This window comes from Stutzerimonas stutzeri (genome assembly GCF_002909485.1).
GTDB classification, from domain to species: Bacteria; Pseudomonadota; Gammaproteobacteria; order Pseudomonadales; family Pseudomonadaceae; genus Stutzerimonas; species Stutzerimonas stutzeri_AH.
Window position 1 is genome coordinate 392,834 of record NZ_PPXG01000005.1, and the last position, 56,872, is coordinate 449,705.

Consider the following 56,872-nt stretch of genomic DNA (forward strand, 5'->3'; position numbering starts at 1 on the left):
CTACGCAGCGTGGTTTGCCGCAGTCGACCCCTTAGCCAACTCCTGGTACGCAGCCAAATGGCCGGTTCGATTTTCAGCGACCGATTGGGCCGCCGACCGGCGCTACCATCGGCCTCGCAGCCACTCGTCGCAGATAACGTTAGCTACCTGACATCCGCCGAATGCGGGCGTAGAATCCGCGCCGCTTCGACTGTCCCTGCTCAATACTTCCATCGCTCCCGCTGGCATCCCGCTCGCTTCGTGCTAGCGGGCCGCATGCGTTATGGCGCCCAAGCAGGAATCGTCGCCCTTACACCCTGCATTCGTTGCGCAGTGCTGTGCTTCATCCAGGCACACGGCGTAAATCGAGTGAATCGAATACCAGACTCATCTACATGAACGAATCGCAAGGCTCCCCGGCCGGGAGTTGGCTCAGCGTGATCGCCCTCGCGCTGGCCGCCTTTATCTTCAACACCACCGAGTTCGTGCCGGTAGCATTGCTCAGCGATATCGGTGGATCGTTCGACATGCCGCCCTCCCAGGTTGGCCTGATGCTGACCATATACGCCTGGGTCGTTGCGCTGATGTCGCTGCCGATGATGCTGCTGACGCGCAATTTCGAACGTCGCACGCTGTTGATCGTCGTCTTCGTAGTGTTTATCGGCAGTCATCTGGTATCGAGCGTGGCGTCGAGCTACGGCATGCTGATGCTCAGCCGGATCGGCATCGCGCTCGCGCATGCGGTGTTCTGGTCGATTACCGCATCGCTGGCGGTGCGAGTCGCGCCCGCAGGCAAGCAGGCTCAGGCGCTGGGCCTGCTGGCGACCGGCAGCGCGCTGGCAATGGTGCTGGGCATTCCGCTAGGGCGCGTGGTGGGCGAGGCGCTGGGCTGGCGCACGACGTTTCTGGCCATCGGTGTGATCGCCGCACTGGTGGTGCTTGTTCTGGCGCGGACCCTGCCCTCGCTACCAAGCCAGAACTCCGGCTCATTACGCAGCCTGCCGGTGCTGTTCAAGCGCCCGGCGCTGGTGGCCGCCTATGTGCTGACCGCACTGGTTATCACCGCACAGTTCACCGCTTACACCTACATCGAGCCTTTTGCGCAAACCGTCGCTCACCTGAGTGGCGACATGACGACGGTCCTGTTGTTGCTGTTCGGTGGTGCCGGCATTCTCGGCTCGTTGCTGTTCAGCCGTTACAGCGCACGTCATCCAAGGGGTTTTCTGATCACGGCGATCTCGGCTATGGCGATGTGTTTGCTGCTGTTGCTGCCCGCATCGCGCGATAGCTCGCTGCTCGGGGTCGTGGTGGTGATATGGGGCATCGCGGGGATGTGCTTCGGCCTGACATTGCAGTCGAAGGTGCTGAATCTGGCCTCGGACGCGACCGACGTCGCCATGGCCATGTTTTCCGGTATCTACAACATCGGGATTGGCAGTGGCGCTTTGCTCGGCAGCCTTGTCATCAGCCATCTGGGACTCAGTGCAATCGGCATGGCCGCCGGCTTGCTCGCATTGGCTGGCTTGCTGTTGTGTGGCATCGCGACCTATCGATTCACGCGTCCGGCCAGCACAACGGCGGTGTAGCGGGCTGCAACTGACGCGCGCGCTATTTCCGTAATCTGATCGTGTGTTGCCCCGGTGGCGGTGCGCGCTATGTGGGTGAGCGTGCTGGGAACAACGCCAATAACTACTGGATGAGCAGCTATACGGTGGCTGATGCTTCCTGCGCTGGGAGCACGCCGTGCTCGGTCAGAAAACCCGACTGCAGCTCAACGTCGACAACCTGTTCGACAAGCAGTATTGCCCCTCGAGCACAGGCAGCGAACTGCATATCAATGTAGGCGAGCCGAGAACCGCACGGTTGAGTGCCAGCGTCACGTTCTGAGCTCAGCGCCGCGCTCGGGGGGAAATGACTGCGTCGCCTGCGTTGTCGATGCCGCCGCCGATTCTTCCTGCGCGGCGGTATCGTCGATACCAGACTCGCTGCGTTGGGTGCGCGCAATATCCAATGCTGCACGCTCAAGGCAGCGGCGTATGACGCGGTCGCGGTACTGGTTGCTGCGGATACCATCCAACACGGAACAGACCAGGTATGTGACCAGCGCTAATGCCAGCACGAAGACGATGCCCTTGCCGGCAATCCAGGTATCGGTCAACTTGATGACGTCTGTCGAAAGGCTGACGATCGCCGAAACCAGCATGACGATCACCAGGTTCTGCGAGACCCAGCGTTCTTGCGGCGGTGGGTTTGCAATCTCGGCGATGCGTGCGAGCTCGTGGATATCCACTGCGCTGAACCCGCGCTCGAGTAAGGCGTTGCGAAACAACGCGTAGCGAAGCAGCTCTTCGCGACGCAGAAAGCTGTAGCAATGCAGCGATTCAGTCGCATAAATGTCGCGGAAGTGCCAGGCGCAATAGCGTTCCCGGGCCAGTAGCATGCCAAACAGCGCTAGCGTTGCGCCGGCCATGGCAGCCAACCCCTGCAAAGGTGACTGGCTATTGAACCAGGTCCCGACCAGCAATATGCCGACGGCGCCCGTCAGTGCCCAGGAGGGCCAGACCATACGCAGTCCGCCGCGCATGAAGCTCGCCTTGAACACGCTGGGATGGCAGTCCCGATAGAGCGAGCGGATCTGCGCCCATGTCGCGAGTAGAGTCACGGCTGCGCCTTCTGATGTGTGGAATTCAGGCGTGTGGCTTGCTGCGGATGGTCTTCATCAGGTCCGCTGGCGTGATGTGTCCGACCACGCTGCCGGCGCTGCCCGGCTGTGGCAGGTTGAGGATGTTGCCCTTGATCTTGCCGATCACGTGCATCTCGCAGGGCTTGCAGTCGAATTTGAGCGTAAGCACTTCATCGCCGTGCACCAGCTGCATCGGCGCAACCTTGGTGCGTACGCCCGTGACGCCCTTGGCCTGTTTCGGGCACAGGTTGAAGGAGAAACGCAGGCAGTGCTTGGTGATCATCACCGGTACTTCGCCGGTTTCCTGGTGGGCCTCGTACGCCGCATCGATGAGCTGCACGCCGTAGCGGTGATAGAAGGCGCGGGCTTTCTCGTTGTAGACGTTGGCAAGGAAGGAGAGATGCGCTTCGGGATACACCGGTGGTGGTACGCTGACCGCCTTGCGGCTGCCCAATGGGCGGATCGCTTCGCGTGCTTCGCTCAGTGCCTCGATTGCTTCACGGCGCAAGGCTTTGAGTTGCGAGTTGGGGATAAAGAACGCCTGCGGCGCGTCCACGTCCACTTCTTCGGCGTGGTAGATCGTGGTGCCCAGCTGGCTTAGCAGATCGGCGATCTGTCCGGGCACTTGTTCGGGTTTTTTCGCTTCGCCAAAGGGGCCGGCCAGCGACACGCTGGCATAGGCGCCTTCTTCGCTGGTGACGTGCAGCTCCAGTTCGTCGGCGCGCAGTTTGGCCAGCCAGCGCACACCGATGCGGCGCTCGGCGGATGTCTTGAGTAGCGCGTTCTGCCAGTTGTGATCCAGGTTGCGGTTGAGCGGGTGGTTGGGACGCACCTGGCGCATCGCCGCGGGCATTTCGTTGGGCTCGACGCGGTACTCGTAGCGCGACTGGCCGTCTTCCTCGAACTGCTTCAACTGTTCGACCACACTGGCGCGAAAGCCCACCACCTCGCGTTTGATCAGCACATTGAGGCCATCACCATTGGACAGCGGCTCGCGGGTTTGCACGGTGAGGTCGTGCTTGCCGACCTTTAGCACTTCACCCACCGCAAGGCCGGTAAAGGTCGGCGAGTCGAAGGCGCCGATGTCGATCTTACGATCGGTGACGAAGTAGTCGGTGCTGCCGCGGTGGAAGGTCTTGTCCGGGTCCGGCACGAAGAAGTGATCGGTGCGGCCGCTGGAGGCGCGGGCTAGATCAGGGCGGTCTTCGAGGATTTCGTCGAGGCGCTGACGGTAGTAAGCGGTGATGTTCTTCACGTAGCTCACATCCTTGTAGCGGCCTTCGATCTTGAACGAGCGCACGCCGGAATCGACCAGCGCACGCAGGTTGGCGCTCTGGTTGTTGTCCTTCATCGATAGCAGGTGCTTGTCGAAAGCGACCACGCGGCCCTGGTCGTCCTTGAGTGTGTAGGGCAGACGGCACGCCTGGGAGCAGTCGCCACGGTTGGCGCTGCGGCCATTTTGCGCGTGGGAAATGTTGCATTGACCGGAGAACGCCACGCACAGCGCGCCGTGGATGAAGAACTCGATGGCGGCATCGGTCGCATCGCTGATCGCACGGATTTCCTGCAGGTTCAATTCGCGAGCCAATACCAGCTGAGAAAAGCCGGCCTTATCGAGGAATTTGGCGCGCTCCAGCGTGCGGATATCGGTCTGGGTGCTGGCGTGCAGTTCGATCGGCGGGATGTCCATTTCCATCACGCCCATGTCCTGCACGATCAGTGCATCGACGCCGATCTCATGGAGTTGCCAGATCAGCGCGCGTGCGGCTTCCAGCTCGTCATCATGAAGAATGGTGTTGATGGTGACGAAAACCCGCGCATGGAACAGGTGAGCGAATTTCACCAGCTCGGCTATGTCCGCCACGCTGTTCTCGGCGTTGTGCCGCGCACCGAAACTCGGCCCGCCGATGTACACCGCATCGGCGCCATGCAGGATGGCTTCACGGGCGATGGACGTGTCCCGAGCAGGGGAGAGCAGTTCGAGGTGGTGTTGGGGCAAGGACATGAGTGCGGACCGGTTTGAAACGAAGTCGCGCATTGTAATGGCTTGTAGGTGGTTTGGGATTGGTCGCTGGACGTGTGGGCGTGTGGCTGTTGGTTACTGGCAAAGGTGGTCGAGGTGGGGCATGTCCCACCTCGACAGCTGGATCAACGTGCCAGCTTGGTGTTACGTACGCCTTTTTGACCTTCGCTTTCCGATACTTCTGTCAGCTTGGCACCACCGACGAAAACGCCCATCTTGATCGACTGGCGGACGTAGTGGTTCTTGCCCGCCTGAGCGTTCAGCTCAAGGAGGTTGTCGCCGAATTCGGATTCGGTCGCGAGTACATGCGGACCAGGGCTGACGAGCCGATAGAAGTAGGTTTTGGCAGCGGTCTCGCCAATCACTTCATCGTCGATCTTGATGGTCTTCTTCACTGCCGCACCAAGGGAAGAATCGCGGAAGATATACAGACCAGCCTGGTCCTGCGGCGGTGCCGAGAACGACTTCAGGGCTTGATCCTTGTCCGCTGACTCCATAGGCACCGAGGCGCAACCGGACAGCAGAGCCAAGCCCAACGCTACCGCGCTCATCGTCAGTTTGTTAAACATGCTTTTTCCTTATGTGTTGACTGAAACGGCCCCACTGGCCGCAAGTCCCTATCGGCTGCATCGCGAGTTTCTTGTAGCCTTCATTCGAAAAGAATGACGAGGGTCAAAGGCCACGCACCTGCTCGTCGCGAGGCCAGGACGCGGGAGCGTCCTGGCCGTTGCTGCGCTGCAGCGTGGATCGACCCGGCTACACGATGCTCAGAGTGTCAGCAGCAGCCGATGCTGCCCCCCATCCAGCGCAAGCCGTACGCATTCGTCATCGCATTCGAGGGTGTTGTCATTCAACCGCGCATGCTTGATGCCGCGATTGGCCTGCGCGGGGTTTTCCACGCGGATGGCATAGCGGGTTTCGCCCAGGGTGATGTTGGCCTCGAACACCGGCCATTCACTGCTGATGCAGGGGTCGATGAACAGCCAGTTACCTTCCCGCCGTATCCCGAGGATGCCCTCGACGCCCGCCCGGTACATCCAGCCAGCAGCGCCGGTGTACCAGGTCCAGCCGCCGCGGCCGTTATGTGGTGCGACACCGTAGACATCCGCCGCCACAACGTAAGGCTCGACCTTGTAGCGCTTGCTCTGCTCGGGCGTCAGTGAGTGGTTGATCGGGTTCAGCAACTTGAACATCCGGCACGCTGCATCACCGTCGCCCAGCTTGGCAAAGGCGAGCATGGCCCACATCGCTGCGTGGCTGTACTGCCCGCCGTTTTCGCGCAGGCCCGGCGGATAACCCTTGATGTAGCCCGGTTCCTTTTCCGTCTTGTCGAACGGTGGGGTGAACAGCAGAGCCAAACCGTCGTGTTCGCGGATCAGGTGATGCTTGACCGAAGCCATCGCCTGGCTCGCACGAGCCGGTTCGGCCGCACCAGACAACACCGCCCACGACTGGGCGATCGAATCGATGCGGCACTCGTCGCTATCCTTGGAACCGAGCCAGGTGCCGTCGTCGAAGGTCGCGCGGCGATACCATTCGCCATCCCAGGCCTTTTCTTCAAGCGAATCGGTGAGCGCCAAGGCGTGTTCACGCCAGCGTTCGGCGCGCTGGGCGTCAGCCACCGTGCCTCGCTGGTCTGCCAGCGGCGCGAACAGTTCGATAGTGCGCAAAAGCAACCAGGCGAGCCAGACACTCTCTCCCTTGCCTTCTTCGCCTACGCGGTTCATGCCATCGTTCCAATCGCCGCCACCGATCAGCGGGAAACCCATTTCTCCGGTCAGTTCCAGGCATTGATCGAGCCCGCGTGCGCAATGCTCGAACAGCGGCGCAGTGTCGCCGGCCATCATCGGCTGGAAGAAGGCGTCGTGTTCGCCGGGCTTGAGCAGGGGCCCTTCGAGGAAGGTCACTGGCTCATCGAGGATCGCAGCGTCACCGGACACCTGGATATAGGTCGCCGTGGCGAACGACAGCCAGACACGGTCGTCGGAGATTCGCGTACGTACCCCCTGACCGGAGTGCGGCAGCCACCAGTGCTGCACGTCGCCTTCAGGGAACTGGCGGCTGGCTGCACGCAGGATATGGCTGCGGGTGGCCTCTGGCTGGGAAAAAGTCAGCGCCATGCCGTCCTGCAACTGGTCGCGGAAGCCATAGGCACCACTGGCCTGGTAGAAGGCCGAGCGCGCCCAGATGCGGCAGGCGAGGGTCTGATACAGCAGCCAGCCGTTAAGCATGATGTCCATTGCCCGGTCTGGTGTTTTCACTTGCACCGAGCCGAGGGCGCGGCGCCAGTGGTCCGTGACTTCTTGCAGCACCGCGTCGAGATCTGCCTGGCGATAGCGCTCGACCAGCGCGCGCGCTTCATCGGCCGAAGCGCATTGGCCGAGGAAAGCTACGATCTCGACACTCTCTCCTGGGGCCAGCTCGACCATGCACTGCAATGCTGCGCAAGGGTCCATGCCCGCGCCGACCCTGCCGGACAGCGGGCTGCCGGCGTGCAGCGCCGCAGGCGTGGCGGGACCACTGTTGCGGCCAAGGAACTCGCAGCGATCAGCCGTCCATGCCGTTTGCCGCCCAGCGAGGTCGGCGAAGGACACGCGTCCGGGAAATGCGCTGCTCCAGGGATTGCGAGCCATCAACAAGCCGCTGCTGTCGTCGCGTTCGGTGATGACGAAGGGCGCGGAGGCGCTTCGTGACACACCGAGCACCCATTCGCTGTAACGGCTGACCGATAGCCTGCGTGGCATGGCTGACAGATTGCGCAACGTCAGGCGGGATATCTTGATCGGATCGGCTAGCGGCACGTATTCGAGCAGATCCATGGCGATGCCATCGGCCTGATGCTCGAAGCGGCTGTAGCCGTGCCCATGGCGTGCGACATAGAGGCCACTATCGCGAATGGGTTGCGCGGTGGGGCTGAACAGCGCACCGCTGTCCACATCATTGATGTAGAAAGCTTCGCCGCAGGGATCGGTGACCGGGTCGTTGGACCAGGGCGTGATCTGATTCTCCCGACTGTTTTCAGCCCAGGTGTATCCGCTGCCCTGAGCCGATACCTGAAAACCGAACTTCGGATTGGCGATCACGTTGATCCAGGGGGCGGGAGTGCTTGCGCCCGCTTCCAGCAGGGTGACGTACTCGTGGCCGTCTTTGTCGAAGCCACCCAGGCCGTTGAAGAACTCCAGGCTCTGCGCCAGTTCTCGGCCGAAAACGGACGGTGCCGAAACGACCTGCCGTGATGGTGGGGCATCGAAATGCGCCGCCACGGCATCGCTCGGGTGCAACTGGTTGGCCAGCTGATTGGCGATTGCTCCGCGGCGGGCGATCAGTGAAACCCGGGCGACACTGCGTAGCAGCGCGCGTGCCTCGGTGCTCAACAAATCAGCGCGCAGCATGTACACGGAACCATGGGCAAGTTCGGCGCCGAAGCGCGGACGCGACTGGCTGCTGCGTACCGCGGTTTCGATGGCGATCTGCAGGTCCTGAAGATAGGAACTGGCGTGCTCGTTGAGAATCACCAAATCCACCGCCAGGCGCTTCATGCGCCAGTACTCATGGGCGCGTAGTAGCTGGCGCACCTGGGCGATGTCCTGAATGTCGTCGATGCGCAGCAGCACGATGGGCAGATCGCCGGATATCGAATGCGGCCACAGGCCGGACTGGGCACCGGCGCCCTCGATGATCGCCGCCGATGGCGCGCGGAAGTGCGGGTCGGCATAGAGGATGGGTGCGGCGAGGCGCTGGAAGTCGGCGGCTTCGGCAGGCTTTATATCAAGGTGTCGCAGCTGCACCTGAGCTTGAGTCCAGGCCAGAGTCTTGGCGCGGTCGTAGGCGCTGCGGTCGTGGTGCTTCTCGATCAGATTGAGCAGCTCGTCTCGCGAGCCAGCGACGAACGTCCAGAACGCCACACGTGCGACCTTGCCAGGCGCGACCTTGACCCGATACTTGAGCGCAAAGATCGGGTCGAGCACCGTGCCGACCGTATTCGACAACGCTCGTCCTTCGGCGATGACCGCGGCGGTGGCAACGCTCGGCCGTTGGCCGATGAAGCGGGCGCGATCGGTTTCATACTGCGGGTCGGCCACGACCTCGCCTTCGGCAACGGCAAAGTGTGCCGCCCATATTGGGCGCTCGCCCTCGCTGCGTAGGCGGCGGGTGGCGAGCAGTGCGCCGAATTCGGGCAGATATTCAGTGACCACGAACAGCTTGGCGAATGCCGGATGCGCGTTGTCGGTGGACGGGGTGGTGAGCACCACTTCGCTGTAGGTGGTCAGCTCTATTTCACGGACACCGGAGCCGCTGTTGACCAGCGACACGCGGCGCACTTCGCCGTCATCCTCACCCGACACCAGGACATCGAGGGTGGTGGTCAGGTCCAGATCGTGACGAATGAACTCGGCGCGATCCTCGGCAAAGATCACTTCATGGCTCAGGGCATCGCTGCCGATGGGCTGGCCGCCAGCCGGCCAGACTCGACCGTCGGCGGTATCACGCAGAAAGATGAACGACCCGTAGTCGTCACGGCTGGCATCTTCGCGCCAGCGGGTAACCGCTATATCGCGCCAGCGGCTATAGCCAGCTCCCGCAGCGGTGAGCATCACCGCGTAGCGCCCATTGCTGAGCAGGTGAGTGACCGGCGCAGCGCCGGCCGCGCAGGCATTGAGGCGGCGCAGGGCTTGCGGGTCACCGCCGCCCTCGACCGCGCGAATCTTCACCTCTTCGGCACGTGGATGGGCGATGGCCACGTCACGCGGCATGCGTTCTTGCAGCAGCAGTTCGCAGGCCTGGATCATCGGCTCGCGATGGAAGCGCGCGCGCATCTGTCCGTCCTGCAGGGTGTTGGCGATGGCGACGATGGTCATGCCCTGGTGGTGGGCCATGTAGTTGCGCACGATGACGAAGGTCTGGCCGTCCGGCAGCCGCGCCGGGGTGAAGTCCAGGGCCTCGTAAAAGCCGTAGCGGCCGACCGCACCCATCTGCGCCAGGCGGCGGAAATTGGCTTGCGCGCCAGGTGCATCGATCATGGTTGCAAGGCCGGTGGCATAGGGCGCAATGACCAGGTTTTCCGCCAGGCCACGCTTTAGACCGAGGCCCGGCACGCCGAAGTTGGAGTATTGGTAAGTGAATTCCATGTCGCGGGCGTGGTAGGCCGACTCGGATACGCCCCATGGGACGTTGCGGTCGTTGCCGTAGCCCTGCTGACGCTGCACCACCAGGCTGTTGGTCTGCTCCAGCAGACTGCCCGCCGGTGCACGCATGACCAGTGAGGGCATCAGGTATTCGAACATCGAGCCTGACCATGAGATCAGTGCCGAGCCGTTACCCAGCGGCGTTGCGGTGCGCCCCAGACGGAACCAGTGGCGGGTGGTCACGTCACCCTTGGCAATGGCGAACAGGCTGGCCAGTCGTGCCTCGGATGCCAGCAAGTCGTAGCAGCTCGGATCGAGGCTGTTTTCGGCCAACCCGTAGCCAATCGACAGCAACTTGCGCTCGGGATCGAGCAGGAAGGCGAAATCCATTTCCAGCGCCATTTGCCTGGTCGTTCGCGCCAGCTCACGCAGGCGCGCTTGTGTGTCGTTTAGCGCCTCACCGTGCAGCTGACGGTCACGGGCGTGTTCGGCCAGGGTGTGGCCCAGCGCATCGATCCAGAAGCGCAGGTCAGCCGACTCGTCGTAAGCGCTCGGCGGGCAGATTTCCAGGCTCAGGCGTGTGGCTTTTTCGGCCAGCTGGTGCAGCGTCGCCGACAGCGTATCGAGCGCTTGCTCTTCGCCAAGTTGCGTAGCGATTTCATCGAGCAGCTCGCATAGCGGACGGCCACGCTCGCCACTGGCTGTCGGCAGCGCCGCGATGGCCTGGCGAATCAGGGCCAGGGTGTCATGCAGACCCGCACGGGCGTTCGGTGCAGTGGGCGCGTCGAGCCATTCTTCACAGGCGTTGGCGATGGCGATCAGGTGGCCGGCAAGGTTGCCGCTATCCACCGCTGACACATAAGCCGGCTCCAGCGCTCGCATGTCCTCGGTGGCGTACCAGTTGAAGAAGTGCCCGCGATGAAGCTGCAGGTGGCTCATGCTCTCCAGCGTCGCCTCCAGGCGCTCGATGGTTTGCAGGGTGCCGGCCCAACCGAAGTCACGTGCAGTGACGGCTGAGAGCAGGTAAAGGCCCATATTGGTGGGCGAGGTGCGACGCGCAACGACCGGCTTGGGGTCTTCCTGGAAATTATCCGGCGGCAGCATGTTGTCGGCCGGCGTGACGAAGGTTTCGAAGAAGCGCCAGGTGCGTCGTGCGATCAGGCGCAGTTCCTGCGCGTCTGGTTCGGCGAGCGTCTGACTGCGGGCGACGCGCGGCGAGCGGCTGGCCCACAAGGCCAGAGCGGGTGCGCCGAGCCAGAGCAGAGCGAAGGGCAACACGATGGGCCACGAAGCCGGGGCAGTCACCAGAATGAATAGGGTTGAGCCAACACCGAGTAGCGTGCCGCCAGCCATGCCGCGATAGAAACCGCTTAGCTTCAAGCGCGGGCTGATGGCCGACTGGGCTGCGGTGGTCCACTCCAGCAGATTGCGCCGGGCTGACAGCCGTGAAAGCGTGCGGGCAATGGCGTCGAGCATGCGCCAGGCCTGGTCCGGCAGAAATGCCAGGTTCAGCGCGGTTTGCGAGGCGGCCAGGCGCAGGTCATCGCGCAGTCTTCGCAGATGGCTTTGCGCGCAGATACCACTGCGGGCGGGTAGCAGAGTGAAGCAGATCGGCAGTAAAGCGGGTATCGCCATCGTGGCGAGGATGAGTGCGGTGCCAATCAGTGCAGCGGGTAGTGGCAGCAGCCAGCACAGCGCCAGGGCCAGCAGTGTGAGAGGCGCTACCAGCGAGCGTCGCAGGTTGTCGAGCATCTTGAAACGACCGATGTCGGGCAGGGCCTGCGGGCCACTGCGAGCACCGAATATCCATGGCAGCAACTGCCAGTCGCCACGGGTCCAGCGGTGCTGGCGCTTACCCGACACGTCGTAGCGCGAGGGGAATTCCTCGACCACCTCGACATCCGTCGCCAGTCCCGCGCGGGCGAACACACCCTCGAACAGGTCGTGGCTGAGCATGGTGTTTTCCGGGACCCGACCAGCGAGTGCCGCCTCGAAGGCATCGATATCGTAGATGCCCTTGCCGGTATACGAGCCTTCGCCAAACAGATCCTGATAGACATCGGAAACAGCCGCCGCATAAGGGTCCATGCCGCCCGGGCTGGAGAACACCCGTTGATAGAACGAGCCTTCCCGGCCGACCGGCAGCGAAGGGGTAACCCGTGGCTGGAGAATCGCGTAACCGTTGACCACCCGTTGCTCGGGCACGCTGAACCGCGGACGGTTGAGCGGATGCGCCATCTTGCCGATCAGGCGCATCGCGGCGTCACGCGGTAGGCGTGTGTCGGCGTCCAGGGTGATTACATAACGCACATCGGCTGGCACCTGCTGTGTGCAACCAGCCAGTGGGATGTAGCTGGTGTCGGTGGCGCCGCGCAGCAACTGGTTCAACTCATGCAGTTTGCCGCGCTTGCGCTCCCAGCCCATCCAGCAACCTTCGCTGGGGTTGTATTGCCGCCGACGGTGCAGGATCAGGAAGCGGCTGCCGCCGGGCGCTGGGCCATAGCGCTCGTTCAAACTGGCAATGGCGGCAACAGCGACTTCGAGCAGGCGCGCATCGCCGGGCAAGGTTTCCTCATCGGCATCCAGGCCATCGGTGAGCAACGCGAAGGTGAGATCACCCCCGGCTCCGGCCAGGTGGTGCACTTCGATCCGTTCGATCTGCTCCAGCAGGTCCGCCTCGTTGGTCAGCAGTGTGGGCACTGCGACCAGGGTACGCAGTGACTGCGGCACGCCGGCGGTCAGGTCCAGGCCAGGCAGGGTCATGGCGCCGAAGCGCCAGGTGATCAGTCGGTTGACCAGCGTGGTCGCCACATCGGTAATCGGCAGAAACGCCACGACGGCCAGCAGTGCGAGCCAGCCGGCGCCGACCCCAGCGCTGGTTAACGCCTGCAGGCCAATCGATAGCAGCAGCGCGGTCACCAGCAGAATCGATCCGACATAGCCGACGATGCCGAGCTGGATATGGAATCGGCTCAGGCGCAGCCCCAGCGGCGGGCTGAACGCGATGCTGCGTTCGAGAGCCAGGCGGCCTTCGCCGATCAGGTGATAGCCCGGATCGCCCACACGCTCATCCTGAGCGAGATCGCTGCTTGGTGCTGCGGCAGCAGCAGCGAGCGCTGCGCCGGCCACTTCCAGTTCCGTAGCGGTCGAGCCACGCGCCAGTTGCTCGATGGCGCTGCGATAGAGGTTGCGTGTGGGGAAGTCCATGGTGGCGAAGGCGCTTGCGCCGCGCAGCCGCTCATCAACGAGGCTGATGTTTTCGAACAGCTCGGTCCAGTCGATATCGGAGATCAGCCGCATGCTGGTGATGACGTTACGCACGCTGACGTTGGACGCGCCCTGGCGTTGTTGCGAGTGCTGCACCACCTCGTCGATGGTGCTGCCCTGGCGACCGAGTTCCTCTTCCAGCCAGCCCAGCGCAGGTGTGGTTCGCGGGTCCTGATCGCGCAGGCGCTTGGCCAGTTCCGCGGCGAAGACTACCGACATTGTCTCGCTGCCACGTGCGGCGATTTCATCGTCCAGCGCCTTTTTCGCGGAGACGGCCGAGAGCAGTCGATTGGCCAGTGCATCAGCGGTAGCGCGGGTTGCGCGGCCATCGGAAATCTGGTCGCTCAGGCGGCGCAGGTTCTCGATCAGGACGATGCGCAGCGTAATGGCGACGGCCCATAGCTCGCCGATCGTCAGCGGCTGTACTTGCTGGTACGCGTTGATAAAGCGCCGCAGCGTTTCGGGGTCGAAATGGCTATCGGTGTGGGCGACGAAAGCCCAGGCCAGGCCGAATACTCGCGGGTAGCCAATGAACGGCCCCTCCGCCAGCTTTGGCAACTGACGGTAGAAGCCCGGTGGCAGGTCGTCGCGAATCTCGCGGATCTGCGCTTCGACCAGATGATAGTTATCCAGCAACCACTCCGCGGCAGGTACCACGCTGCGGCCACTCTCCAACTCGGCGGCACTGGCGCGGTAGGCTGCCAGCAACACCGTGGCGTTATCGTTCAAGCGCGCGTGCAGGGATAGCACAGCCGGTGGGCGGGTAGTGACCGGCTGGGCGGCAGCGAGGCTGCGCGCGTGATGCTCGAGCCGCTCGGGGCCGAACAGCTCATCGCGAACTGGGGCGAGATCGCTCCATACGGGCGAACGCTGCTGGCGTCCGAGGATGTGACGGAAAACTGAGGTCATGAGCGCCTGTCCGACTAGCGGAAATAGGGGAACAGGCGTTAGTGCGCCGGCTCCTGTCGGGAGGAACCACGGCGGCAAGCTTTCGGAACAACAGGAAACCGATTGCCGGTTTCTGCCAAATCGCCGTACGACCTCGTCATTTCACCAATCCGCAGGGCGGTCAGCAGAGGCGTCAAGAATCGGCGAGCCATGAAAGCAGCAGGGCATATGGGCCGAGCCGCTTGCAGGAAGGATGCTGTCGCAGCATTCGATTCACCATACAGCAATGCGGGTTTTATTGTTGGTGGTTGACCCGGCCCCGGCCAGGACAGAGGTTACGCAACGGCTGTATCAGGCCAGTGGCGAGTTGCGCAGGACGGCTGGTCAGCGGATGGGCTCGGCGGGTGGACATGTGCGCAGGGCGGTCGAGCCGGATACGTCACGCGCCGCCCAGCAAATCGTGCGCATCGAGCAGGCGCCAGGCGATCTCCGGGTGCCTGTCCAGGCCGCGTCGAACGGCTGCGGCGATGGCGGGGCGGGTTTTGCGGCACAGGCCCGGTTGCTCGGCGAATTCGATGGCGATGCCGCGCATGCTGCGCACCTCGTTGTGGCCTGGTGCGACGGTCATGCGGATGCTGAGCTGGTCGTACATGCGTTGCTGCAGGCGTTCGAGATCGTCCAGGCTCTGCACGTTTTCCAGGCGTTCGAGCAGGCGGCGTTCCTCGTGACGGGTCAACCATAGGATGCGCACGTCGGCGCCGGGTGTTTCCAGCAACTCGTCGCGCCGGCAGGTACAGGTGCCGGGCGGGCAGGATGGGCGGAGCGGCGGCTGACTGTTCATGGCTTTCGATCATAGCCAAGCCTGCGCAACGCGCACAGCCAGTGGCTACATGCTGGCCCGCTGATGACAAGTGCGGCAGCCTCGCGCACCATGGCGCTTCTTTTTGCGCCGGGTGCGCTTCGTTCCGTCAGGGATTTCGCTGGAGAACTGTCATGCGTGTTCTGTCATCCGCTCTGCTGATCGCAACGTTGTTCGTTGCTGGCATCGCTGCCGCCGAGGAGGCCCGCCTGATCGAATCGATCAACGCCTACCGTGGCGAAGTGCAGCGCTGCGGCAACAAGGCGAGCGAAGAGCTGCCGCCGCTGACGGCCGATGCCCGCTTGAACCTGCCGGTCGACGAGGGGGCTGGCGACTTGCAGCAGGCGCTGTCCCGCGCGGGCTATCCGATGGTGACCGTGCAGGCGATTACCCTGTCCGGCCCGCGGGATGCGCAGGCTGCGATGCAGGCGCTGCGTGAGAGCTTCTGCCGGGTGATACTCGATCCGCAGTTCGCCGATATTGGTGTAAGTCGCCTGGGGCGTGACTGGCGCATCGTGGTGGCGCGACCGCTGCTCGACGGTCGTCTGGGCGACTGGCAGGCCGAAGGGCAGAAGCTGCTGGAGCAGATCAACACGGCTCGTGCTTCCGCCCGCCGTTGTGGCAACCAGGACTTCGCTGCTGCCGGGCCGCTCGGCTGGAACGAGACGCTGGGCAGCACCGCCGAAGCCCACAGCCGGGCCATGGCCAACGGCAACTTCTTCAGTCATCTGAGCGAAGACGGCCGCACGCCAGGCGACCGCGCCGAGCTGGCTGGCTACACCGGCAGGCAGGTCGGCGAAAACATCGCTGCGGCACTGCCGACCGCCCGCAAGGTGTTGGACGGCTGGCTGGCCAGCCCTGGGCATTGCGCGAACCTGATGAACCCGCAGTTCAGCGAGTTCGGCGGCGCCTATGCGGTCGATCCGCAGAGCGACGCGGCCATCTACTGGACGGCGATGTTCGGCGCACCCTGAACCGACGCTCGCCCGGTTAGCTTGGCGATGCACGCTCTGCCCCGAACAAGGAGCGATCGGGGCGACTGTGCTGTCAGACAAACCTGTTCCCGCCATCAGGGTTGCCCTTGACCGACTTCTCCATCCCCGATCACCTGCCCGCCGTTTTGGCGGGCCCGCTATTGCGCCGTATCGAGCCTGATTGCCTGGCCTTCTGGCTGGTTGGCTCGCGGCCGCTCGAGCTGTCGTTGGTTCTCGAAAGCCCGGCGTTCGGACTGCAACAACGCGTTTCGCTCGGTGAGCTGAGCTGCCAGCGCCTGGCGATCGGCAAGCACGCGGTATTGCACCTGATCGAGTTCGTGCCTGGCGCACCGCTGCCCACTGATTGCCTGATCGAATATGACCTGCGCATCCACGACGGTTCGGTTGAGCAGGGCATCGCCGAGTGGGCGCCGCATCTGCTTTACCACGGCGCGGCGCAGCCAAGCTTTGTCATCAAGTCGCGGCTCGATCGTGTGCTGCATGGTTCCTGCCGCAAGCCGCACCACGCCGCGGCAGATGGCCTGCTGTGCGTCGACGAACTGTTGGGTGGTGCACTGGACAGTCCGGACGAGCGCCCGGCCGTGCTGTTGATGACGGGCGATCAGGTCTATGCCGATGATGTCGCGGGGCCGATGCTGGTGGCGATCCACGCATTGGTGCGCCGGCTCGGGCTCTATGGTGAACAGCTCGAAGGCGCGGTGGTAAGCGACAGCGATGAGCTGATGACGCATCCGGCCAGCTATTACCGTCGCGAGCAGCTGTTGCCCGCATTCAAGTCAAACGAGGCGCTGCGCGAGCGCTTCTTCGGCGGCGTGGAAAAGCCGGTGTTCACCACCGCCAACGGGCAGAACCATCTGATCAGCCTGGGCGAAGTCATGGCGATGTATTTGCTCGTCTGGTCGCCTACACCCTGGTCGCTGATTGCTCCGCAAATACCCGCGCTCGAACCTGCCCATGCCGAGCGCTATCGCTGCGAAGAAAGCTGTCTGCAAGGCTTCATCCATGGGTTGCCGAGGGTCGCCCGCGCCTTGGCCCATGTGCCATCGTTGATGATCTTCGACGACCATGACATCACCGACGACTGGAACCTCTCCGCGCGCTGGGAAGAGACCGCCTACGGCCATCCGCTATCGCGGCGCATCATCGGCAATGCGCTGCTCGCCTACCTGCTGTGCCAGGCCTGGGGCAACGAGCCGGAGCGGTTCGCGAAGCTGCTGGCGCCGGTCCGTGAGCTGCTGGCGACAGCGAGTGACAGCTGGCTGGATTGTCCTGCGCAGAATGCCCTGATCGACACGCTATTCAAACTCGACGGTTGGGGCTACGAGCTGCCCACCGATCCGCCATTGGTCGTGCTGGACACCCGCACCCGGCGCTGGCGTAGCGAGCGCAACCTCAGTCGCCCGTCCGGCCTGATGGACTGGGAGGCGCTGAGCGAATTCCAGCAGAACATTCTCGACAAGCCGTCGGTGCTGATCGTCTCGCCGGCACCGATGTTCGGCGTCAAGCTGATCGAGGCTGTGCAGCGAGTATTCAGCTGGGCCGGCCAGCCATTGCTCGTGGATGCGGAGAACTGGATGGCCCATCGCGGCGCAGCCCACGTGATGATGAATATATTTCGCCATACGCGAACGCCGGGTAACTACGTGGTGCTGTCCGGCGACGTGCATTACTCCTTCGTTTATGAAGTGCACATTCGCGGTCGCAACACGGCTCCGCAGCTATGGCAGATCACCAGCAGTGGCGTGAAGAACGAGTTTCCACGGCGCCTGCTGGACTGGTTCGACCGCCTCAATCGATGGCTCTACGCGCCCTGGTCACCACTGAACTGGCTGACCAAACGGCGCCGACTGGAAGTCGTGCCCCGCGTGCCGGACCGCAGCCAGTCCGGCGAGCGGCTGTGGAATGGCTCGGGAATCGGCCTGCTGGTGCTCGACGAGCAGGGCAGGCCGCGCGAGATCTACCAGCTGAATGCCGACGGCACGGCACCGGTCGCGTTTCTCGGTGAGCGATCCAAGTCCTGTGCCGAGAGGCCGAGTCGCCCGTGACGTTTCGGTCACGCGCGTCGTTCCACATCGCTGACCATCATCCGTTCGGATCGCAGCTCTGCCACGGCTTGGCGGGTGATCTGCACCGCCGCGCTGATCGAGAGCAACGCCATGATCGTCGCCACGATCAGGTCGGGCCAGCCGGCACCGGTGCCGAATACGCCGAGCGCTGCCAGCATGACGGCGAGGTTGCCCAGCGCATCGTTGCGGCTGCATAGCCACACGCTGCGCATGTTGCTGTCGCCTTCCCGGTAGGCGTAAAGCATGGCCGCCACCGCAAGGTTGGCCAGCAGCGCAACCACGCCGACAACCCCCATGGTCGATGCGTGCGGCACGCTGCCATCGACGAAATTGCCAACCGCGACCACCAGAATGAAAATGCCGAACAGGCCCATTGTCAGCGCCTTGGCCAGCGACGCCCGCGCCCGCATCACTACCCCGAGTCCCAGTACGAACAGGCTGACGCCGTAATTGGCTGCGTCACCGAAAAAGTCCAGCGAGTCGGCCAGCAGTGAGACCGAGCCGGAGCGCACGCCCGCACCGATCTCGACGCCGAACATGACCAGATTGATTAGCAGCGCAATCCAGAGGATGCGCCGATATCGCCCACGTGCCGCCGTAGTGGCGCAAACACCGCTGCAACAATTTCCCGCCATGGCATCGCCTCCAGTTATCGATGGCGCTACGCTAAACCCTGTAGCCACTACAGGGTCAAGCGATGCCACTTACCATCGGCAAACTCAGCAAGGCCACGGCAGTGAACGTGGAGACCATCCGCTATTACGAGCGCATCGGGCTGCTTGCGGCACCGTCGCGCACCGAATCCGGCTATCGCACCTTCGGCGAGCGGGACGCGGAGCAGCTGCGGTTTATCAAACGCGGGAGGGAGCTGGGCTTTTCCCTCGACGAAATCCGCACGCTGGTCGCGCTGGCCGACCAGCCCGGGCACGCCTGCACCGACGTCGATCGCCTGGTGCGCACTCATCTGGTCGAAGTACGCCAGCGCATCGCCGATCTGCAGCGGCTCGAAGCGGAACTGCAGCGCCTGGCTGGCTGCAGCGAATCCTCGGTCAAGGAATGCCGGATCATCGAAACCCTGACGGGAGCAGAACGTAGTTAGTTCGTCGGCTCGGATGCCGCGACTCGTGCAGGGGCGTTCGTATCCGAGACGACTACTCCGCGGTGCCGCAGGCCAGCTATCGAGAAGTGCAGGGCCTGGCGAACGAGCGCCCATCCCATGCGTTCCAACGAGATGTCACTAATCACTCGCTGCTGCCAGAGGACTGTCGCCATGATCGATCCAAAAGACCCACACAAGGATGGCCTGACCCCGCCGGATTACGATGAGTATGGAGATGTGCCGGATTCGGGCGAGAACGGCGCCGATCCGGATGTCGACTCAAAGGATCAGCCAGAAGCGGATCAAAGCCCGCTCGGTTGAGCGCCAAGACTTCACTATCCGCTGACTTGCTCATGACGCATCCGCTGGACAATTCGACGTGCCCAGCCTAAAAAGGCGCGCTGCGCCGTAAGGTGTAAGTGCCAAACCGGCAGAAGTGCGTTCAGAGGCAGGTGAATCGTGAAGAAGAAAAAGCCCGTAGACCCCGTCCGGCAAGCAGAAAAGAACCGCGCCCACCGCATCGGCTGGCTAATCGCCTTGGCCGGCATCGTGGTGGGGTTCGTTCTGGTGATGAGCAAGTAGGCAAAACCGCAGCGTACAGCTGTGCACCCCGTGGGTTGAGAGCGCGCCGAGCCTGTCCTCGCGCCGCGGTCACTCCGTGAACCGCACAGCCGCAGCCTGGGGATGAAGCCAGGCCTTACCCGTGCGCATCCGACGAGGCATGTGCGATCAGGCGAACGTGGCACCTCTGGCGTTCACATACAGCGCATAGATTGCGTGGCTGCTGGCCATGAACAGGCGATTGCCCTGGGTGCCACCGAAGCACAGATTGGCGCAGCGCTCCGGTAAGTGAATATGACCAATCGCTTTGCCTTCAGGGTTGAATACTCGGACGCCATCCAGGCCTTCAGGGCTTGCCTCCGGTGATCCGGAGCTCCCCCAGCCGCACCAAAGGTTGCCGGCCTCGTCGCATTTGATGCCGTCCAACGCGCCATGGGCGGTTGCCTCGATGTGCTGAGTGCGCTCACCCAGCGTGCCATCGGCGTTGACCGCGTAGGCCCAGATCAGCCTGTTGGGCTTGGCGCGTCCTTCAACCACATAGAGTCTCGTCTCATCCGGCGAAAAACACAGGCCGTTGGGGCCGGCGATGCCGTCGATCACGCGCGTGACCTCCAGGGTCTCGCCGTCTATGCGATACACGGCATCCGGCAGCTCGGTCTGAATCTTGTGGCCTTCGTAGTAATTGCCAGCCTGAAACGGCGGGTCGCTGAACCAGATCGAACCGTCGCGCTTAACCACCACATCGTTGGGCGAGTTGAAGCGCTTGCCCTGGTAATTGTCGGCCAGCACCGTGATGGCGCCGTTGTGCTCGGTGCGCGTCACGCGCCGCCCCAGTTCATGGGTAGTCGAGCCCTCACAAACCACGAGGCGGCCCTGGCGGTCTCGCGTCAGGCCATTGGAAAAATTGGCCTGCTCCCGATAGACGCTGAGCGACTCGGTGATCTCGTCCCAGCGCATGATCCGATTATTCGGAATGTCACTCAGCAGCAGGTAACGCCCGTCGCCGACCCACACGGGGCCTTCCGCCCAGCGCAGGCCATCGGCAATCTTCTCGACGCTGGCGTTGAAAAGCCGCAGCTGCAGAAAACTGTCGTCCAATACCTCGAGTGACGGATCGGGATACCGCCTGCTCAGCAGCTCGGCTGATTGGGAAAGCCGCGGCAGGGCGATCCCGGCGGTCAACATGGCCGAGTACGCGAATGAGTGCTTCAGAAACCGGCGGCGCGAATCGCGTGATGGTTGTTGTTCTTGTTCGTTCATCGGAAGACCTTCGTGATAACGGGTTGAGGCGAAATCCATCATAGTAGAGGTATGATGACTTTCAAGAATCCACCGAATTTAACTGCGAAGGGACCTCTTGTTTCTATAAAAAACCTTATAAAACAGCATCGTTACTTTTTGGTGTTGTTATCGTTGTCGTATGACTGTTGGTTAATAGCCGTAGCTTGGCAGGCCATCCTCGTTTCCTGGCTGCCTGCGGGGGGTAGTGAAGGACTGGTGTTGCGCAATTCCGTTCGTACAATTGCGTACGCCGGTTTTCGTCAGGACAGCTGGTCGATGACACTGCACCATATCGAGAGAGAGGAGCCCCATGCCAACCTACGATTACCGCTGCGAAGCCAATGGCCAGGTTTATCAGGTTCGCCACGCCATGGCCCTGCGCCCGAAAACCTGGGGTGAACTGCGAGCGGTCTGCGCACTCGCCGAAGATGTAGCGATCCAGGATGACGCACCGGTTGCCAGACTGCTGACCGCCGTCGGCGTGGTGAACAGCCGCGTGCTCAGGAATCCCGAGGCACCGGCTTGTGCCCGCGGCGGCTGTGCTGGAAATTGTCGCTGAGCCGTACCCTTTGGGTTCATTCACGGGCTCAGCTTTTGTTATCTCTGAACGTGCGCTGTTTCGTATCCCAATCACCCCGCTGGTGCCGGGGATCGTAGAAAGGCTCTCAGTCCCTGATAATGCCGGCAGCCCCGTATTGCGCCCTGCTATGCGGGGTAAGCGCACCCCTCAAGGGCGCAGCCCTAAATTGCTTTGAAGGAACAGTATGAGTAAGGCAGCTCAGCGAGCCGGCGCGTCTATCGCGCATGTTGTCGGTCTCATATCGGTGATCTGTCTGTTGGCGGCCTGTCAATCAACCCGTGCTCCTCTGACGGTTGCGCCGGAACCACGCAGCCGCGTTGCGGTGATGATCGATTTTGACGAGCAGAGCCGGACGACCTGGATCGGTAACGGATTTGCGCACGAAAACATCAAATCCACACCGCAGCCCGGTTGGCAGTTGAATGAGGTGCTTGGCGGAACGCTGATGGAGCGGCTTGCCGCAGATGGACACGACTATCAGCTGAGAAAGTTTGCCGGCCTTGGGTTGGTAATACGCAGGCGCCTTCAAGGTGGCAGTACCGAGGGGTTCATCACGCTTCCCCGTGCGATGACCAATCCAAGCATAGTGGCCTTCGCCAAGCCTGACCTGGAAAGCAATCTGAACGAGGTTTTCGGATTGGAGTACCGGGCGCTGAAGGAAGTAGGTGCTGACTACCTGGTGCTGCTACGCCAATTGCCGCTGGTCGCAGATCCAAGTTCCAAAGACGGTTCGGACCGACGCGTCCTCAACAGCTACGGCTATTACCTCAAGTGCGACCGCACCTATGCGGAGTGCGAGGTACCTCGCGCACTGTTGCGCGGCGTGGTTGAAATAATCGACCTTCGTCAGATGCGTTATGTGGGTAGCTACGGTTTTTTCAGGAACATTCCGATGCCACTCGACCACAACGGCAGCGGTGAGGTCAGCCCCGAGGCGCGTGCTCTGATTGACGCACACCTGAAGACGTTGAGCCTTGAAATCGAACAGTTCCTGAGCAACAAAGGGCTGCTTGGCCCGCGCAAGCCAATGACGCAGGGTATCAATACCTGACTCCCGCACCGACGCTGGCCCATTTGCGATGGGCCGACGATCTGGCCCCTCGCGGATGGGCGCTACGTGGGAAGGTGAAAAGCGGCTAGTAACGCATCTCCAGGGTGATTCTGTTTGGCTCGTCGGGCGTCACTTCGAATGCACTGTCCTCGAAGGATGGCGGGCCCATCACCTTGGGATTGTTCGACAGCCCGTAGCCTTCCGTTGGGATCATGCCGAAACGGCGGTCCAGCTCGCCGTTGTCGTTCTCATCATGGTAGGCCAGCACCGCGTAGCGTCCGGGCGGCACGTCCTTGAACACCAGTGTCACGGCTCCCTGCTCGGCCTTGGCTTTTTGCGTGGCGAACGCCTGATCATCCTTGCGGAAGGTTTTCGCACTGGAATATACCGCCACGGCCACCTGGCCCTTGTCGTGTTGCAGGCCGTCGAGCGTGACCTGTAGCTCCTGGGCGTAGGCCGAGGGCACCAAGAGGGCGAGGGCGACGCCCAGAATCGGAAGTGCTTTCATGCTGTGCTCTTGAAGTCGAGGATGCGGAAGCCGCCGGATTCCAACGTGGCCAGCGACGCTTGAGTCGATCGTTGTCATCTTCAACGAACAAGCGAAGCGTTGTCCACGCGTCGCATCCATACCAAGGTGTCAGGGGCGTCGGCGCTCCATTCAGAACTGCGGCCCCGAGCGGGTGTTGTTGCCTTTGGCGAGGCGGTCGTAGAGAACTACGTTCACCGTCGCTGCCAGATTCATGCAGCCGTTGGTGGGGATGTAGATCACGTCCTCGCACCAGTCGCGGATCTCCTTGCTCAGCGAGCCGTCCTCGGCGCCGAAGATGTACAGCGCGCGGTCCGGGTGCGTGTACTCGGGAAGGGCGCGGGCACCTTCGACCAGCTCCACCGCGACCGGCACGCAGCCAAGCGGCAGGATCTTGCGCAGGTCGTCGATGTTGATCAGCGGAATGCCCTGGTGGACCTTTTTGGTGTCGGTGATGAAGTCCTTGGCGCGGTCGTAGCGGGTGCCGGTGTAGAACACCGAGGCGGCGCCATAGCAGCCTGCGGCACGCATGATCGCCCCCACGTTGGATGGTGATTTCGGGTTGCTCAGGCCGATGCAGGCATAGCGTTTGTTGCTCACGAGGGGCGGCTCATGGAAGGGACTCGCGCGGAAAACGCGCGAGTATACGGGACGGTTTCGTCGGCAAAGGGTTTTTAACGCTGCGCGACCTGATCAGGGAATGAGCTTGCTCGCCCGCAGCCTGGCGAAGACATCGAAGAACGCCTCGTCGCTTACCTGGTAATCCAGAAAGCCGAGATTGCGACTCTTCGACATGTCCGTCACCACCTAGATCGGACGGCGCAGATCGGCATTGGTGGGCCTGGGCGAGATGAGCTTGCCGATGCCTGTTCGGCACCGAAACGTGGTCAGTCGAGCAGCACGGCGTGGCCCTCCAGAGGATTGATGTCGCCTTTGATCAAAGATTCGGCCAGCGCCTGTGCAGCCTCCAGGCCTGCGTGCTCGTTCACCTGCATCCAGGGCTGCTGCGCATCGCTCACCCGGGCGATAAAGGCCAGCTGCGCCTCGTTGAAGCGGCGGGTCACCTCGGCGGGGCCCCAGTCGGCGTTGCGTTTCTTGATCTGATAGGGCGCGAAATAGGGCTGTGGCTGCGGGCCGGCCAGCGTCAGGTCTGTCTCTCGATATTCGTGGTTCTGGGCTGATCCGGCGAAGCAGTCGTACACCAGGGCATCCTTGAAATGGCTGTGGATCTGCCGGCGTAGATCGGCGCTGCCGGAGAAGTCGACGTAGAGCGTGGGCACGCTCGGGTCCAGCGAAGCGAGCTGGTCGTAGCCCAACGCCTGGTGGTAGCAACCCAGGCGTTCCACGAAGTCGGTGTTACCGGCGGAGGTCAGGCCGACCAGCTGCACGGCCGGGTTGTCCTGCAGGCAGAACGCCGTGCCGTACGCGGTCTTGCTCGAGGCGCTCGACATCAGGATCTGGCGCGCGCCGAAGAAGGCGTTGTCGTCGAGGAAATCGGCCAGCATGAACGAGGTGATGAACAGCGGGCGCAGCAGCATCTGGTAGTTTTCGCTCTCTGCGCGATAGGCGGCGTCGCTGCTGATGCGTTGGTACTGGTTGTAGGCCGAGGTGAGTTCGAGTCGATGCTCTGCGCCGTCGTAGAAACCGCGCTCGGAAACGCGCACCGGCTGCATGACGACATGGCTGGCGATCGGCCAGAAGCCGTAGAAGCGTTCGCCCTTCGCCAGGCCATCGACGGTGCTCTCCACGACTTCGGCGAAGCCCCACGCCGGCATGTGGAACCACTCGCCATCGCCGGTGGGGTAGAAGTCCCAATAGCGCAGGTGAGGCGTCTCGCCGAATGCGGCGTAGGTGACATTGTTCGTGGTCAGTGCCAGCCGGCTGATACGCAGCAGGGCTTCGCCGGATTGCAGCTCCGGCATTGCCTGGGTCTGAAGGCGGGTCTGCTGCATGTCTTTCTTGTTGTTCTGCAACTGGCGGATGACGCTCATCGATGGCACCTTGGGTTCGTAAATGGACGTCATCGACTCTATCCCTTTCGTTTCACCGCCGGGTTCGGATTTCATGAGCACACGATTGCCGAGCGCCAAGCCGCTCAAACGGCCGACTCAGCAGCGCGCCAAGGCCACCGTTCAGGCGATTTTCGACACCTATGTTCGGATATGGCAGCGCGACGGCTGGTCTCGATTGACGACCCGTGCGGTTGCACTGGAAGCCGGCGTGGCCATCGGCACCCTGTACGACTACTTCCCCAGTAAGCATGCGCTGCACTCGGGCTACGTGCGCTATTGCGTCGAGCAGCTGCTGGAGGCCATCGACGCGCAAGCGGTAGCGCCAACCGCGCTTGCCTGGCCCGAGCGCATCCGGCGACTGGTACGCACCCTTGCCGGGGTCGAGTCACGGCTGCCCTGGTTTCACCCGGATATGCTCGAGCTGGAAACGCTGGTGGCCGAGCCCAAGCATCAGCGTCGGGTCTACGAGGATCTGTTGGGCGCCTGGCATCGGGTCATCGATGCGGCGACTGACCTTCCGGTGCGTCCCTCGCCAGCAACCCTCGAAGCGCTGCATCTTTCGGTATGGGGCGGCCGCCGCTACGCAATGCTGGTGCAGCTTGAAGCGGATCGCATGATTGATTGGGCCAATTGCATGGAGCAGCTTTGCCTGGACAGGCTCGCTGGGTCACCCCAGCCCGACCGCGATCAATCATGAGGCAGCCTGTCGTTTCGCTCGGCTGACTCGCCGAAGAGAGGCGAGCAAACGGTCGCAGAGTATCTGGAGGGCCGGCAGCAGGCTGTACCAGCTCGGCGGTAATTGCCGGGTGATTTCCCCCCGGTCGGGATAATATGCGCGCCCCATCGATCCCTCGCACATCAGGTCATCATGCCCGGCGATGCTCTCTATACCGACTTGTCGGGTTACTACGACCTCATGTGCGCGGACATCGACTACCGGGCGCAAAGCCACTGTGTCCACCGGTTGCAACAGCTGTTCGGCAACGGCGGGACGAGGCATCTGGACCTCGCCTGCGGCACTGGCCCGCACGTCCGCCATTTCATTGATGCCGGCTATACCAGCGGCGGGCTCGACATCAACCAGCCGATGCTGGACAGAGCGGCAGTGCGCTGCCCGGAAGCGCAGTTTTTCCTGCAGGACATGTGTGGCTTCGCGGTCGAGCAGCCGGCCGATCTGATCACCTGCTTTCTTTACTCCATCCATTACAGCGCCGCGCTGACCAGGCTCGAAGCCTGTATCGCCAGCGTGCATGCCGCCCTGGCCCCGGGCGGGCTGTTCTGCTTCAACGCCGTGGACAAGCGCCGGATCGACAACGCGTCATTCGTCTCGCACACGGCCAGGCATGCGGACGGCCTTTTCACCTTCAGCTCCGGTTGGCATTACCCGGGTGAAGGGGAGCAGCAATTGCTGAGGCTGCGAATCGAAAAGACCATCAGCAATGAAAGCCAGGTCTGGCACGACGAGCACAGGATGGTGGCGGTGAGCTTTGCCGAGCTGAGCGATCTGCTGGAGCCGTTCTTCGAAGTGCATGTGTTCGAGCATGACTACGAGAAACTCATTCCCTGGAACAGCGAATCAGGGAACGCGATATTTGCCTGCGTGAAGATTTAGCAGCGAAAGTCAGGCCCTTTGTTCAGGTCCGTGGAGTGACCAAGCGCTTCTCGCCCTGGGGCCAGCCTTAGGCACTGTACTGGTATCGCCGCTGCCGACTGTGCCTTTGCGCGCGCCTGCCGCGCTTTGAGAATAGGTCGACTCACTGGCGCTGGACCCAGCCATGCACATTGCCATTCTTACCTTTGACGGCTTCAACGAACTGGATTCGCTGATCGCGCTCGGCATCCTGAACCGCATCAAGCGGCCGGGCTGGCGTGTGGCGCTGGCTTCGCCGAGCGAGACGGTTACCTCGATGAACGGCGTGCGGCTGTATCGACAGGCTTGTCTAGGCGAAGTCGAATCCTTTGACGCCGTGTTGGTCGGCAGCGGTGTCAGAACCCGTGAAATCGCTCAGGACGCCGCGATGATGAACTCACTGACTCGGCTCGACCCGGCACGTCAGCTGATCGGTGCCCAGTGCTCCGGCACTCTGTTGCTTGCGAAGGCGGGTTTGCTGAACGGCGTTCCCGGTTGCACCGACCTCACCACCAGGCCATGGGTGCAAGAGGCCGGCATCGAAGTGCTGGAGCAGCCGTTCTTCGCGCAGGGCAACCTGGCTACCGCCGGTGGCTGCCTGGCGTCCATCTATCTTGCAGCCTGGATGCTGGCGCGGCTGGCTGGGCGCGATGCCGCAGCCGAAGCACTGCATTACGTCGCGCCGGTAGGGGAGAAGGAGGATTGGGTTGTGCGGGCTCTTGCCAATATCGAGCCGTATCTGGATTGCGCCTGACAGGGGTCACAGTGATTGACCGGGCTGCTGATGGCTTTGCGTTACGCGCCCGGTTGCGTCTGCACTGGCGACGGGGCGGTTAGCCGAAACGCCAGACCCATCAACAGCACGATGCCAACGGCCATCAGCAGCCAGGCATCCGCCAGGCTCGCCAAGCGGTCGCGTAAAAGGCCCGCGCCCAGCGGTGCCAGGCTGGCAATCAGGTAGCCGCCACCCTGAACGAATCCCAGCAACGAGCCGGCGTCGGCCGAGTCCCTTGCATGGTCCATGGCCAGAATCAACGAGAGCGGGAACAGGGCGCCGATTCCCACCCCCAGCAATATCGCCGTCGGGATTGCCAGCATCAGCGGCGCCAATGCCAGGCACAACAACCCGGCCAGCACCACGGCCAGCACACCCAGCACCAGCGGCCGCCGCTGCCGGATTCGTCCGATCAGCGCGGAGAGCAGCAATCCGGCGCCGACTTCCGCCAGGCTGATGCCGCCGAGCAACAGACCGCTGTCCGCAGCGCTCCAGCCAAGGCCTGTGTAATAGGGCGGCAGCCAGGCCAGTACGAGGGTATAGGCCGCCGTACCGATGCCGAAGAACAGCAACAGCCGCCAGGCGAGCGGCGATTTCAGAGGCAATGGTCTGGCAACGGCTCGCCCTGTAGCGACCGGCGGGCGCGCCAGGCTCCACCAGATAGACAGGGTCAGTACGGCCGGAATCGCCCACAATGCCAAGCCATTCGCCCAACCGAATCGTTCTGCCAGCGGCGCGGCACTGGCAGCGGCGAGGGCAGCGCCGCCCATGATGCCGGTGGTATAGAGCCCCATCAGCGCACTGGTCCGCTGCGGATGGCAGCGATGGATGTACGCGGGTATCAGCGCCTGCACCAGGGCAATCCCGACGCCGCCCAGTGCGGCGGTGAGGATCAGGCCGATGCCGCCTGGCGAACCCCAGCGCAAGGCACTGGCGAGCGCCACCAGCGTGAGCCCGAGCGCTACGCCACGACGCTCGCCCAGATTCGCCTGCAACCTGGCGCCGCACAGTGCGCAGAATCCCATGGCAGCGATGGGCAGGGTGGTAAGCGCGCCTGCACCGGCACTGCCCAGGCCGGTCGCGGCCTGGATTTCGTCGAGTAATGGCCCGATGGCCGCTAGGATAGGCCGCAGATTGAGGCCTACCAACAGAACGAGCATGACCCCCAGCAGCGCTTCGCCGACCCGCGACAGTGAAGTGGACGCGGGTGATCGAACGGAAAGCATGGCAATCTCCAAGTGGGCAGTTAATGTCTTTGCGATAAGTATCTTAACATCAAGATAAATAGACGAGGTATCCGGTGATCGATAGAGCTCAACTCGCCGTTGAACAATGGCAACAGCAACGGCCGGACCTGGACACCTTGCCCATGCGCCTGATCGGTCGGCTGGGCGAGGCGGTGCAGGTGCTCAACCGAGACGTGCTGCAACCCTTCTTCGATGAGCACCGTTTGCACTACGGCGAATTCGATGTGCTGGCGACCTTGCGTCGCGCCGGCGAGCCGCATGCCTTGAGCCCGACCGCGCTGTATGAAGCGGCGATGATTTCTTCAGGCGGCATGACCAACCGGCTCGACCGCCTCGAGCGTGCCGGGCTTATTGAGCGCAAGCCCAACCCCGAGGACCGTCGTGGCACCCTGGTTGCCCTGACCGAAGCCGGCTTCACTCTGATCGACGGCCTGATGACCGCTCACGTCGAGAACGAAAAAAGGGCCCTTGCCTCGCTCAGTCGCGACGAACAGGAGCAGCTCGACAGGCTGCTGGGCAAGTGGCTGGCAGGACGCTAGCGCGACGCCTGGCCGTAAGTCGTGATAAAGACCGCGGTTCGATAGGGCGCGGCGTATATCCGCGCGGGATGGTGTGGTCGTGGATGGCGCAGCTGCGCGGGCTCGGTATCACCCGAGCCTGGTGACGTCTCGCTCGATCAATGCAAACGCCGAACGGTCGATTGCTGCACTACTTCTTGCGCCTGGCGCGCCAGTTGATCGAGCAGGCGGTCGCGCTGTTTCTCCGCCTCGCTCATCGCCTTGCGACCGTTCTGCTGCACAAGGTAGCTGTAGATCTGCCGAACTTCCTTGGACTGGAAGATCGGCTCCAGATCCTGCACCGCCACCGCACCGTTCGAAGCCTCGTTTCGCGTATTCATCACCACCTGCGGGCCACGTGCTGCCAATGCCTGAAAGCCCAGTGCGCTGAAATACGGCACCTTGCCTGCAACGCACGCCACCTCGGCATGGGGATAGCGCGCCACCATCGCTTCGACCATGCCCCGGCCGATGCCTTGGCGGCGATGGCCGGCGTTCACCGCCAGATAGACCAGCGCGCAGGCTTCGGGATCGTCCACAAATGGCAAATACAGCGCGAAGCCGAGCAGCACCGCCGGGTCCTCAGCATCCAACGCCATGATCAGTTCCGGCTTGCCGGCCTGCGCGCCGTCCATGCTGTCCAGATAGCGATGCACCTCGAAACCCACCACGTACTGGTACAGCTGATATAGCGGGTTGCTGGGCTGCAGCGATACAGGGCTGATGTCGCCGAGGTAATCCACCACCATCTGCAGCAGCTGGCTTTGCAGCGATTCCAGCGGCGGGGTGTCGAGGTGGGTGAGGGTGAACATGGCGGCGCTCCGGGGCGGTACGGAAAATGGCGGCATTGTACCGGGCGGTGTGCGGCAGGTGAGGGTAAGCGGCATGGTGATCGGTGCTACGAGAGATCCTGCCTGCCTCTAAGTCGCGGCTGCGTCTGGCTTTCTCTTTCTCGGTTTGCGTGGCACAGGTGCTGGCATGAGGCGAGCCGTTTCGATCACCAGGCGGCGGAGTTCGTCGGCGTCGTCCAGCAACTCGTCCGCCACCGGATGGTTCTTCGCGCCGGGATAGGGCGGCGCTTGCGGCAAGTCCGGGGCAAGCGTTTCGGTGGCCTGCGAAGGCTTGATGAACAGGCTGTTGTCGCAGACGAACGCGACGACCTTTTCATCCAGATAAAGGGCGTACTCGCCGAACATCTTCCTGTACGTCAGCCTGCTTCCCAGGCCAATCTGCTCCGCCACATACAGCACGAAATCTTTGTCGCTCGCCATGTCTGCTCCGTTGTCTCGACCGGGTGCCATACCCCGGAGCGTAGCGTGGAACGCGAAGCCGTTTCCACGCGTTACTCGCCTTACGCCTGATCGAACTCCGCCTCCCTTACCCGCGCATGGAGAGGGGGCGTGTCGAGTGATGCCTGCAGCTTCGTCACCAGCGCATCCACCTGGCGCAGCGCCTCGGCCACCGAGGCGGCCAGTACCTCGCCACCGGTTTCCTGACCTTCAATCGCAATCTGGTGAATGCGGGTGATCCCGATGAAATTAAGCGCCGTCACCAGGTTCGGCTCCAGGTGATTCATGTGCGCCATCTCCCCACCAGGACCAAAGCCGATGCCGCCCCGGGCGCTGAGGATGACTGCATGCCTTGGCCGGTCCGCCAGCAGCGGCACGTACGGGTCGGGCAACTTGCTTTCGTCGACCTCGACCGTCCGGCCTGGGCGCACGATCTGGTCAATCCAGGCCTTCAACGCCGCGGGCATGCCGAAGTTGTAGAGCGGCGTACCGATGACCAGTACATCGGCGGCTATCAGCTCATCCACCAGCCGGTCGCTTTCCGCCAGCGTGTCCCGCATCCACGGCTCACGGCGTTCTTCCGGCGTAAAGCTGGAGGCGATCCAGTCATGGCTGATAAAGGAGGGCGGGTTCTGGCCAATATCCCGGTAGACGATGCCGTCCTGCGCGCGGCGGGCCGCCCACTGGCTGACGAAGCGATGGGTGAGGTTACGGCTGTGGGAGCCGTGCTCGTCCTTGCCGGCAAGACCGGGGCGGGCGCTGGCATCGAGGTGCAGAAGGTGCGTCATGGTGAGTCTCCTCTGTCATTGAATTCATCTGTCGTTCGCGGTAAATCCAGCCTAGGGCTAGGCTATGCGAGCGACAAACGACCATTTTTTCCAACTACAGATGAGAGAAACTCAGCCATGGCGCACCGTCGGTTACCTTCGCTTTCTGCGCTGCGGGCCTTCGAAGCCGCCGCCCGCCACGAGAGCGCCAAGCAGGCCGCCGAGGAGCTGTCCGTCACGGCCACGGCGATCAGCCACCAGATTCGTTCGCTGGAGGAATCCCTCGGTGTGGCGCTGTTCCTGCGCAAACCAAGAAAGCTGGAATTGACCGACCAGGGGCGCGAGCTGCAACAGACGCTGGAAGCCGCGTTCGACAGCATCAGCGCTACGGTCGAACGCCTCAGCGCGGCGCCTCGTCGCCAGGCAATCACCCTCAGTACCACGCCGGCCATCGCGGTGCGCTGGTTGGTGCCCTGGGTTTGCTTGCTGCGCGATTCCCATCCGGATATCGACCTGCGCTTCCATACCTCCCATGAGCCGGTGGCGCTGGATGGCGTCACGGCGGATATCGCCATCCGCTACGGCGACGGCCGCTGGCCGGGGCTGGTGGCAGAGAAGCTGTTCGATAACACCTTCGTCCCGGTTTGCAGCCCGCACCTCGGCTTGCGGGATGTAACCGAGCTGCCCAAACACCCATTGATTCACTTCCGCGCGCAAGCCGCCTTGTCCGCGCCGATCCATTGGGCGTCGTGGCAAAAGCTCACCAACGTGCCGGGGCTGGACGTCAGCGCCGGACTGGTCTTCTCCGACGAGACCCATGCCATCTCCGCCGCCATCGGTGCGCAGGGTGTGGCGCTGATGAGTCGGCAGCTGATCGAGGATGAACTGAGGGAAGGGCGGCTGGTGCAGCCGTTCGGGCCGGAGATGGAAGGCAAGCCGTTTCACCTGGTTTATCCAGAGAGCCGTCGGGATGACCCGACGGTACGGGCGGTGAGGGAGTGGGTGATGAAGGTGCCGGGTGGGTTGTGTGAGTTGTAGCTTCGCTGGTTGTTTGCGTCCGTGCCGCTGCTGGTTCCGAGCTGCTTGATACATTGGTTCCGCCCTGCTGGGCGGGTCCCAGTCGCCCGGATGGCCGGCCCCGCCAAAAGGAGCCAAAAAGGCTTGCCCCTGCATCCGGCCCTGCGCTTCGCTCCGGGTTCGTTTGCTCCATCGCCATTCCAGGGGCACACCGCGAAGGGCCATCCCTGGCCCATCGCGGCTCTCGCGGCATCCATGCCGCTGAACCCCTTCCACGGCGATTCCACTCGCCCTCCTGAAGGGGCGGTTGGTGTCGCCTGCCGGTCTGTACAGAAGAAATAATTGAACCAAAAGATTAGAAGGTGGCGCGAACTCGGCTCCTCGTTAGGAGGCTGACTGGAGTACTGCGTAGGACGCGAGGCATGTACGCCGAGCGAGGAACGAAGGGAAAGGGAAGAGAAGTCCTTCTTTTTATTATAGGCACTCGCAAGCCATTTATTTTCAGTATTATACTTGTCACGTGTTTTAAATTAAGGAATGAAGGATCTCATATGCTCAGTTGGAATCGGCTTTTAAATCAAGGGAGACGGAAAGATAAGCTAAAATCGGGTGGGGTGTCCGCTACCGCCAATGGTAGATTCGAAATCGAACGAGACTATGATCGCATTCTTTTTTCGGCTCCAACGAGGCGTTTAGCTGATAAAACTCAAGTATTCCCTTTAGATAAAAATGATAGCGTAAGAACTAGGCTTACCCACTCGCATGAAGTGGCCACTTTAGCAAGAAGTATAGGCTTACGTTTGGTATACGAGAAAGCGAGTCTTTTTGAAGGTGCTGGTACAAGTGAATTTATTCAGCGCAGTATTCCTGCTTTATTGGCGGCGATAGGGCTTGTTCATGATTTGGGTAATCCACCTTTCGGACATCAAGGGGAGTATTCAATTAGGAGCTGGTTTTCTAAAAATAAAGAAGGGGTTTTTGGAGGTGAAACCGAGGACTCCCATGACTTCTTGAATTTTGATGGAAATGCTCAGACGGTTCGCCTTGTAACAAAATTACAAATATTGAATGATCAGTTTGGCCTTAATTTGACCTATGCGACGCTTGCGGCATTATTAAAGTATCCTGTATCGACAGAAAATGTATCTAAGGAGAAATGGAAAAAGCAAGGGTTCTTTAAGTCTGAGAAAGAGATAGTTGGTGAGGTTTGGCAGGCTACTGGGCTCTCTGAAGGGATTAGGCATCCGCTAACTTATATAATGGAAGCTTGTGATGATATTGCGTATTCAGTTTTGGATGCTGAGGATACGGTCAAAAAAGGATTGGCTTCATACTATGATCTGTTGAGATATTTGGAAAAGAACTGTACCTATGATGCAATAGCTGCTGGCGTTATCGCCTGTGCTAAAGAGCATAGTTCGGATTTTGAAAAGGGCTCACTAAGTCCGCAAGAGCTAAACGACTGCTCAATGCAAATGTTCCGCGTTCATGCTATTACGGCAATGGTTAAGGCTGTTGTAGAAAAGTTTTCTGAACTGTCTAAACGGTTTTTAGATGGGGAGCAGGTTTATAAGGGATTGATAGCGGTTTCTGATGCTGGGAACTTTTGCAAAGTATTAAAAAGCTTCGATCTGGCATACGGATTCAAGCATAAAAGTGTGCTTGAGTTGGAGTTGCGTGGTAATAATTACATTGAAGAAACTATGGATATGTTGTGGGTTGGTATTCATGGGCGACTTGATGAAAGTTATGAGTCAAATACGCCATTCGGTAAGTATGTTTACTCAAGGATATCTGAGAGCTATAGGCGTATTTTCTCAGACCCATCTAATAAATTGTCGACGAGCTATAAGGAGGCGCAGCTTTTGGCTGATGCAGTTTCCGGAATGACTGACAGTTATTTGATTGCGCTACACTCAGAGCTAAAGCCTCTTTATGATCGACATTGCTGCTAATCGTCAGGCCTTCAAAAAGCGAGTAATACGATTTTTTGAGTCGCCAAAAAGATCTGATGTCGCAAATTTCATTGGGCGTCTTTCCTCGCTTGGTGAGGTTTTGGTTTTTGGTGGGGTGTTGAGAGATATTGCGCTTTTTGGGGCAAAAAAATTTAACTCTGATATCGACTTGGTTGTAGATTGCTCTGTTACAGATCTTTCAGACTTCTTTGCTGCTGAAAATGCGGTCTTTAATAGAAATAAATTTGGTGGGTATAGGGTGGAGGTTGGCGGCTGGGCGGTGGATGTTTGGTCTATTCGTGAAACTTGGGCGTTCAAGCACGGCTACGTTCTGTATGAGGGGCGTGAGAGTTTGCTTCTGACCACTGTTATGAACTGGGATGCTGTGGCCTTCTCTTTCAAGGATAAGCAAATAATTTCATGTCCGGCTTATTTGGATTGTTTAAGGATGGGCGAGCTTGAAGTTGTTTTGACTGAGAACCCCAATCAAGTAGGGGTTTTGATTCGAGTGATTCGGGCCATTTGTGATAAGCGCGCAAAAATATTAATGCCTAGGGTGCTGAAATATTTAAAGCGCGAGCTTCCAAGGTGGACGTCAGGTCAGGTAGTTGCGGCTCAGATTGAGTTGTTCGGTAAGATTTATTTGTCTGAGTTCGATTTTTACACTTTTAGAGAGGAGATTCTTTCTTTACGGGAGGATTTGTTTGGAAGCCCTGTTTCACTAAAGGGTAGGAACTTGTCGCTAGCCTTTGATCAGTGATGGTTTAAGATTCAATGAAAAGGCCCTGAAAACAGGGCCTTTTTGCTCGCAATTAGTTACTGGTTTGGCTTGGCCATCAATCCCAACTCAACGCCCCACCCGTCTGATACTCAATCACCCGCGTCTCAAAGAAATTCTTCTCCTTCTTCAGATCCATGATCTCGCTCATCCACGGGAACGGGTTGGTAGTGCCCGGATACTCTTCCTTCAGGCCAATCTGCGTCAGACGACGGTTGGCGATGAACTTGAGGTAGTCCTCCATCATCGCGGCGTTCATGCCGAGGACGCCACGGGGCATGGTGTCGCGGGCGTATTCGATTTCCAGCTGGGTGCCCTGGAGGATCATCTGGGTCGCTTCGTCCTTCATCTCGGCGTCCCACAGGTGCGGGTTTTCGATCTTGATCTGGTTAATCATGTCGATGCCGAAGTTCAGGTGCATGGACTCGTCACGCAGGATGTATTGGAACTGCTCAGCGGTGCCGGTCATCTTGTTGCGGCGGCCCATGGAGAGGATCTGGGTGAAGCCGCAGTAGAAGAAGATGCCTTCGAGTACGCAGTAGTAGGCGATGAGGTTGCGCAGGAACTGCTTGTCGGTCTCCGGGGTGCCGGTCTGGAAGGTCGGGTCGGAGATGGAACGGGTGTACTTGAGACCCCAGCTGGCCTTTTTCGCGACGCTCGGGATCTCGTGGTACATGTTGAAGATCTCGCCTTCATCCATGCCCAGCGATTCGATGCAGTACTGGTAGGCGTGGGTGTGGATCGCCTCTTCGAAGGCCTGACGCAGGATGTACTGGCGGCACTCGGGGTTGGTGATCAGGCGGTAGGTGGCCAGCACGAGGTTGTTGGCGACCAGGCTGTCGGCGGTGGAGAAGAAGCCGAGGTTGCGCTTGACGATGCGGCGCTCGTCTTCGCTGAGGCCGTCCTTGCTCTTCCACAGGGCAATGTCGGCGTTCATGTTCACTTCCTGCGGCATCCAGTGGTTGGCGCAACCATCCAGATACTTCTGCCAGGCCCAGTCGTACTTGAAGGGTACGAGCTGGTTGAGGTCGGCGCGGGCGTTGATCATGCGCTTCTCGTCGACGCGCACACGGGCCGATTCGCCTTCCAGGTCGTGGAGGCCTTCCTGTACGTCTAGCTCGTCCAGTGCACGCTTGGCACGGGCGATGGCGTCGGAGTCACTGGCGGCAACGGCGCGGGCTTCTTCGACGGAGCCGGCGGCGTCCTGGTCGAGCTTGACCGGTGTTTCGTTGCTGGCCGCAGTGGCTTTTGGGGCGGCCGGCGTGGCGATGCCTGGTGCGGTGGTGGTTTCTTCTTCGTTGAATTCGTCCCAGCTCAGCATGTGCGATAGCTCCTGATCGGGGACCGGGTTTGGCCGGTCGGTATGTATGGTTGCTTTTGGTTTGCACGCAAAAGCGGATGTTTTGGTTAGGGGAGGGTGGTGGTGCCCTGCGCCCTTTGTGTTCTGTATCAGGTCGGGGTTTGGGCCCGGCCTTGGTGTTGTCTGGTGGGCTGCCCCTCACCCTAGCCCTCTCCCCAAAGGGGCGAGGGGACAGGATTTGAGGTGGCTTCGGACTTGGTTAACGATCCAGCCCCCTGCGTTGGCGAGTAGTGGATCGCGAGCAAGGCTAGGCGTCCCCGACTAGGCGTCCCCCTCGCTCCTACAAAAAGAGCATCGCTTTTCAGCAGCAGCACGGTGCAAGCGGTTTCCGGAGCGAGGCAGCGCTAGGCGTCTGCCAAGTCGGAGCCCCTGAGCGTACAGCTGTACGTGATGGGGGCCGGCTTGGCGGACAACAACGCGCGGCCCGCTCAGATTCGTGCGTCGGCCAGGCTCCTTATTGGCAGGCTTCGCAATCCGGTTCATCAATGGCACAGGCCTTCGGTACCGGTGCCGGGCCGGCGGACATTTCCGGGGCTGGCGCGGCCTTGGCCGGCGCGGCGCTGAAGCCGTCGCCATTGCCGCTGGACACGGCGTTGAGCTTGCCGGTGCTGACGGTGGACTTCTCGGTGCTGGTCGCGGCCAGGGCACGGAGGTAGTAGGTGGTTTTCAGGCCACGGTACCAAGCCATACGGTAGGTCACGTCCAGCTTCTTGCCGCTGGCACCGGCGATGTAGAGGTTCAGCGACTGAGCCTGGTCGATCCACTTCTGGCGGCGGCTGGCGGCGTCGACGATCCACTTGGTTTCCACTTCGAAGGCGGTCGCGTAGAGGTCTTTCAACTCCTGCGGGATGCGCTCGATCTGCTGTACAGAACCGTCGTAGTACTTGAGGTCGTTGATCATGACCGCGTCCCACAGGCCGCGCGCCTTGAGGTCGCGAACCAGGTAGGGGTTGATCACGGTGAATTCGCCCGAGAGGTTCGATTTCACGTACAGGTTTTGGTAGGTCGGCTCGATGGACTGCGACACGCCGGTGATGTTGGCGATGGTCGCGGTCGGCGCGATGGCCATGATGTTCGAGTTACGGATGCCATTCTTGACGCGGGCACGTACCGGGGCCCAGTCCAGGGACTCGGTCAGGTCGACGTCGATGTACTTCTGGCCACGCGCTTCGATGAGGATCTGCTGCGAATCCAGCGGCAGGACGCCCTGGCTCCACAACGAACCCTGGAAGGTTTCGTAGGCGCCACGCTCGTCGGCCAGGTCACAGGAGGCCTGGATGGCGTAGTAGCTGACCGCTTCCATGGACTTGTCGGCGAAGTCGATGGCGGCGTCGGAACCGTAAGGGATGTGCTGCAGGTACAGCGCGTCCTGGAAGCCCATGATGCCCAGGCCCACCGGGCGGTGCTTGAGGTTGGAGTTCTTCGCCTGCGGCACCGAGTAGTAGTTGATGTCGATGACGTTATCGAGCATCCGCACGGCGGTGCGCACGGTGCGCTCCAGCTTGGCGGTGTCCAGCTTGCCGTCGACGATGTGGCGCGGGAGGTTGATCGAGCCCAGGTTGCAGACGGCGATCTCGTCCTTGTTGGTGTTCAGCGTGATCTCGGTGCAGAGGTTGGAGCTGTGCACCACGCCGACGTGCTGCTGCGGGCTGCGCAGGTTGCACGGGTCCTTGAAGGTCAGCCATGGGTGGCCGGTTTCGAACAGCATGGAGAGCATCTTGCGCCACAGGTCTTTGGCCTGCAGGGTCTTGTAGTTCTTGATCTTGCCGTATTCGATCAGGGCTTCGTAGTACTCGTAGCGCTCCTCGAAGGCCTTGCCGGTGAGGTCGTGCAGGTCCGGTACTTCGCTTGGCGAGAACAGGGTCCACTTGCCGTCGTCGAAGACGCGCTTCATGAACAGGTCCGGAATCCAGTTGGCGGTGTTCATGTCGTGGGTACGGCGACGGTCGTCACCAGTGTTCTTGCGCAGCTCGAGGAATTCCTCGATGTCCAGGTGCCAGGTTTCCAGGTAGGCGCAGACCGCGCCCTTGCGCTTGCCGCCCTGGTTGACCGCGACGGCGGTGTCGTTGACCACTTTCAGGAAGGGCACGACGCCCTGGGATTTGCCGTTGGTGCCCTTGATGTAGGCGCCCAGTGCGCGCACTGGAGTCCAGTCGTTGCCCAGGCCGCCGGCAAACTTGGAGAGCAGGGCGTTATCGCGGATGGCGTCGTAGATGCCGCCCAGGTCGTCCGGCACGGTGGTCAGGTAGCACGAGGACAGCTGCGGACGCAGGGTGCCAGCGTTGAACAGGGTCGGCGTGGAGGCCATGTAGTCGAAGGACGACAACAGGTTGTAGAACTCGATGGCGCGGGCTTCGCGGTTTTCTTCCTCGATGGCCAGGCCCATGGCGACGCGCATGAAGAAGATCTGCGGCAGCTCGAAGCGGACGTTGTCCTTGTGGATGAAGTAGCGGTCGTAAAGGGTCTGCAGGCCGAGATAGGTGAACTGCTGGTCCTGCTCATGGTTGATCGCGGCGCCCAGCTTGGCCAGGTCATATTCCTTCAGGCGCGGGTCGAGCAGTTCGAACTGCACGCCTTTTTCCACATAGGCCGGCAGCGCCTTGGCGTAGAGGTCGGCCATTTCGTGATGGGTGGCGGACTCGGCGACTTCCAGGAAGCTCAAGGCTTCGGCGCGCAGGGTGTCCATCAGCAGGCGAGCGGTAACGTAGGAGTAGTTCGGCTCACGCTCGACCAGGGTGCGGGCGGTCATCACGAGGGCGGTGTTGACGTCGGTTTGCTCGACACCGTCGTAGAGGTTCTTCAGGGTTTCTTTCTGGATCAGTGCGCCATCGACTTCTTCGAGGCCTTCGCAGGCTTCGGTGATGATGGTGTTCAGACGGCCCAGGTCCAGCGGCGCCAGGCTGCCGTCGGCACGCTTGATGCGGATGCTCGGGTGCGGCTGGGCGATGTCGCTGCTGTCGCTGGCGCTCTTGCGCTTGACGGCCTGGGCTTCGCGGTAGATCACGTAGTCACGCGCGACCTTCTGTTCGCCGGCACGCATCAGGGCCAGTTCGACCTGGTCCTGGATTTCTTCGATATGGATGGTGCCGCCCGAGGGCATGCGACGACGGAAGGTGGCGGTGACCTGCTCGGTCAGGCGCGCGACGGTGTCGTGAATACGCGAGGAAGCGGCAGCGTTACCGCCTTCCACTGCGAGAAACGCCTTGGTGATGGCTACGGTGATCTTGTCGTCGGTGTAGGCGACGACGGTACCGTTGCGCTTGATCACGCGCAGCTGGCCCGGGGCGGTAGCCGCCAGATCCGGTGCATCGGCTGACAGCGGGTTCTCGCGAGTGGATTGGTTCTGCATGGGGGCTCCGGATTCTATTTTGATCGCGTTCTGATTCTGTCTGCGCGGGCGTGGTCGCGCCCGGGCGTCTGTTGTTGCATGAGTGTTGCATGAGCCGTGCCCCGCATCGCAGGACATGACGGTGTCGCAAGGAATAGCCCTGACTCAGCCGCTAACGAGCTAAGTCGATGCCGGAAGGATAGTCAGGCTGGAAAAACTGTCAACACAATATGTTGTGTTTTGTCTGGGCTCCTGGCACAGCGGTAGATGCGGGCTTGGAGTCAGGATGACGACTGTCGAAGGCGTGCATTTATGCTTGACCTGTGGCTGCCGACGGTGTTGCAGAGCGGTGAGAGGCGCGCCGTGCGCTGGCCCCTTCGATATGTGTCGATTGTGTTGCTTAGCGTGCGTAGGCCCAACATCTAGGGGCTACGGCGCGCAGGGGCGACAAGATAATGCTGGCTCAGGGCCAATGCAAGGCGCGTGGCTGGGATAACCTGTGGATAAGGTGTGTGCGGTTTGTGGGTGAAAGTGCGGCGCCCGGCCGCAGCCCGCATGGTTCCGGCGCTTGCCTGAATGCCGACGAAATACGCGCCGTCGGGCATATTTTCTCAAAGGACGATGACACTACATGTAGTGTTTGCCGTTGCCCGCTTTTTGTGCATCGTACCTGGCGGGCGTTGGGTACAATGCGCGCTGTTCGGTTTGTGGCCTGACGGGCTGACAGGGGGCGGGGATGGAGCAAGAGACGTGGCGGATTCTCATCGTCGAGGACGATCGGCGGCTGGCTGAGCTGACGCAGGAATACCTGCAGAGCAACGGTGGCTTCGAGGTGTCGATCGAGTCGGACGGTGCTTGCGCTGCTGCACGCATCATCGAGGAGCGGCCGGACCTGGTGGTGCTCGATCTGATGCTGCCCGGCGAGGATGGCCTGTCGATCTGCCGGCAGGTGCGTGATCGCTACGATGGCCCGATTCTCATGCTCACCGCGCGGGCCGACGACCTGGATCAGGTGATGGGGCTGGAAACTGGCGCCGACGACTATGTCTGCAAACCGGTACGTCCGCGTCTGTTGCTGGCGCGCATCCGCGCCTTGCTGCGTCGCCGGGAGGTGCCTGAGACGCCTGCCAACAGCAAGCGCCTTCAGTTCGGGCCGCTGGTGATCGACAGTGCGTTGCGCGAAGCCTGGCTGCGCGAACAGCAGATCGAACTGACCGGCGCCGAATTCGATCTGCTCTGGCTGCTGACCTCCAACCCGGGCCGCATCCTTTCCCGTGAAGAAATCTTCGCCCAGCTGCGCGGCATCGAGTACGACGGCCAGGACCGCTCCATCGATGTGCGTATCTCGCGTATCCGCCCGAAGATTGGTGACGATCCCGATCACCCGCGGCTGATCAAGACGGTGCGCGGCAAGGGCTATCTGTTCGTTTCCGAAGCTGCCGTGGCGATGGTTTAGCGCCGCCGCTCATGAATTCGATCTTCCTGCGCATCTATGGCGGCATGCTTGGGGTGCTGGTGCTGGTGGCGCTGCTCGGCGCTGGCGGCCTGCACCTGCTGAACCAGGTTCGCGCGGACGATCACCGCGAGCGCCTGGCCAGCGGCACCTTCCGTCTGATGGCGCACAACATGAGCAGCATGACGCCGATCGAACGGCGCCAGGCGGCGAACCTCTGGGGCCGGCTGCTGGGCATTCCACTACGGGTGCGCACGTTGGACGACGTTCGCCTGGACAACCGGCTGGAAGCGCGTCTGCTGCGTGGGCAGGTGCTGGTCGAGCAGATCCGCCCGCAGAGCACCACCGTATTCAGCCTGGTTAGCGCTCAGGATCGGCTGGTGCTTACCGGGGAAGTCGAGCAGCTCAGCGAGCAGCTGGCGCGCGCCACCATCTATCTGCTGATCGACGAACTGATCCGTTATCCCGAAGCCGAGCAGCCGCAGCGGCTCGCAGAGCTGAAGCAGGCGCGCGGTTTTGGCTTCGATCTGGAGTTGCTGACCCGCGACAGCGCCAACCTCGATGACGACCAGCGCCGGCGCCTGGACGAGGGCGACACGGTGATGGCGCTCGCCCATCGCGGCGATGCCATCCGCGTGTTCGCCGCCATCGCGGGCACCGGCTGGATCATGCAGCTCGGCCCGCTGTACCAGATGAATCCCTATCCGCCGCAGCTGCTGGTGTTGATCGGCATGCTCGGCCTGTCGCTGATTGGCTTGACGGTGTATCTGCTGGTGCGCCAGCTGGAGCAGCGTCTGGGCGTGCTGGAAGGCGCTGCGACCCGCATCGCCGCTGGCAATCTGGAAACCCGCGTGCCGGACGTCGGCACCGATTCGGTTGGGCGCCTGGCCGCCGCGTTCAATGGCATGGCCAGGCATCTGCAACGCTTGCTGGCGGTGCAGCGCGAGATGGTCAGCGCGGTGGCCCATGAGCTGCGCACACCCGTTGCACGTCTGCGTTTCGGCCTGGAAATGACTGCCGAGGCGCAGACCGATGAGGCGCGTCGCAAATATCTGGAGGGCATGGACGGCGACATCGATGACCTCGATGCGCTGGTCGACGAGATGCTGGTGTATTCGCGGTTGGAACGTGGCTCGCCGACCTTGAATTTCCAGCAGGTTGACTTGGGAGCGCTGGTCGATCAGGTGATCGGCGAGTTGGCCCCGTTACGCGCCGATGTCAGTGTTGCCCGCGGAGATTGCGTCGCGGCAGCCGATGGCAGCTGCTGGGCTGAGGCGGAGCCGCAGTACCTGCGCCGCGCCCTGAGCAACCTGATCACCAATGCCATGCGCCATGCCGAGAGTCGGGTGCAGGTCAGCTTCGCCATCGAAGGGCAATCGGTGCGGCTGGAGGTGGACGACGACGGCCCTGGCGTGCCGGAAGCGGATTGGGAAAAGGTCTTCACCCCGTTCCTGCGCCTGGACGACAGCCGCACCCGCGCCTCGGGTGGGCACGGGCTGGGCTTGTCCATCGTGCGGCGAATCATCTACTGGCACGGCGGCCGCTCGCAGCTGGGCCACAGCGACCTGGGCGGCGCACGCTTCAGCCTGGTGTGGCCGCGGCAACACTCGAACTGAGCGCCGTACCGTAGGGTGGGCTTCAGCCCACGGGCACACATTGGTGAGAGCTTGCTGGTGGGCTAAAGCCCACCCTACGGGGATGTGCACGCTTCAAGTTGCGCGGAAGTGGTAAGCGCACCGTGGCGTGAACGCTGGACGTGGTGGATGCACGAACCAAGCGTAGGATGGGCTTCAGCCCGCCGGTACACATTGGTTAGGACCCGCTGGTGGGCTAAAGCCCACCCTACGGGGATGTGCACGCTTCCAGTTGTGCGGGTGTGGCAAGCACCCTGGCGTGAATGCTGATGTGGTGGGTGTAGGAACCAAGCGTAGGGTGGGCTTCAGCCCACCGATACACATTGGTGAGAGCTTGCTGGTGGGCTAAAGCCCACCCTACGCGAGCGTCCAGAGACGGCGTTGGTCAGCGGATTCGACCTTCCTGCAGCTCCAGCTCTTCCTTGGCGAAGTCGTCAACGTCGATGACCTTGCGTCGTGCCAATTCCGCTACTCGCAATTGCGCGGCTTCGGCAGCGTCGATGGTGCCGGCCGCGAGGGCTGTGTCGATCGGGCTTTCGCCTGGGATCAGTTTTACAGTGCCAGCTTTGAGCGCCTTGGCTAGCTTCTTCGCCGCGCCCTGGCTGGCGGCGATGGCTTCGAAGGCGTGCTTCAACGCGCCTAGTGGCTGCTCTGGATCGTGCGGGCGGTACATGCCATTGAGAATGCTCTCCATGGCCGGATCGCCTTCCGGGCGGCCGAGAAGGGCGGCGACTTCGGCGTCCAGTACATCGGATGGTCCCTTGTGGCGTGCGCCGAACGGAAAGACCAGCACATGTAGCAGGTGCCCGAGGATGCGGTTGGGGAAGTTGGCGAGCACGTCCTGCAGCGCGGATTCGGCCTTTTCCAGACAATCCTCCAGCGCCCAGCGCAGCAGCGGTTCTTGTTCGGCCGGATGGCCGAGGTCATGGAACTGCTTGAGTGCCGCGGAAGCGAGGTAGAGATGGCTGAGCACATCGCCCAGCCGCGCCGACAACCGCTCGCGACGCTTGAGCTCGCCACCAAGCAGCATCATCGACAGATCGGCCAGCATGGCAAATGCCGCCGCGATGCGGTTGAGCGAACGGAAGTAGGGCTGCGTAACCTTGTTCCCAGGCACGCGCCCCATCAGGCCGAAACTCAGGCCCAGCAGCAGGGTGCTGGCGGTATTGCTGACGGCGAAGCCGATGTGTTGCATCAACAGGCTGTCGAATTTCTTCACAGCGGCGTCGCGATCGGGTTCGTGTACCAACTCCATCTCACGTAGCACGAATGGATGGCAGCGGATTGCGCCCTGGCCGAAGATCATCAGGTTGCGCGAGAGGATATTCGCGCCTTCGACGGTGATGGAGATTGGCGCCGACAGCCACAGTCGACCGAGATAGTTGTTTGGCCCGAGGATGATGCCCTTGCCGCCGTGGATATCCATGGCGTCGGTGATGCAGTCGCGGCCGCGCTCGGTGAGGTGGTACTTGAGAATCGCCGACAGCACCGAGGGCTTTTCCCCAAGGTCGACAGCGTTGGCAGTGAGGATGCGCGCCGCATCCATCAGCCAGGCATTACCGCCGATGCGTGCCAGCGGCTCCTGAATACCTTCGAAGGCCGCCAGTGGAACATTGAATTGTTCGCGAACCTGCGCGTAACGACCGCCCACATAACTGCAGACCTTGGCCGCACTGGTTCCGGTTGCTGGCAGGGAAATGGAACGGCCGACCGACAGGCAGTTCATCAGCATCATCCAGCCTTTGCCGATCATGCCGCTGCCGCCGATGATGGCTTCCAAGGGCACGAAGACGTCCTTGCCCCAGTTCGGCCCATTCATGAAGGCGGCGCCGAGAGGCAGGTGACGGCGACCGATGTCGACGCCGGGGGTATCGGGTGGGATCAGCGCCAGGCTGATGCCGAGTTCTTCCTCATCGCCCAGCAAGTGGTCCGGATCGTAGGTCTTGAACGCTACGCCTAGCAGCGTCGCTACCGGGCCGAGGGTGATGTAGCGCTTCTCCCAGTTCAGTCGCAGGCCGAGCACTTCTTCGCCCTGCCACTGGCCGCGGCAGATCACGCCGCTGTCGTTCATCGCGCCTGCGTCGGAGCCAGCATAGGGGCCGGTAAGGGCGAAGCAGGGGATGTCGGTACCGTTGGCCAGGCGCGGCAGGTAATGGTTGCGCTGTTCGTCGGTGCCGTAGTGCATCAGCAGCTCGGCCGGGCCGAGAGAGTTTGGAACCATGACGGTGCTGGCCAGATCGCCGCTGCGGGTGGCGAGCTTCATCACGATCTGGGAGTGGGCGTAGGCGGAGAAGCCCTTGCCGCCGTATTCCTTGGGAATGATCAGGGCGAAGAAACCCTCGGCCTTGATGTACTCCCAGGCAGCAGGCGGCAGGTCCATGCGCTGGGCGATGTCCCATTCGCTGACCAGGGCGCAAAGGGTTTCAGTGGGGCCGTCAAGGAAGGCCTGTTCCTCCGCGGTCAGGCGCGCCTTCGGATAGCCGAGCAGGGTGTCCCAGTTTGGCCGGCCGCTGAACAGCTCGCCATCCCACCATACGGTCCCGGCGTCGATAGCGTCGCGCTCGGTGGCCGAAATGGGTGGTAGGACCTTCTTGAACCAGTCGAACATCGGGCCGCTGAAATACTTCAGGCGTACGTCGGCGACCAGTAGCGGTACCGCTACTGCAATCAGCACGAGCCAGAGCAGGAATACCACTACGCCGGAGGTATCAGCGGCGGTCATAAAGATCAGGTAGGTGGCGACGATTACCAGCGCCGGCACCGGTGATATGCGCAGGTGGGCAATTACGGCAATGCCGAGCAGTAGAACCAACAGCCAAAGCAGGGTCATGGGTCTTATCCTTTTAGGTTCGAACAGCTTCCGTCTTCAGCATAGGCGCTTGCGCCGTTGCCGCGAAGGGGCGAGGTGTCGCCGCCGGCCAGCCGGCAGCGACAGGCGTGGCTTAGGCGTTTGGCTGAGCACTGCGTGCCGCTGCATCGGTATCGCCCGCGTTCTGATTGGCCGCCGGTTTCTCTTGCGGCACCCCTGCCACGGTGATCTCCGGCAGGCTGCCACCGATGAACTCCACGCTGCGGGTGGGGAAGGCAAACTGCACACCCAGTTCGCGAATGCCCTCCAGCAGGGCCAGGTTGATTTCCTGTTGGGTGTCCATGTACCGGTTGTAGTCCGAGACTTGCATGATGTAGACGACCTCGAAGGTCAGCTGGCTGTCGTCGAAACCGAGGAAATGCGCGCGGTCGAACTTGGCGACCTCTATGCCTTCGATGATCCGTTTCACCAGCGCTGCCACCTCTTTCACCTTCTCGGTGGGCGTGTTGTAGGTGATGCCGAACTTGAAGACGATCCGCCGGGTATTCATGCGCTTGTAGTTGTGCACGATCTGGCGCAGAAGGTCGGCATTGGCGATTACCACCTGCTCTCCGCTAAGTGCGCGGATGCGGGTGGTCTTCAGGCCGATGTGTTCGATATTGCCCGCTACTTCGCCGAAGACCACGAAATCGCCGATCTCGAAGGGTTTGTCCACACCGATGGATAGCGAGGCGAAGATGTCGCTGAGCAGCGTCTGCACCGCCAGCGCGATGGCGATACCGCCGACGCCGAGGCTGGCGACCATGGCGGTGATGTCGACGCCCAGGTTGGCGAGGATCGACAGCAGCATCATGGTCCAGACCACGATACGGATCATGATGCCGATGATGGTGGTGGTAACCGGGTTACGCGCCTTGCCGTCGCGGGTCAGGCTTTCCATCCACAGGCGCACGCCGGTGTCCATCCACAGGGCGAACTGGAACGCCAGGGCGATGAACCAGCCGTGGGACATCGTTGATTCCCAGCGTGGCGAAAGTTCGACCGTCTTCAATGCGATAAGCAGCGAAAAGGCCAGAATCAGCAGGTTGCTGGTGCGTGAAAGCAGTTCGGCGGCGATCCCGAGAAACTTGGTTTTAGCCCCCACTGCAAGCTTGCTCAGGCGCCGGGTCACGATGCCCAGAATGGTGCGAAGGATCAGGTAACTGGCGATGGTGATGCCCAGCACAATCGCCAGGTTGATCCAGAATGTCTCGTTCAGCAGGGCGTCCCAGTTCATCCATATCCTCCGACAAGGGTGCGCATGATGCGGCGAAGACCACGTTTTTCAGTGGCCCTTGCTGCTCATAAGTTCCCTTGTCGGCGGTCGGGCGGGGGAGGTGAGGCAGTCCGTGGTGTCAGTTGCTCGGCAATATCGAAGCAAGTTCGTGATAAGCGCCGGCGTTGATCACCTGGCTGTAGCCGAGCTTCTCCAGGACCTCTTGCGCGGCCGACGAGCGCCTGCCGCTGCGGCAGTAGACCACCACCGGCGTATCCTTTTCCGGCACCAGGGTGCCGATTCGACCTGCAAGGTCTGGAGTCTCAATGCGCGTTGCGCCCTTTAGCGCACCCTGGGCGAATTCCTCCGCGGTACGCACATCAATCAGCACAGCATCGGGTCGTTGCAACGTCTGGACGGCGATGCGCTGCTCGATTTCACCTGCCGTTGCGGCGGTGCTCAAGGCGAGTAACAGGAAAACGGCGGTCGTGCGCATGGGTGTTTCCTCACGGCGCGCCGGTGGGCGCGCTCAGCTGAATATGCGAGTCAGGTTGGGCAGGATCAGAATCACTGCCGTGGCAATGACGATCAGCGTCGCCTGCCGAAATTTATTCTGCTTGAGCATGACATGGCCTTTTATTCTTGTGTGTAGCGGATTGTCGCCTTGCCGAAAGGGCTGAGACGCTACAGCCCGAAGCTTCCACAAGGCGAGCTGTGGAGATGAAGGCGCGCCGGACACTCGCCCAGAGACAAAAGAGCAAGCAAGTTCCACACCAGCAAATAGATGGTTAGATGGAGCTGCGTCGTTCTTTCGGTTGTCTTCCATATGTAGATCAACTGGAGGGCAACCGATGAACAAGCCAAAGCTACCGTTATTGTTGCTGCTCACTGCCGTTTCTGGCGCTGCGTTTGCGCAACAGGAGGGCATGACGCTGCAGCAGGAGCGCAATCAGATGGGCGCCGATTTAGAGGAAAATCGCCAGCAGATCGGCCGTGATATCAACCGTATCCGCGAACCGGGCACCACGCAGGAGCAGGCGCCGGGCATCAATCGAGGCGGCGTTCAGAGTGACGCCTACAATCCCCAGCCCAACGTTCCGGGCGCTGCAAATCCCCCGGGTGGGACCGGGTTGCCGAGCGCACAGGGAAATGTACGCCAGCCCAATAGGGGCGTGGAGGCAAACCCTGCCCCCGGTTCCGCTCAGCCGCAAACGGCTCCGGGTGGTGCCAATGGAAACGCCAATCAGGGCGGCGTCACCCCGCCGGGTGGAATCGGAACAGGTAGCGGTAACGGCGCAGGTGGAGCCAACAGTGGCGGCGCCGCCAGCGGTGGAACGACGGGTGGCGCTGCCGGCCAGCGTTGAGGCGGCGGGCTTTTAGTGAATGGCTGCGCCGCTGCTGAGGCGTTTCAGCGTGGCCGGATCTGCCTGGCCGTCGAAGAATGACTGTAGCGCCTGCTCGAACGGGGCGTGGTCTTGGGCTGCCTGGGCGAAGAGGGTCATGCAGGAGCGAAACTTCAGGTCATCCGGGCTTCCCAGGATCTGCTGCGCGCTATCGGCGCAATGCTTCAGCACCGCCTCGGTGCAGGCCAGCAGTCGTGGTCCTAACACCGGGTGCTGCAGGTAGGCTTCTGCTTCGGCTCGTCCCGAAATGGCGTAGCGCTGCGCCATGGCGCTCCGGCCAAGCCCCTGCAGCTGGGGAAAGATGAACCAGATCCAGTGCGAGCGTTTACGGCCTGCGCGTAGCTCTTCCAGTGCTTGCTGGTACTGAGTCTGCTGGGCGTCGAGGAAACGTTGCAGGTCATACGGGTCAGCCATGGGAAGGCGTCCTGGTGAAGAAGGTGCCCCGCAATCTGCTACAGGTCGGCTGGGGCGGCAACTGCTGGCGGACGTATGGACGCAATTGGGCGCGGCAACTTACCGCTGGTTCCGCGAGGCCCGGTAGGCCGCAGCCCGTGCGTGTTTGCGATAATGGATGAGCAAGCGCTGGACTGTAGCGGCAACCTGACCGCAGATACCATTGCCAACTTTTTTCACCACGTGCCTAGCCCGAGAGGAATGACGGTGTAGAATCCGCGCCCCCAAAATTAGGAGGCAATACGTTGGTGATTCATTACTCCCCAGTCGATGGGAATGTCGCATGTGGACGTGCGGGATCGAGCTTGAACAGCTCCGCGGCTACCGGCCAGGTTTCCTGCAAGCTCTGCCTTCGCAGCGTTGAAAAGGTGGCTAGTGAGCCCGTGCGCAAGACGCCGACCCTCGCTGAGCTGAGAGCGGCGGCAAAAGCGGCCGCGACCCCAGCGGCCAGCTCGGAGGCTCTGAAGTCGGCTCCACGCCTGTCACCGCGCGCCGAATGGCAAAAAAGACTCGAGCAGTTGCCAGGGCGAAATCGCCTTCCCCGCGGCGTGTCTCGGCAAGCTTTCATCTAATGGTGGAGTTCGAGGGAAGTGTTTCTCCGTGAGAACGACACGCTTAGAGAATGGTGAGTTTTGGCCAGGTCTCGATCCAGTTCTTCGAGGCGATACGATCCAGGTAGGCTTGTCGTTTCTTGCGTTGAAAATGCGCTGTAGGCCTGACGATCAGATTGAATAGATCGTCCAGGCCGAGCGGCGCTGCGACCTCGATCTCGCCGTCCCTTCTTAGCCGCACCCCCACAGCAGTAGCCGTTTCGGGCCAATGGGCCATCGCGTCTGACGTCGATTTGTACGGTTGATCACCGTTGCGAAGGTGCATGCGCGCCTGATTCTTCACTGACCAGTCGAGCGAGTCGTCCGAACGCCTCAAGCGCGCCTCAATCTCGCCATCCGCGGCTTTATCGGCCAGTTGCGCTTCGAACCAGATGACGTCGATGTCTGATAGCGGGGTGAAGTCGGCGCGTCGGTGAAGGTGATCCCAAACCGCACTGCGCACAAACCCGGCCGCTACCCAGCAGTCCGGCAAGCCGAGCTCTTTGACGTGATGAAGAATTCGCATCCTTGCCGGATCGGCAGCGATGATTGATCGCAGCTGCGCAGCTCTGTGCATGAACGACAAGGTCCATCTGGCCGGAGATTTGTGAGTCGGCCGATCTCTGCGAGCCGGCCAGCCCTAAAACGACGAAGCCCCTGAAAGTCTTACGACTCCAGGGGCTTGCGTGATTTGCTATATGGCGGTGAGGAAGGGATTCGAACCCTTGATACGATTTCTCGTATACACACTTTCCAGGCGTGCTCCTTCAACCGCTCGGACACCTCACCGGATCGACGGAGGTTCATGTCCGTCTAGGCGCGCTAATGTAATCGAACGCACTCCCTTTGGCAAAAACTTTTTTAGCCTATTCATGTGCTTAACAAATTCGCATCGCTCAGGTGACAGGGTGCACGTTCCGCTAGACTGCTAGTGCAATCTTGGCTGACGCCTAGGTTATTTTGAAAAGAAGCCGAGGAGCTCACCCGTTCGATGAAACTGACCAGCAAGTCAGGCAGCAATACCGATACCTTGTTGGTGCCAACCCGTCGCCGGGTCGCTGCTGCCAACCTGGAGTTGGGTATGTTCGTCTGCGAGCTGGATCGACCATGGAGCGAAACGAATTTCGCGTTCCAGGGTTTTCCGCTACTGACCCCCAGCGAAATTCGCGCGGTGCGCAAATGCTGCGGGTTCGTTTACGTCGACGATACGCGGCGCGTTCTGCTGCAGCACGGCGTGCCGGTAGCGGTGGGCCCACCACGTATGCGAAAGCCGCGGGAGCGAACGCATCATGCGCTGTCCATTGAGGTGCAAGAGGCGCGCGCAGCCTATCGGGATGGTTCGCAGCTGATCGAGCAGGTGCTTGCCGATGTGCAGCACGGGCGTGTGATCGACACCCGAGCGTGCCACATCGCGGTAAAGCGCAATCTGGAGAGCATGCTGCGCAACGAAAGCGCGATGCTCTGGCTGATCCGTCTGAAGAGTAAGGATCTCTATACCAGCCTGCATTGCCTGTCGGTTTCGATCATGGCGATGGGTTTCGGCAATCACCTTGGCCTGCACGATGACAAGTTGCAGCTGCTTGGGATAGCGGGGCTGCTGCACGACGTCGGCAAGATGCGCATTGATCCCGAGATACTCAACAAGCCCGGCAAGCTGACGCCGGCGGAGTTCGAGGTGATCAAGCGACATCCGGTCTATGGTCTGGAGGCGCTTCGGGCGCAGCCGGGCATTCCCGAGGCTGCAATGCAGGCCGCCTATGGTCATCACGAGCGGCTCAACGGTACTGGGTATCCATTAGGCTCTGGCGCTGCGCAGATTTCCTATATGACGCGCATCATCACCATCGTCGATGCATTCGACGCCATCACCAGTCATCGAGCCTATGACTGCGCGCGGCCCGTGCAGTCGGCTTTCGAGATTCTGCGAAGTGCCAGCGGTGTGCAGTTTGACGAGGACCTCGTGCATGAATTCATCCGCTGGCTAGGTGCATTTCCGGTGGGTACGCTCGTTGAGTTGCACACCGGCGAGGTTGCCGTGGTGGTGGAGAAGCATCAGCAATACCAGCTCCGGCCCCGTGTCGTGGTGCTGCGTGATGCCGCGAAGCAGCGTTGCGCACCTCGTTATCTGGACCTGGCTCAGGTCACGGTGGACGAGGAGGGCACGCCCTATCGCATTTCCATCGGTTTGCCTGACGGCTCCTTCGGGTTGCATATCGCCGATCCGGAACTTCAATCCATCCTGCATCCAGAAGCACTGGCGGACTTCGAATTGGGCGTCTGACGACCATGCCCGCGCGCTTCACAATGCCCATCGGGCGATTGCTGCGTGACCGGCCGGTCGGTCATCGTGCTTTACCTGAGCCTGAGCGCTGGGTAACGTCTGCCCACTTCAAAACAAGGAATTTCGTCATGAGTGAGCTGGTCTCCTACCAATTCGAAGATGGCGTCGCGACGCTGACGCTGTGCAATGGCAAGGTCAACGCCCTTTCGCCTGCCGTGTTCGAGGCGCTCAACGCCGCGCTGGATCGCGCTGAGCAGGACCGTGCGATCGTGATCATCACCGGGCAGCCGGGCATTCTGTCCGGCGGCTACGATCTGAAGGTCATGACGTCGAGCCCGCAGAACGCCATGACGCTGGTCGCCACCGGTTCGACCTTCTCCCGCCGGATGCTGGCGCACCCGTTCCCGATCATCGTGGCGTGCCCGGGGCATGCGATCGCCAAGGGTGCCTTCCTGCTCTTGTCGGCCGACTACCGTATCGGTGTCGAAGGGCCATTCCATATTGGCCTCAATGAGGTGCAGATTGGCATGACCATGCACCATGCCGGTATCGAGTTGGCGCGCGACCGCCTGCGCAAGTCGGCATTCCACCGTTCGGTGATCAATGGCGAGATGTTCGACCCAGCGAGTGCGGTGGATGCCGGCTTCCTCGACAAGGTAGTGCCGACTGGTGAGCTGCTGGCAGTCGCCAAGGCTGCGGCCGAGCAGTTGAAGAAGATCAACATGGTCGCGCACAAGAACACCAAGCTCAAAGTGCGCAAAGCGCTACTGGAAACCCTGGATCAGGCGATCGCGCTGGACCAGCAGCACTTCGGCTGATCCTTAGGCCAGCTGCGCAAGAGAATTTTTTCTCGAGTGCGCACGATGGCCGGCCCTGCGTTTACACTGCGCCGGTGACGCCCCGCCGATGGCGGGGCGTTTTCATTTCTCATTCCGTGTCGCCTCGCAGGAGAGCCCCGATGTCCGCCCCGCACACCCCGGTAGAACGCGCCGATTTCGACCAGGTCATTGTTCCCACCTTCGCCCCAGCAGCTTTCGTACCGGTACGTGGATTGGGATCGCGAGTATGGGATCAGAGCGGGCGAGAACTGGTGGACTTTGCCGGCGGCATTGCGGTCAATGCGCTGGGCCATGCGCATCCGGCGATGGTGGCGGCGTTGACCGAGCAGGCCGGCAAGCTATGGCACATCTCCAACATCTATACCAACGAGCCGGCGCTGCGTCTGGCGAAGAAGCTGACGGCAGCGACCTTCGCTGATCGCGCTTTCTTCTGCAACTCCGGCGCCGAAGCCAACGAGGCGGCGTTCAAGCTGGCTCGCCGCTACGCCCATGATGTGTATGGCCCGCAGAAATTCGAGATCATTTCCGCGCTCAACAGCTTCCACGGTCGGACCCTGTTTACCGTCACGGTAGGTGGGCAGTCGAAGTATTCCGACGGCTTTGGTCCGAAGATCGAAGGCATTACCCATGTACCCTTCAACGATCTCGACGCTTTGAAGGCTGCGATCTCCGACAAGACCTGCGCGGTGGTGCTGGAGCCGATCCAGGGCGAGAGCGGCATCCTGCCGGGCGACCAGGCCTATCTGGAAGGCGCGCGCCAGCTGTGCAACGAGCACAACGCACTGTTGATCTTCGACGAGGTGCAAACAGGCCTCGGTCGTACCGGCGAGCTATTTGCCTACATGCACTACGGCGTCACGCCGGACATCCTGACCAACGCCAAGAGCCTCGGCGGCGGCTTTCCCATCGGCGCGATGCTGACCACCAACGAGATTGCCGCACACCTGAGTGTCGGCACCCATGGCACCACATATGGCGGTAATCCGCTGGCCTGTGCTGTTGCCGAGACGGTGCTGGATATCGTCAATACGCCGCAGGTGCTCGAAGGCGTCAAGGCGCGGCACGAGCGTTTCAAGGCCCGCCTGATGCAGATCGGCGAGCGCTATGGCGTATTCACCCTGGTGCGTGGCCGTGGTCTGCTGATCGGTTGTGTGCTGAGCGATGCCTGGAAGGGCAAGGCGGGTACCTTCTGTGCTGCCGCCGAAAAGGAAGCGCTGATGGTGCTGCAGGCCGGCCCCGACGTGGTACGCCTGGCGCCGAGCCTGGTAATCGACGAAGCTGATATCGACGAAGGACTGGATCGTCTCGAGCGCGCTATTGCGACGCTGACCCAGGCCTGATCAACCCTATGCGCGGCGCTGGCGGGTGTCGCGCATTCTACTAGCGAGAGCAATTCAATGAGCGATAGCCTGCAACTGGTTCTGGAAGATGTCGACGGAACCCAACTGGAAACCTCCTGCACCCGTTTCGCCGTGATCTGGCAGGGCCGCGAGGTTTGGATTCAGCAGGTCGGTAACGGTCAGCTGATGATCGGTGTGGACGTCGAGGATGGCGATACCGAGTACGCCAATCTGGTGCTGCGCCCGCTGGCAACCAATCTGGTCAGCCTGCAGTTGGAAATGGAACCGGTCGAGGCCGATGAGGACGAGCACGTCCACGGCCCTGACTGTAACCACTGACGGCATCCCGGCATGCTCGCCATCGGCAAGCTGCTGGAGCTGACTCTCGCGGGGCGTGAGCCCTGCGAGAAGATCCAGCTCACCCCGCATGGGGTGAAGCTGCACTGGCTGGCCGATGGCGCACTGCTGGTGTCGCCTCCACCCGCGCAGGATCAAGGGCTGGACCTGCTCCTGTCGGCGGGCATTCATGGCAATGAACTCATCCCCATCCATGTTCTGGATCGCCTGATTCGTGCGCTCGCACGGGGCGATGTGCAACCGCGTGCGCGACTGTTGCTGCTGTTCGCCAATCCTGCAGCAATGCGCAAATTGGTACGGCAGGTTGAGCATGATCTGAACCGTCTATTTTGCGGTGTGCATGCGGATGTCTGGGGCAGCGAAGCCATTCGCGCCGCAGAGCTTGAGGCATTGGTCAGCGGCTTCTTCAGCCTGCCAGGCCGCCAGCGCCGACACTATGACCTGCATTCGGCTATGCGCCCATCGCGCCTTGCCCAGTTCGCGATCTGCCCCTGGCGAGAGGGTGAGCAAGTTTCGCCCGAGGCGTTGGCCCGTTTGCAAGGCCTGGCAATCGACGGCGTTCTGCTGCAGCACCAGGCCACCTCTACGTTTAGCGCGATGACCGCCACGCTTCATGGCGCCGACGCGTTTACCGTTGAGCTTGCCGAGGGCAAGGGCGAAACCCTGCCACAGGCAGTGTTGCAGTTCGAGCGCGGCCTGAATGCGATGATCGAAGGGCGCGCGCTGCCTGCTGTTATGCAGGAGTCGCCGCAGTTGTTGCAGATTTCTCGCGAGATCATCAAGCGTAGCCCAGGCTTTCGGCTGTGTGTGCCCGCCGATATCGAGAATTTCGCGCCACTGCCGCTTGGCAGCGTGCTGGCCGAGGATGACGGCAAGCGTTGGATCGTCGACGAGCCGGGTGCGCGCATTCTGTTTCCCATGGCTGATGTCGCCGTAGGGCAGCGCGCGGCCCTGATCGTGACGCCGCTGGAAGAGTCCGAACCGAAGCGGTGAGGCGTACGCTGCACGAATGAGCGGTTGCAATCGGCCCGCGATGCCCATATCTACCTCCACTCCCTTCGCGTTGTGTGCACCTTCTTATGAGTACTGCTCTGTCAATTCGGCAGTTGACCAAGACCTATGGCAATGGCTTCCAGGCCCTCAAGGGCATAGACCTGGATGTAGCTGAAGGCGACTTCTTCGCCTTGCTCGGGCCCAACGGCGCCGGCAAATCCACCACCATCGGCATTCTTTCCACCTTGGTGAACAAGAGCGGCGGCACGGTCAATGTGTTCGGCCACGACCTTGATCGTGACCCGTCCGGACTCAAGCGTTGCCTTGGTGTGGTGCCGCAGGAGTTCAACTTCAACCAGTTTGAGAAGGCCTTCGACATCCTGGTCACGCAGGCCGGTTACTACGGCATCCCGGCGAAGATCGCCAAGGAGCGGGCTGAGCGCTATCTCAACCAGCTGGGCCTGTGGGACAAGCGTGATGTGTCTTCGCGGATGCTCTCCGGCGGCATGAAGCGGCGTTTGATGATCGCCCGAGCGCTGATTCATCAGCCGCGGCTGTTGATCCTCGATGAGCCAACGGCGGGTGTGGACATCGAGCTGCGCCGCTCGATGTGGTCGTTCCTCACCGAGCTCAACCGAGAAGGCATCACCATCATCCTCACCACGCACTATCTGGAGGAGGCCGAGCAGTTGTGCCGCAACATCGGCATCATCGACCGGGGTCAGATCGTCAAGAACACCAGCATGCGCGAGCTGCTCACGCAGCTGCATGTGGAAACCTTTCTGCTCGACCTCAAGGAGTCGCAGCTGGTGGCGCCTGAGCTGGGTAACTATCCGTCGCGGTTGGTCGACCACCACACACTCGAGGTGCAGGTGGAGAAAAGCCAGGGCGTGACCGAGCTGTTCCGCCTGCTGGGCGCCCAGGGTATCGAGGTGCTGAGCCTGCGTAACAAGACCAACCGACTGGAGGAGCTGTTCGTGTCGCTGGTGGAGAACAACCTGAAGGTGAAGCCATGAGCGGCGAGCTACGTCCCAACCTTGTCGCGCTGCAGACCATCGTCCAGCGCGAGATCCGGCGCTACACCCGCATCTGGCCGCAGACGCTGCTCCCCCCGGCGATCACCATGGTGCTGTACTTCGTCATCTTCGGTAGTTTGATTGGCGCTCGCATCGGCGATATGGGCGGCTTCAGCTACATGGATTACATCGTGCCCGGGCTGATCATGATGTCGGTGATCACCAACTCGTACAGTAACGTGGTGTCGAGCTTCTTCAGCGCCAAGTTTCAGCGCTCCATCGAGGAGCTGCTTGTTTCGCCGGTGTCGCCACATGTGATCGTCATCGGTTTTGCCCTTGGCGGCATCACGCGCGGGCTGGCGGTAGCGGTGATAGTCACGCTGCTGTCGATGTTCTTCACCGATCTGCAGGTGCACCATCTGGGCGTGACCGTGCTGGTCATCATTCTGACTGCGAGCATCTTCGCGCTGGGTGGCTTCATCAACGCGGTGTTCGCACGCAATTTCGATGACATCTCGATCATCCCGACCTTCGTGCTGACGCCGCTGACGTACCTGGGTGGGGTGTTCTATTCCATCAACCTGCTGTCGCCATTCTGGCAGACGCTGTCGCTGGCCAACCCGGTGCTGCACATGGTCAACGCATTCCGTTACGGCATCCTGGGCGTTTCCGACATTCGCATCGGCGTGGCCATCAGCTTCATGCTGGTGGCGGTGATCGCGCTCTATCTGGTGTCGGTTGGCCTGCTCA

At 61.5% G+C, this 56,872-nt stretch carries 47 protein-coding genes, 1 tRNA gene and 2 pseudogenes (1 of these 50 only partly in view); 27 read left to right on the forward strand and 23 right to left on the reverse strand.

The window, feature by feature from the left end; translation table 11 throughout:
• Positions 1 to 374 precede the first annotated feature (374 nt).
• Together CXK91_RS14580 and CXK91_RS14585 are read left to right on the forward strand one after the other, a co-directional pair.
• On the forward strand, positions 375 to 1,565 hold the full coding sequence (locus tag CXK91_RS14580; protein WP_103456836.1) for a sugar transporter: 1,191 nt from the start codon (positions 375 to 377) through the stop codon (positions 1,563 to 1,565).
• 53 nt (positions 1,566 to 1,618) lie between these two features.
• A pseudogene (locus CXK91_RS14585) lies at positions 1,619 to 1,866 on the forward strand (TonB-dependent receptor domain-containing protein); the annotation flags it as partial.
• On the opposite strand, the gene CXK91_RS14590 reads toward CXK91_RS14585, so the two are convergent.
• From CXK91_RS14590 to CXK91_RS14610, 5 genes are all read right to left on the reverse strand, one after another.
• The gene (locus CXK91_RS14590; RefSeq protein WP_256055726.1) at positions 1,856 to 2,641 is read right to left on the reverse strand and encodes a hypothetical protein; all 786 of its coding nucleotides are present in this window, start codon (positions 2,639 to 2,641) and stop codon (positions 1,856 to 1,858) included. The pseudogene CXK91_RS14585 and the gene CXK91_RS14590 sit on opposite strands and share 11 nt — an antisense overlap.
• 25 nt (positions 2,642 to 2,666) lie before the next feature.
• Positions 2,667 to 4,667, reverse strand: a complete 2,001-nt coding sequence (locus CXK91_RS14595) for a peptidase U32 family protein (RefSeq protein WP_103456837.1) — start codon at positions 4,665 to 4,667, stop codon at positions 2,667 to 2,669.
• 143 nt (positions 4,668 to 4,810) lie between these two features.
• A complete protein-coding gene (locus CXK91_RS14600; protein ID WP_103456838.1) occupies positions 4,811 to 5,254 on the reverse strand; it encodes a DUF2846 domain-containing protein in 444 nt (147 codons plus the stop codon).
• Positions 5,255 to 5,452: 198 nt separating this feature from the next.
• A complete protein-coding gene (locus CXK91_RS14605) occupies positions 5,453 to 13,987 on the reverse strand; it encodes a GH36-type glycosyl hydrolase domain-containing protein (protein WP_103456839.1) in 8,535 nt (2,844 codons plus the stop codon).
• 418 nt (positions 13,988 to 14,405) lie between these two features.
• A complete protein-coding gene (locus CXK91_RS14610; RefSeq protein ID WP_103456840.1) occupies positions 14,406 to 14,807 on the reverse strand; it encodes a hypothetical protein in 402 nt (133 codons plus the stop codon).
• 152 nt (positions 14,808 to 14,959) lie between these two features.
• Here CXK91_RS14610 and CXK91_RS14615 point away from each other — a divergent pair, with 152 nt between their 5' ends.
• Complete coding sequence (locus CXK91_RS14615) at positions 14,960 to 15,799, forward strand: CAP domain-containing protein (RefSeq protein WP_103456841.1); 840 nt, start codon at positions 14,960 to 14,962, stop codon at positions 15,797 to 15,799.
• 107 nt (positions 15,800 to 15,906) lie between these two features.
• Positions 15,907 to 17,865, forward strand: coding sequence for a hypothetical protein (locus CXK91_RS14620; RefSeq protein WP_103456842.1), 1,959 nt, complete (start codon positions 15,907 to 15,909; stop codon positions 17,863 to 17,865).
• An 8-nt stretch (positions 17,866 to 17,873) separates the two neighbouring features.
• Here the strand turns inward: CXK91_RS14620 and CXK91_RS14625 are convergent, their stop codons facing one another.
• On the reverse strand, positions 17,874 to 18,521 hold the full coding sequence (locus tag CXK91_RS14625; RefSeq protein WP_103456843.1) for a cation transporter: 648 nt from the start codon (positions 18,519 to 18,521) through the stop codon (positions 17,874 to 17,876).
• A gap of 62 nt (positions 18,522 to 18,583) precedes the next feature.
• Here CXK91_RS14625 and CXK91_RS14630 point away from each other — a divergent pair, with 62 nt between their 5' ends.
• From CXK91_RS14630 to CXK91_RS22925, 3 genes are all read left to right on the forward strand, one after another.
• The gene (locus CXK91_RS14630) at positions 18,584 to 18,985 is read left to right on the forward strand and encodes a MerR family transcriptional regulator (protein WP_103456844.1); all 402 of its coding nucleotides are present in this window, start codon (positions 18,584 to 18,586) and stop codon (positions 18,983 to 18,985) included.
• A gap of 171 nt (positions 18,986 to 19,156) precedes the next feature.
• Positions 19,157 to 19,306, forward strand: a complete 150-nt coding sequence (locus CXK91_RS22740; protein ID WP_181003956.1) for a hypothetical protein — start codon at positions 19,157 to 19,159, stop codon at positions 19,304 to 19,306.
• A gap of 138 nt (positions 19,307 to 19,444) precedes the next feature.
• Positions 19,445 to 19,567, forward strand: coding sequence for a hypothetical protein (locus CXK91_RS22925; protein WP_256055727.1), 123 nt, complete (start codon positions 19,445 to 19,447; stop codon positions 19,565 to 19,567).
• Between the two features lie 147 nt (positions 19,568 to 19,714).
• On the opposite strand, the gene CXK91_RS14635 is transcribed toward CXK91_RS22925, so the two are convergent.
• Entirely contained in the window at positions 19,715 to 20,806 is a 1,092-nt protein-coding gene (locus tag CXK91_RS14635) for an SMP-30/gluconolactonase/LRE family protein (RefSeq protein WP_103456845.1), read from the reverse strand.
• Positions 20,807 to 21,137: 331 nt separating this feature from the next.
• Here CXK91_RS14635 and CXK91_RS14640 point away from each other — a divergent pair, with 331 nt between their 5' ends.
• A complete protein-coding gene (locus tag CXK91_RS14640) occupies positions 21,138 to 21,386 on the forward strand; it encodes a regulator (RefSeq protein WP_103456846.1) in 249 nt (82 codons plus the stop codon).
• Between the two features lie 346 nt (positions 21,387 to 21,732).
• Complete coding sequence (locus CXK91_RS14645; protein WP_146048132.1) at positions 21,733 to 22,458, forward strand: hypothetical protein; 726 nt, start codon at positions 21,733 to 21,735, stop codon at positions 22,456 to 22,458.
• 85 nt (positions 22,459 to 22,543) lie between these two features.
• Here CXK91_RS14645 and CXK91_RS14650 read toward each other — a convergent pair whose 3' ends face one another.
• From CXK91_RS14650 to CXK91_RS14665, 4 genes and pseudogenes are all read right to left on the reverse strand, one after another.
• The gene (locus tag CXK91_RS14650; protein ID WP_103456848.1) at positions 22,544 to 22,966 is read right to left on the reverse strand and encodes a DUF2141 domain-containing protein; all 423 of its coding nucleotides are present in this window, start codon (positions 22,964 to 22,966) and stop codon (positions 22,544 to 22,546) included.
• Between the two features lie 150 nt (positions 22,967 to 23,116).
• Positions 23,117 to 23,584 carry an RNA methyltransferase gene (locus tag CXK91_RS14655; RefSeq protein WP_103456849.1) on the reverse strand — a complete coding sequence of 156 codons (468 nt, stop codon included), beginning with the start codon at positions 23,582 to 23,584 and terminating at the stop codon, positions 23,117 to 23,119.
• Between the two features lie 93 nt (positions 23,585 to 23,677).
• Positions 23,678 to 23,848: pseudogene (locus CXK91_RS14660) on the reverse strand (NAD-dependent dehydratase); the annotation flags it as partial.
• A 23-nt stretch (positions 23,849 to 23,871) separates the two neighbouring features.
• Positions 23,872 to 24,975: a DUF2855 family protein gene (locus CXK91_RS14665; RefSeq protein WP_103456909.1), complete on the reverse strand. Its 1,104-nt coding sequence runs from the start codon at positions 24,973 to 24,975 to the stop codon at positions 23,872 to 23,874.
• 73 nt (positions 24,976 to 25,048) lie between these two features.
• On the opposite strand from CXK91_RS14665, the gene CXK91_RS14670 reads away from it, so the two are divergent.
• The 3 genes from CXK91_RS14670 to CXK91_RS14680 all read left to right on the forward strand — a co-directional run bounded on the left by CXK91_RS14670 (position 25,049) and on the right by CXK91_RS14680 (position 27,380).
• Complete coding sequence (locus tag CXK91_RS14670) at positions 25,049 to 25,693, forward strand: TetR/AcrR family transcriptional regulator (protein WP_256055729.1); 645 nt, start codon at positions 25,049 to 25,051, stop codon at positions 25,691 to 25,693.
• Between the two features lie 171 nt (positions 25,694 to 25,864).
• Positions 25,865 to 26,608: a class I SAM-dependent DNA methyltransferase gene (locus CXK91_RS14675; protein ID WP_103456851.1), complete on the forward strand. Its 744-nt coding sequence runs from the start codon at positions 25,865 to 25,867 to the stop codon at positions 26,606 to 26,608.
• A 163-nt stretch (positions 26,609 to 26,771) separates the two neighbouring features.
• Positions 26,772 to 27,380, forward strand: a complete 609-nt coding sequence (locus CXK91_RS14680; RefSeq protein ID WP_103456852.1) for a DJ-1/PfpI family protein — start codon at positions 26,772 to 26,774, stop codon at positions 27,378 to 27,380.
• Positions 27,381 to 27,421: 41 nt separating this feature from the next.
• Here CXK91_RS14680 and CXK91_RS14685 read toward each other — a convergent pair whose 3' ends face one another.
• Positions 27,422 to 28,561 (reverse strand): MFS transporter, encoded by a 1,140-nt coding sequence (locus CXK91_RS14685; RefSeq protein ID WP_103456910.1) that lies wholly within the window; start codon positions 28,559 to 28,561, stop codon positions 27,422 to 27,424.
• A gap of 140 nt (positions 28,562 to 28,701) precedes the next feature.
• Here CXK91_RS14685 and CXK91_RS14690 point away from each other — a divergent pair, with 140 nt between their 5' ends.
• Positions 28,702 to 29,187 (forward strand): MarR family winged helix-turn-helix transcriptional regulator, encoded by a 486-nt coding sequence (locus CXK91_RS14690; protein WP_177412684.1) that lies wholly within the window; start codon positions 28,702 to 28,704, stop codon positions 29,185 to 29,187.
• A gap of 137 nt (positions 29,188 to 29,324) precedes the next feature.
• On the opposite strand, the gene CXK91_RS14695 is transcribed toward CXK91_RS14690, so the two are convergent.
• The 3 genes from CXK91_RS14695 to CXK91_RS14705 form a co-directional block, all read right to left on the reverse strand.
• Positions 29,325 to 30,017: a GNAT family N-acetyltransferase gene (locus tag CXK91_RS14695; RefSeq protein ID WP_103456854.1), complete on the reverse strand. Its 693-nt coding sequence runs from the start codon at positions 30,015 to 30,017 to the stop codon at positions 29,325 to 29,327.
• A 108-nt stretch (positions 30,018 to 30,125) separates the two neighbouring features.
• Positions 30,126 to 30,476, reverse strand: a complete 351-nt coding sequence (locus tag CXK91_RS14700; RefSeq protein WP_103456855.1) for a TfoX/Sxy family protein — start codon at positions 30,474 to 30,476, stop codon at positions 30,126 to 30,128.
• An 80-nt stretch (positions 30,477 to 30,556) separates the two neighbouring features.
• Entirely contained in the window at positions 30,557 to 31,282 is a 726-nt protein-coding gene (locus tag CXK91_RS14705) for an FMN-dependent NADH-azoreductase (RefSeq protein WP_103456856.1), read from the reverse strand.
• A gap of 117 nt (positions 31,283 to 31,399) precedes the next feature.
• Here CXK91_RS14705 and gcvA point away from each other — a divergent pair, with 117 nt between their 5' ends.
• From gcvA to CXK91_RS14720, 3 genes are all read left to right on the forward strand, one after another.
• Positions 31,400 to 32,299 (forward strand): transcriptional regulator GcvA, encoded by a 900-nt coding sequence (gene gcvA, locus CXK91_RS14710; RefSeq protein ID WP_103456857.1) that lies wholly within the window; start codon positions 31,400 to 31,402, stop codon positions 32,297 to 32,299.
• Positions 32,300 to 32,829: 530 nt separating this feature from the next.
• Positions 32,830 to 34,233, forward strand: a complete 1,404-nt coding sequence (dgt, locus tag CXK91_RS14715; protein WP_103456858.1) for a dGTP triphosphohydrolase — start codon at positions 32,830 to 32,832, stop codon at positions 34,231 to 34,233.
• Positions 34,214 to 34,993: a hypothetical protein gene (locus CXK91_RS14720; protein WP_103456859.1), complete on the forward strand. Its 780-nt coding sequence runs from the start codon at positions 34,214 to 34,216 to the stop codon at positions 34,991 to 34,993. Before dgt ends, CXK91_RS14720 begins: the two co-directional genes overlap by 20 nt.
• Positions 34,994 to 35,069: 76 nt before the next feature.
• Here the strand turns inward: CXK91_RS14720 and CXK91_RS14725 are convergent, their stop codons facing one another.
• Complete coding sequence (locus CXK91_RS14725) at positions 35,070 to 36,332, reverse strand: ribonucleotide-diphosphate reductase subunit beta (protein ID WP_103456860.1); 1,263 nt, start codon at positions 36,330 to 36,332, stop codon at positions 35,070 to 35,072.
• Positions 36,333 to 36,825: 493 nt separating this feature from the next.
• Positions 36,826 to 39,720: a ribonucleoside-diphosphate reductase subunit alpha gene (locus CXK91_RS14730; RefSeq protein ID WP_103456861.1), complete on the reverse strand. Its 2,895-nt coding sequence runs from the start codon at positions 39,718 to 39,720 to the stop codon at positions 36,826 to 36,828.
• A 715-nt stretch (positions 39,721 to 40,435) separates the two neighbouring features.
• Between CXK91_RS14730 and CXK91_RS14735 the strand changes: the two genes are divergently transcribed.
• The gene (locus tag CXK91_RS14735) at positions 40,436 to 41,155 is read left to right on the forward strand and encodes a response regulator transcription factor (RefSeq protein WP_103456862.1); all 720 of its coding nucleotides are present in this window, start codon (positions 40,436 to 40,438) and stop codon (positions 41,153 to 41,155) included.
• A gap of 11 nt (positions 41,156 to 41,166) precedes the next feature.
• Entirely contained in the window at positions 41,167 to 42,768 is a 1,602-nt protein-coding gene (locus tag CXK91_RS14740) for an ATP-binding protein (protein ID WP_103456863.1), read from the forward strand.
• A gap of 403 nt (positions 42,769 to 43,171) precedes the next feature.
• Here CXK91_RS14740 and CXK91_RS14745 read toward each other — a convergent pair whose 3' ends face one another.
• The 3 genes from CXK91_RS14745 to CXK91_RS14755 form a co-directional block, all read right to left on the reverse strand.
• Positions 43,172 to 45,616 carry an acyl-CoA dehydrogenase gene (locus CXK91_RS14745; protein WP_103456864.1) on the reverse strand — a complete coding sequence of 815 codons (2,445 nt, stop codon included), beginning with the start codon at positions 45,614 to 45,616 and terminating at the stop codon, positions 43,172 to 43,174.
• Between the two features lie 112 nt (positions 45,617 to 45,728).
• Positions 45,729 to 46,871, reverse strand: a complete 1,143-nt coding sequence (locus CXK91_RS14750) for a mechanosensitive ion channel family protein (RefSeq protein ID WP_103456865.1) — start codon at positions 46,869 to 46,871, stop codon at positions 45,729 to 45,731.
• Between the two features lie 118 nt (positions 46,872 to 46,989).
• Positions 46,990 to 47,346 carry a rhodanese-like domain-containing protein gene (locus CXK91_RS14755; protein WP_103456866.1) on the reverse strand — a complete coding sequence of 119 codons (357 nt, stop codon included), beginning with the start codon at positions 47,344 to 47,346 and terminating at the stop codon, positions 46,990 to 46,992.
• 355 nt (positions 47,347 to 47,701) lie between these two features.
• Here CXK91_RS14755 and CXK91_RS14760 point away from each other — a divergent pair, with 355 nt between their 5' ends.
• Positions 47,702 to 48,214, forward strand: a complete 513-nt coding sequence (locus tag CXK91_RS14760; RefSeq protein ID WP_103456867.1) for a hypothetical protein — start codon at positions 47,702 to 47,704, stop codon at positions 48,212 to 48,214.
• Positions 48,215 to 48,226: 12 nt separating this feature from the next.
• Here the strand turns inward: CXK91_RS14760 and CXK91_RS14765 are convergent, their stop codons facing one another.
• Positions 48,227 to 48,667: a DUF1810 domain-containing protein gene (locus CXK91_RS14765; protein WP_103456868.1), complete on the reverse strand. Its 441-nt coding sequence runs from the start codon at positions 48,665 to 48,667 to the stop codon at positions 48,227 to 48,229.
• Positions 48,668 to 48,951: 284 nt separating this feature from the next.
• Here CXK91_RS14765 and CXK91_RS22930 point away from each other — a divergent pair, with 284 nt between their 5' ends.
• Positions 48,952 to 49,278: a hypothetical protein gene (locus tag CXK91_RS22930; RefSeq protein ID WP_103456869.1), complete on the forward strand. Its 327-nt coding sequence runs from the start codon at positions 48,952 to 48,954 to the stop codon at positions 49,276 to 49,278.
• 43 nt (positions 49,279 to 49,321) lie between these two features.
• Here the strand turns inward: CXK91_RS22930 and CXK91_RS14775 are convergent, their stop codons facing one another.
• Positions 49,322 to 49,873, reverse strand: coding sequence for a nucleotidyltransferase family protein (locus tag CXK91_RS14775; RefSeq protein ID WP_103456870.1), 552 nt, complete (start codon positions 49,871 to 49,873; stop codon positions 49,322 to 49,324).
• 122 nt (positions 49,874 to 49,995) lie between these two features.
• Positions 49,996 to 50,085: transfer RNA gene (locus CXK91_RS14780), tRNA-Ser, on the reverse strand.
• A gap of 202 nt (positions 50,086 to 50,287) precedes the next feature.
• Here CXK91_RS14780 and CXK91_RS14785 point away from each other — a divergent pair.
• From CXK91_RS14785 to CXK91_RS14815, 7 genes are all read left to right on the forward strand, one after another.
• On the forward strand, positions 50,288 to 51,577 hold the full coding sequence (locus tag CXK91_RS14785) for an HD-GYP domain-containing protein (RefSeq protein WP_103456871.1): 1,290 nt from the start codon (positions 50,288 to 50,290) through the stop codon (positions 51,575 to 51,577).
• 128 nt (positions 51,578 to 51,705) lie between these two features.
• Entirely contained in the window at positions 51,706 to 52,395 is a 690-nt protein-coding gene (locus CXK91_RS14790) for a crotonase/enoyl-CoA hydratase family protein (RefSeq protein WP_103456872.1), read from the forward strand.
• Between the two features lie 140 nt (positions 52,396 to 52,535).
• Positions 52,536 to 53,756, forward strand: coding sequence for an aspartate aminotransferase family protein (locus tag CXK91_RS14795; RefSeq protein WP_103456873.1), 1,221 nt, complete (start codon positions 52,536 to 52,538; stop codon positions 53,754 to 53,756).
• A 57-nt stretch (positions 53,757 to 53,813) separates the two neighbouring features.
• Positions 53,814 to 54,095, forward strand: a complete 282-nt coding sequence (locus CXK91_RS14800; RefSeq protein WP_103456874.1) for a topoisomerase II — start codon at positions 53,814 to 53,816, stop codon at positions 54,093 to 54,095.
• A gap of 12 nt (positions 54,096 to 54,107) precedes the next feature.
• Positions 54,108 to 55,106, forward strand: a complete 999-nt coding sequence (locus CXK91_RS14805) for a succinylglutamate desuccinylase (protein WP_103456875.1) — start codon at positions 54,108 to 54,110, stop codon at positions 55,104 to 55,106.
• 86 nt (positions 55,107 to 55,192) lie between these two features.
• Positions 55,193 to 56,122 (forward strand): ABC transporter ATP-binding protein, encoded by a 930-nt coding sequence (locus CXK91_RS14810; protein WP_103456876.1) that lies wholly within the window; start codon positions 55,193 to 55,195, stop codon positions 56,120 to 56,122.
• Positions 56,119 to 56,872 carry the 5' portion of an ABC transporter permease gene (locus CXK91_RS14815; protein ID WP_103456877.1) on the forward strand. It continues 26 nt past the right edge of the window, so the window shows 754 of its 780 coding nt (coding positions 1-754); it begins with the start codon at positions 56,119 to 56,121; its stop codon lies beyond the right edge, outside the window. Before CXK91_RS14810 ends, CXK91_RS14815 begins: the two co-directional genes overlap by 4 nt.

Bases quoted from the DNA above. Each gene is read 5' to 3' on its own strand.
- CXK91_RS14645 (WP_146048132.1), top strand. From the start codon at position 21,733: ATGATCGATTTTGACGAGCAGAGCCGGACGACCTGGATCGGTAACGGA.
- CXK91_RS14605 (WP_103456839.1), bottom strand. From the start codon at position 13,987: ATGACCTCAGTTTTCCGTCACATCCTCGGACGCCAGCAGCGTTCGCCC.
- CXK91_RS14630 (WP_103456844.1), top strand. From the start codon at position 18,584: ATGCCACTTACCATCGGCAAACTCAGCAAGGCCACGGCAGTGAACGTG.
- CXK91_RS14650 (WP_103456848.1), bottom strand. From the start codon at position 22,966: ATGAAAGCACTTCCGATTCTGGGCGTCGCCCTCGCCCTCTTGGTGCCC.
- CXK91_RS14795 (WP_103456873.1), top strand. From the start codon at position 52,536: ATGTCCGCCCCGCACACCCCGGTAGAACGCGCCGATTTCGACCAGGTC.
- CXK91_RS14705 (WP_103456856.1), bottom strand. From the start codon at position 31,282: ATGACGCACCTTCTGCACCTCGATGCCAGCGCCCGCCCCGGTCTTGCC.
- CXK91_RS14790 (WP_103456872.1), top strand. From the start codon at position 51,706: ATGAGTGAGCTGGTCTCCTACCAATTCGAAGATGGCGTCGCGACGCTG.
- CXK91_RS14745 (WP_103456864.1), bottom strand. From the start codon at position 45,616: ATGACCCTGCTTTGGCTGTTGGTTCTACTGCTCGGCATTGCCGTAATT.
- gcvA (WP_103456857.1), top strand. From the start codon at position 31,400: ATGGCGCACCGTCGGTTACCTTCGCTTTCTGCGCTGCGGGCCTTCGAA.
- CXK91_RS14580 (WP_103456836.1), top strand. From the start codon at position 375: ATGAACGAATCGCAAGGCTCCCCGGCCGGGAGTTGGCTCAGCGTGATC.
- CXK91_RS14785 (WP_103456871.1), top strand. From the start codon at position 50,288: ATGAAACTGACCAGCAAGTCAGGCAGCAATACCGATACCTTGTTGGTG.
- CXK91_RS14685 (WP_103456910.1), bottom strand. From the start codon at position 28,561: ATGCTCGTTCTGTTGGTAGGCCTCAATCTGCGGCCTATCCTAGCGGCC.
- CXK91_RS14625 (WP_103456843.1), bottom strand. From the start codon at position 18,521: ATGGCGGGAAATTGTTGCAGCGGTGTTTGCGCCACTACGGCGGCACGT.
- CXK91_RS14670 (WP_256055729.1), top strand. From the start codon at position 25,049: ATGAGCACACGATTGCCGAGCGCCAAGCCGCTCAAACGGCCGACTCAG.
- CXK91_RS14640 (WP_103456846.1), top strand. From the start codon at position 21,138: ATGCCAACCTACGATTACCGCTGCGAAGCCAATGGCCAGGTTTATCAG.
- CXK91_RS14730 (WP_103456861.1), bottom strand. From the start codon at position 39,720: ATGCAGAACCAATCCACTCGCGAGAACCCGCTGTCAGCCGATGCACCG.
- CXK91_RS14775 (WP_103456870.1), bottom strand. From the start codon at position 49,873: ATGCACAGAGCTGCGCAGCTGCGATCAATCATCGCTGCCGATCCGGCA.
- CXK91_RS14700 (WP_103456855.1), bottom strand. From the start codon at position 30,476: ATGGCGAGCGACAAAGATTTCGTGCTGTATGTGGCGGAGCAGATTGGC.
- CXK91_RS14665 (WP_103456909.1), bottom strand. From the start codon at position 24,975: ATGAGCGTCATCCGCCAGTTGCAGAACAACAAGAAAGACATGCAGCAG.
- CXK91_RS14635 (WP_103456845.1), bottom strand. From the start codon at position 20,806: ATGAACGAACAAGAACAACAACCATCACGCGATTCGCGCCGCCGGTTT.
- CXK91_RS14725 (WP_103456860.1), bottom strand. From the start codon at position 36,332: ATGCTGAGCTGGGACGAATTCAACGAAGAAGAAACCACCACCGCACCA.
- CXK91_RS14755 (WP_103456866.1), bottom strand. From the start codon at position 47,346: ATGCGCACGACCGCCGTTTTCCTGTTACTCGCCTTGAGCACCGCCGCA.
- CXK91_RS14805 (WP_103456875.1), top strand. From the start codon at position 54,108: ATGCTCGCCATCGGCAAGCTGCTGGAGCTGACTCTCGCGGGGCGTGAG.
- CXK91_RS14595 (WP_103456837.1), bottom strand. From the start codon at position 4,667: ATGTCCTTGCCCCAACACCACCTCGAACTGCTCTCCCCTGCTCGGGAC.
- CXK91_RS14720 (WP_103456859.1), top strand. From the start codon at position 34,214: ATGATCGACATTGCTGCTAATCGTCAGGCCTTCAAAAAGCGAGTAATA.
- CXK91_RS14800 (WP_103456874.1), top strand. From the start codon at position 53,814: ATGAGCGATAGCCTGCAACTGGTTCTGGAAGATGTCGACGGAACCCAA.
- CXK91_RS14695 (WP_103456854.1), bottom strand. From the start codon at position 30,017: ATGTTCACCCTCACCCACCTCGACACCCCGCCGCTGGAATCGCTGCAA.
- CXK91_RS14610 (WP_103456840.1), bottom strand. From the start codon at position 14,807: ATGAACAGTCAGCCGCCGCTCCGCCCATCCTGCCCGCCCGGCACCTGT.
- CXK91_RS14810 (WP_103456876.1), top strand. From the start codon at position 55,193: ATGAGTACTGCTCTGTCAATTCGGCAGTTGACCAAGACCTATGGCAAT.
- CXK91_RS14765 (WP_103456868.1), bottom strand. From the start codon at position 48,667: ATGGCTGACCCGTATGACCTGCAACGTTTCCTCGACGCCCAGCAGACT.
- CXK91_RS14615 (WP_103456841.1), top strand. From the start codon at position 14,960: ATGCGTGTTCTGTCATCCGCTCTGCTGATCGCAACGTTGTTCGTTGCT.
- CXK91_RS14735 (WP_103456862.1), top strand. From the start codon at position 40,436: ATGGAGCAAGAGACGTGGCGGATTCTCATCGTCGAGGACGATCGGCGG.
- CXK91_RS22740 (WP_181003956.1), top strand. From the start codon at position 19,157: ATGATCGATCCAAAAGACCCACACAAGGATGGCCTGACCCCGCCGGAT.
- CXK91_RS14600 (WP_103456838.1), bottom strand. From the start codon at position 5,254: ATGTTTAACAAACTGACGATGAGCGCGGTAGCGTTGGGCTTGGCTCTG.
- dgt (WP_103456858.1), top strand. From the start codon at position 32,830: ATGCTCAGTTGGAATCGGCTTTTAAATCAAGGGAGACGGAAAGATAAG.
- CXK91_RS14740 (WP_103456863.1), top strand. From the start codon at position 41,167: ATGAATTCGATCTTCCTGCGCATCTATGGCGGCATGCTTGGGGTGCTG.
- CXK91_RS14750 (WP_103456865.1), bottom strand. From the start codon at position 46,871: ATGAACTGGGACGCCCTGCTGAACGAGACATTCTGGATCAACCTGGCG.
- CXK91_RS14760 (WP_103456867.1), top strand. From the start codon at position 47,702: ATGAACAAGCCAAAGCTACCGTTATTGTTGCTGCTCACTGCCGTTTCT.
- CXK91_RS14680 (WP_103456852.1), top strand. From the start codon at position 26,772: ATGCACATTGCCATTCTTACCTTTGACGGCTTCAACGAACTGGATTCG.
- CXK91_RS14675 (WP_103456851.1), top strand. From the start codon at position 25,865: ATGCCCGGCGATGCTCTCTATACCGACTTGTCGGGTTACTACGACCTC.